At 74.6% G+C, this 55,405-nt stretch carries 54 protein-coding genes; 29 read left to right on the plus strand and 25 right to left on the minus strand.

Annotated features, from left to right (window positions below; all coding sequences use genetic code 11):
• Positions 1–4 precede the first annotated feature (4 nt).
• Complete coding sequence (locus ACRX5S_RS03730; protein WP_436771266.1) at positions 5–457, minus strand: flavodoxin family protein; 453 nt, start codon at positions 455–457, stop codon at positions 5–7.
• A 370-nt stretch (positions 458–827) separates the two neighbouring features.
• Here ACRX5S_RS03730 and ACRX5S_RS03735 point away from each other — a divergent pair, with 370 nt between their 5' ends.
• The 5 genes from ACRX5S_RS03735 (at position 828) to ACRX5S_RS03755 (ending at position 8,564) form a co-directional block, all read left to right on the plus strand.
• Positions 828–1,022: a hypothetical protein gene (locus tag ACRX5S_RS03735; RefSeq protein ID WP_358356814.1), complete on the plus strand. Its 195-nt coding sequence runs from the start codon at positions 828–830 to the stop codon at positions 1,020–1,022.
• Between the two features lie 169 nt (positions 1,023–1,191).
• A complete protein-coding gene (locus tag ACRX5S_RS03740) occupies positions 1,192–3,018 on the plus strand; it encodes a hypothetical protein (protein ID WP_436771267.1) in 1,827 nt (608 codons plus the stop codon).
• Between the two features lie 496 nt (positions 3,019–3,514).
• Positions 3,515–6,814 (plus strand): SpoIIE family protein phosphatase, encoded by a 3,300-nt coding sequence (locus ACRX5S_RS03745; protein WP_436771268.1) that lies wholly within the window; start codon positions 3,515–3,517, stop codon positions 6,812–6,814.
• 381 nt (positions 6,815–7,195) lie between these two features.
• Positions 7,196–7,570 (plus strand): RNA polymerase-binding protein RbpA, encoded by a 375-nt coding sequence (locus tag ACRX5S_RS03750; protein WP_281472244.1) that lies wholly within the window; start codon positions 7,196–7,198, stop codon positions 7,568–7,570.
• A 283-nt stretch (positions 7,571–7,853) separates the two neighbouring features.
• The gene (locus tag ACRX5S_RS03755) at positions 7,854–8,564 is read left to right on the plus strand and encodes a maltokinase N-terminal cap-like domain-containing protein (RefSeq protein WP_436771269.1); all 711 of its coding nucleotides are present in this window, start codon (positions 7,854–7,856) and stop codon (positions 8,562–8,564) included.
• Positions 8,565–8,571: 7 nt separating this feature from the next.
• Here ACRX5S_RS03755 and ACRX5S_RS03760 read toward each other — a convergent pair whose 3' ends face one another.
• The 4 genes from ACRX5S_RS03760 to ACRX5S_RS03775 form a co-directional block, all read right to left on the minus strand.
• Entirely contained in the window at positions 8,572–9,159 is a 588-nt protein-coding gene (locus ACRX5S_RS03760; RefSeq protein WP_436771270.1) for a dihydrofolate reductase family protein, read from the minus strand.
• Between the two features lie 292 nt (positions 9,160–9,451).
• Positions 9,452–10,531, minus strand: a complete 1,080-nt coding sequence (gene bioB, locus ACRX5S_RS03765; protein WP_436771271.1) for a biotin synthase BioB — start codon at positions 10,529–10,531, stop codon at positions 9,452–9,454.
• Between the two features lie 259 nt (positions 10,532–10,790).
• The gene (locus ACRX5S_RS03770; protein ID WP_436771272.1) at positions 10,791–11,387 is read right to left on the minus strand and encodes an FxsA family protein; all 597 of its coding nucleotides are present in this window, start codon (positions 11,385–11,387) and stop codon (positions 10,791–10,793) included.
• 218 nt (positions 11,388–11,605) lie between these two features.
• A complete protein-coding gene (locus tag ACRX5S_RS03775) occupies positions 11,606–12,460 on the minus strand; it encodes a polyprenol monophosphomannose synthase (protein WP_436771273.1) in 855 nt (284 codons plus the stop codon).
• 1,524 nt (positions 12,461–13,984) lie between these two features.
• Between ACRX5S_RS03775 and ACRX5S_RS03780 the strand changes: the two genes are divergently transcribed.
• The gene (locus ACRX5S_RS03780; RefSeq protein WP_436771274.1) at positions 13,985–14,263 is read left to right on the plus strand and encodes a hypothetical protein; all 279 of its coding nucleotides are present in this window, start codon (positions 13,985–13,987) and stop codon (positions 14,261–14,263) included.
• An 87-nt stretch (positions 14,264–14,350) separates the two neighbouring features.
• On the opposite strand, the gene ACRX5S_RS03785 is transcribed toward ACRX5S_RS03780, so the two are convergent.
• A complete protein-coding gene (locus tag ACRX5S_RS03785; protein WP_436771275.1) occupies positions 14,351–15,847 on the minus strand; it encodes a PLP-dependent aminotransferase family protein in 1,497 nt (498 codons plus the stop codon).
• A 170-nt stretch (positions 15,848–16,017) separates the two neighbouring features.
• Here ACRX5S_RS03785 and ACRX5S_RS03790 point away from each other — a divergent pair, with 170 nt between their 5' ends.
• On the plus strand, positions 16,018–16,677 hold the full coding sequence (locus ACRX5S_RS03790) for a YczE/YyaS/YitT family protein (protein ID WP_436771705.1): 660 nt from the start codon (positions 16,018–16,020) through the stop codon (positions 16,675–16,677).
• Positions 16,678–16,725: 48 nt separating this feature from the next.
• Here the strand turns inward: ACRX5S_RS03790 and ACRX5S_RS03795 are convergent, their stop codons facing one another.
• Positions 16,726–17,034, minus strand: a complete 309-nt coding sequence (locus ACRX5S_RS03795; RefSeq protein ID WP_436771706.1) for an AzlD domain-containing protein — start codon at positions 17,032–17,034, stop codon at positions 16,726–16,728.
• Positions 17,034–17,918, minus strand: a complete 885-nt coding sequence (locus ACRX5S_RS03800; RefSeq protein WP_436771276.1) for an AzlC family ABC transporter permease — start codon at positions 17,916–17,918, stop codon at positions 17,034–17,036. Before ACRX5S_RS03800 ends, ACRX5S_RS03795 begins: the two co-directional genes overlap by 1 nt.
• A gap of 67 nt (positions 17,919–17,985) precedes the next feature.
• Between ACRX5S_RS03800 and ACRX5S_RS03805 the strand changes: the two genes are divergently transcribed.
• Positions 17,986–18,642, plus strand: a complete 657-nt coding sequence (locus ACRX5S_RS03805) for a helix-turn-helix domain-containing protein (protein ID WP_436771277.1) — start codon at positions 17,986–17,988, stop codon at positions 18,640–18,642.
• 139 nt (positions 18,643–18,781) lie between these two features.
• On the opposite strand, the gene ACRX5S_RS03810 is transcribed toward ACRX5S_RS03805, so the two are convergent.
• The 3 genes from ACRX5S_RS03810 to ACRX5S_RS03820 form a co-directional block, all read right to left on the minus strand.
• On the minus strand, positions 18,782–19,666 hold the full coding sequence (locus tag ACRX5S_RS03810; RefSeq protein WP_436771278.1) for a DUF6891 domain-containing protein: 885 nt from the start codon (positions 19,664–19,666) through the stop codon (positions 18,782–18,784).
• Positions 19,667–19,723: 57 nt separating this feature from the next.
• On the minus strand, positions 19,724–21,358 hold the full coding sequence (locus ACRX5S_RS03815; protein ID WP_436771279.1) for an amidohydrolase: 1,635 nt from the start codon (positions 21,356–21,358) through the stop codon (positions 19,724–19,726).
• Between the two features lie 333 nt (positions 21,359–21,691).
• Positions 21,692–22,384 (minus strand): IclR family transcriptional regulator, encoded by a 693-nt coding sequence (locus ACRX5S_RS03820; protein WP_436771280.1) that lies wholly within the window; start codon positions 22,382–22,384, stop codon positions 21,692–21,694.
• Positions 22,385–22,481: 97 nt separating this feature from the next.
• Between ACRX5S_RS03820 and ACRX5S_RS03825 the strand changes: the two genes are divergently transcribed.
• The 5 genes from ACRX5S_RS03825 (at position 22,482) to ACRX5S_RS03845 (ending at position 29,532) form a co-directional block, all read left to right on the plus strand.
• Positions 22,482–23,939 carry a flavin-containing monooxygenase gene (locus ACRX5S_RS03825; RefSeq protein ID WP_436771281.1) on the plus strand — a complete coding sequence of 486 codons (1,458 nt, stop codon included), beginning with the start codon at positions 22,482–22,484 and terminating at the stop codon, positions 23,937–23,939.
• A gap of 76 nt (positions 23,940–24,015) precedes the next feature.
• Positions 24,016–25,656 carry an N-acyl-D-amino-acid deacylase family protein gene (locus ACRX5S_RS03830; protein WP_436771282.1) on the plus strand — a complete coding sequence of 547 codons (1,641 nt, stop codon included), beginning with the start codon at positions 24,016–24,018 and terminating at the stop codon, positions 25,654–25,656.
• Positions 25,569–26,486, plus strand: coding sequence for a TauD/TfdA dioxygenase family protein (locus ACRX5S_RS03835; RefSeq protein ID WP_436771283.1), 918 nt, complete (start codon positions 25,569–25,571; stop codon positions 26,484–26,486). The genes ACRX5S_RS03830 and ACRX5S_RS03835 overlap by 88 nt, the downstream gene beginning before the upstream one ends.
• Positions 26,487–26,954: 468 nt before the next feature.
• A complete protein-coding gene (locus ACRX5S_RS03840) occupies positions 26,955–27,872 on the plus strand; it encodes an ABC transporter permease (RefSeq protein ID WP_436771284.1) in 918 nt (305 codons plus the stop codon).
• A 115-nt stretch (positions 27,873–27,987) separates the two neighbouring features.
• On the plus strand, positions 27,988–29,532 hold the full coding sequence (locus ACRX5S_RS03845; protein ID WP_436771285.1) for an AlkA N-terminal domain-containing protein: 1,545 nt from the start codon (positions 27,988–27,990) through the stop codon (positions 29,530–29,532).
• 69 nt (positions 29,533–29,601) lie between these two features.
• On the opposite strand, the gene ACRX5S_RS03850 is transcribed toward ACRX5S_RS03845, so the two are convergent.
• Positions 29,602–30,042 carry a winged helix-turn-helix transcriptional regulator gene (locus ACRX5S_RS03850; protein WP_436771286.1) on the minus strand — a complete coding sequence of 147 codons (441 nt, stop codon included), beginning with the start codon at positions 30,040–30,042 and terminating at the stop codon, positions 29,602–29,604.
• A 108-nt stretch (positions 30,043–30,150) separates the two neighbouring features.
• Between ACRX5S_RS03850 and ACRX5S_RS03855 the strand changes: the two genes are divergently transcribed.
• Positions 30,151–30,936, plus strand: a complete 786-nt coding sequence (locus ACRX5S_RS03855; RefSeq protein ID WP_436771287.1) for an NAD(P)-dependent oxidoreductase — start codon at positions 30,151–30,153, stop codon at positions 30,934–30,936.
• Positions 30,937–31,131: 195 nt separating this feature from the next.
• Positions 31,132–31,524, plus strand: a complete 393-nt coding sequence (locus ACRX5S_RS03860) for a hypothetical protein (RefSeq protein ID WP_436771288.1) — start codon at positions 31,132–31,134, stop codon at positions 31,522–31,524.
• Positions 31,525–31,835: 311 nt separating this feature from the next.
• Here ACRX5S_RS03860 and ACRX5S_RS03865 read toward each other — a convergent pair whose 3' ends face one another.
• On the minus strand, positions 31,836–32,309 hold the full coding sequence (locus tag ACRX5S_RS03865; protein ID WP_436771289.1) for a hypothetical protein: 474 nt from the start codon (positions 32,307–32,309) through the stop codon (positions 31,836–31,838).
• A 179-nt stretch (positions 32,310–32,488) separates the two neighbouring features.
• Here ACRX5S_RS03865 and ACRX5S_RS03870 point away from each other — a divergent pair, with 179 nt between their 5' ends.
• Complete coding sequence (locus tag ACRX5S_RS03870) at positions 32,489–32,968, plus strand: DUF1772 domain-containing protein (protein WP_436771290.1); 480 nt, start codon at positions 32,489–32,491, stop codon at positions 32,966–32,968.
• A 35-nt stretch (positions 32,969–33,003) separates the two neighbouring features.
• On the opposite strand, the gene ACRX5S_RS03875 is transcribed toward ACRX5S_RS03870, so the two are convergent.
• The gene (locus ACRX5S_RS03875) at positions 33,004–34,653 is read right to left on the minus strand and encodes an alpha/beta hydrolase (RefSeq protein WP_436771291.1); all 1,650 of its coding nucleotides are present in this window, start codon (positions 34,651–34,653) and stop codon (positions 33,004–33,006) included.
• 119 nt (positions 34,654–34,772) lie between these two features.
• Between ACRX5S_RS03875 and ACRX5S_RS03880 the strand changes: the two genes are divergently transcribed.
• The 4 genes from ACRX5S_RS03880 to ACRX5S_RS03895 all read left to right on the plus strand — a co-directional run bounded on the left by ACRX5S_RS03880 (position 34,773) and on the right by ACRX5S_RS03895 (position 38,903).
• On the plus strand, positions 34,773–35,648 hold the full coding sequence (locus tag ACRX5S_RS03880) for a pirin family protein (protein WP_436771292.1): 876 nt from the start codon (positions 34,773–34,775) through the stop codon (positions 35,646–35,648).
• 170 nt (positions 35,649–35,818) lie between these two features.
• A complete protein-coding gene (locus ACRX5S_RS03885; protein WP_436771293.1) occupies positions 35,819–36,508 on the plus strand; it encodes a hypothetical protein in 690 nt (229 codons plus the stop codon).
• 181 nt (positions 36,509–36,689) lie between these two features.
• The gene (locus ACRX5S_RS03890) at positions 36,690–37,430 is read left to right on the plus strand and encodes a leucine-rich repeat domain-containing protein (RefSeq protein WP_436771294.1); all 741 of its coding nucleotides are present in this window, start codon (positions 36,690–36,692) and stop codon (positions 37,428–37,430) included.
• Between the two features lie 30 nt (positions 37,431–37,460).
• The gene (locus ACRX5S_RS03895) at positions 37,461–38,903 is read left to right on the plus strand and encodes a PLP-dependent aminotransferase family protein (RefSeq protein WP_436771295.1); all 1,443 of its coding nucleotides are present in this window, start codon (positions 37,461–37,463) and stop codon (positions 38,901–38,903) included.
• Between the two features lie 73 nt (positions 38,904–38,976).
• Here the strand turns inward: ACRX5S_RS03895 and ACRX5S_RS03900 are convergent, their stop codons facing one another.
• Together ACRX5S_RS03900 and ACRX5S_RS03905 are read right to left on the minus strand one after the other, a co-directional pair.
• Entirely contained in the window at positions 38,977–39,393 is a 417-nt protein-coding gene (locus ACRX5S_RS03900) for an SgcJ/EcaC family oxidoreductase (RefSeq protein ID WP_436771296.1), read from the minus strand.
• A 100-nt stretch (positions 39,394–39,493) separates the two neighbouring features.
• Positions 39,494–39,805 carry a hypothetical protein gene (locus ACRX5S_RS03905; RefSeq protein ID WP_436771297.1) on the minus strand — a complete coding sequence of 104 codons (312 nt, stop codon included), beginning with the start codon at positions 39,803–39,805 and terminating at the stop codon, positions 39,494–39,496.
• 141 nt (positions 39,806–39,946) lie between these two features.
• Here ACRX5S_RS03905 and ACRX5S_RS03910 point away from each other — a divergent pair, with 141 nt between their 5' ends.
• Positions 39,947–40,117 (plus strand): hydrophobic protein, encoded by a 171-nt coding sequence (locus ACRX5S_RS03910; RefSeq protein ID WP_436771298.1) that lies wholly within the window; start codon positions 39,947–39,949, stop codon positions 40,115–40,117.
• Positions 40,118–40,201: 84 nt separating this feature from the next.
• Positions 40,202–40,420, plus strand: coding sequence for a hypothetical protein (locus tag ACRX5S_RS03915; protein ID WP_436771299.1), 219 nt, complete (start codon positions 40,202–40,204; stop codon positions 40,418–40,420).
• A 15-nt stretch (positions 40,421–40,435) separates the two neighbouring features.
• Here ACRX5S_RS03915 and ACRX5S_RS03920 read toward each other — a convergent pair whose 3' ends face one another.
• From ACRX5S_RS03920 to bla, 4 genes are all read right to left on the minus strand, one after another.
• Complete coding sequence (locus ACRX5S_RS03920) at positions 40,436–41,428, minus strand: helix-turn-helix transcriptional regulator (protein WP_436771300.1); 993 nt, start codon at positions 41,426–41,428, stop codon at positions 40,436–40,438.
• A 156-nt stretch (positions 41,429–41,584) separates the two neighbouring features.
• Positions 41,585–42,469 (minus strand): NAD-dependent epimerase/dehydratase family protein, encoded by an 885-nt coding sequence (locus ACRX5S_RS03925; protein WP_436771301.1) that lies wholly within the window; start codon positions 42,467–42,469, stop codon positions 41,585–41,587.
• A 3-nt stretch (positions 42,470–42,472) separates the two neighbouring features.
• A complete protein-coding gene (locus tag ACRX5S_RS03930) occupies positions 42,473–42,907 on the minus strand; it encodes a cupin domain-containing protein (RefSeq protein WP_436771302.1) in 435 nt (144 codons plus the stop codon).
• A gap of 107 nt (positions 42,908–43,014) precedes the next feature.
• Entirely contained in the window at positions 43,015–44,037 is a 1,023-nt protein-coding gene (gene bla, locus ACRX5S_RS03935) for a class A beta-lactamase (RefSeq protein WP_436771303.1), read from the minus strand.
• Positions 44,038–44,256: 219 nt separating this feature from the next.
• On the opposite strand from bla, the gene ACRX5S_RS03940 reads away from it, so the two are divergent.
• Positions 44,257–45,414 carry an RNA ligase family protein gene (locus ACRX5S_RS03940; RefSeq protein ID WP_436771304.1) on the plus strand — a complete coding sequence of 386 codons (1,158 nt, stop codon included), beginning with the start codon at positions 44,257–44,259 and terminating at the stop codon, positions 45,412–45,414.
• A gap of 101 nt (positions 45,415–45,515) precedes the next feature.
• On the opposite strand, the gene ACRX5S_RS03945 is transcribed toward ACRX5S_RS03940, so the two are convergent.
• Complete coding sequence (locus ACRX5S_RS03945) at positions 45,516–46,574, minus strand: dihydrodipicolinate synthase family protein (RefSeq protein WP_436771305.1); 1,059 nt, start codon at positions 46,572–46,574, stop codon at positions 45,516–45,518.
• 145 nt (positions 46,575–46,719) lie between these two features.
• Here ACRX5S_RS03945 and ACRX5S_RS03950 point away from each other — a divergent pair, with 145 nt between their 5' ends.
• The 4 genes from ACRX5S_RS03950 (at position 46,720) to ACRX5S_RS03965 (ending at position 50,558) form a co-directional block, all read left to right on the plus strand.
• The gene (locus ACRX5S_RS03950) at positions 46,720–47,892 is read left to right on the plus strand and encodes a LysR family transcriptional regulator (protein WP_436771306.1); all 1,173 of its coding nucleotides are present in this window, start codon (positions 46,720–46,722) and stop codon (positions 47,890–47,892) included.
• A gap of 74 nt (positions 47,893–47,966) precedes the next feature.
• Positions 47,967–48,950: an ADP-ribosylglycohydrolase family protein gene (locus ACRX5S_RS03955; RefSeq protein ID WP_436771307.1), complete on the plus strand. Its 984-nt coding sequence runs from the start codon at positions 47,967–47,969 to the stop codon at positions 48,948–48,950.
• A 239-nt stretch (positions 48,951–49,189) separates the two neighbouring features.
• Positions 49,190–49,909, plus strand: a complete 720-nt coding sequence (locus ACRX5S_RS03960; protein WP_436771308.1) for a helix-turn-helix domain-containing protein — start codon at positions 49,190–49,192, stop codon at positions 49,907–49,909.
• 94 nt (positions 49,910–50,003) lie between these two features.
• Entirely contained in the window at positions 50,004–50,558 is a 555-nt protein-coding gene (locus ACRX5S_RS03965) for a dihydrofolate reductase family protein (protein WP_436771309.1), read from the plus strand.
• A gap of 333 nt (positions 50,559–50,891) precedes the next feature.
• On the opposite strand, the gene ACRX5S_RS03970 is transcribed toward ACRX5S_RS03965, so the two are convergent.
• Positions 50,892–51,473, minus strand: coding sequence for a MarR family winged helix-turn-helix transcriptional regulator (locus ACRX5S_RS03970; RefSeq protein WP_436771310.1), 582 nt, complete (start codon positions 51,471–51,473; stop codon positions 50,892–50,894).
• Positions 51,474–51,566: 93 nt separating this feature from the next.
• Here ACRX5S_RS03970 and ACRX5S_RS03975 point away from each other — a divergent pair, with 93 nt between their 5' ends.
• Entirely contained in the window at positions 51,567–52,451 is an 885-nt protein-coding gene (locus ACRX5S_RS03975; protein ID WP_436771311.1) for an alpha/beta fold hydrolase, read from the plus strand.
• A gap of 112 nt (positions 52,452–52,563) precedes the next feature.
• Here the strand turns inward: ACRX5S_RS03975 and ACRX5S_RS03980 are convergent, their stop codons facing one another.
• The 3 genes from ACRX5S_RS03980 to ACRX5S_RS03990 form a co-directional block, all read right to left on the minus strand.
• A complete protein-coding gene (locus ACRX5S_RS03980; protein ID WP_436771312.1) occupies positions 52,564–53,133 on the minus strand; it encodes a hypothetical protein in 570 nt (189 codons plus the stop codon).
• Positions 53,133–53,570: a hypothetical protein gene (locus ACRX5S_RS03985; RefSeq protein ID WP_436771313.1), complete on the minus strand. Its 438-nt coding sequence runs from the start codon at positions 53,568–53,570 to the stop codon at positions 53,133–53,135. The genes ACRX5S_RS03980 and ACRX5S_RS03985 overlap by 1 nt, the downstream gene beginning before the upstream one ends.
• Before the next feature lie 535 nt (positions 53,571–54,105).
• Positions 54,106–54,333 (minus strand): hypothetical protein, encoded by a 228-nt coding sequence (locus tag ACRX5S_RS03990; protein ID WP_436771314.1) that lies wholly within the window; start codon positions 54,331–54,333, stop codon positions 54,106–54,108.
• Positions 54,334–54,736: 403 nt separating this feature from the next.
• Here ACRX5S_RS03990 and ACRX5S_RS03995 point away from each other — a divergent pair, with 403 nt between their 5' ends.
• Positions 54,737–55,165: a VOC family protein gene (locus ACRX5S_RS03995; RefSeq protein WP_436771315.1), complete on the plus strand. Its 429-nt coding sequence runs from the start codon at positions 54,737–54,739 to the stop codon at positions 55,163–55,165.
• Positions 55,166–55,405 lie beyond the last annotated feature (240 nt).

A 55,405-nucleotide genomic window follows, 5' to 3' on the forward strand; every position in this document is an offset into this window, starting at 1 on the left:
CCCGCTACTCCATGAGTTCGGCGGCCACCACGGCCCCGAGCTCCGTGCAGGCCTCGCGGGCGTCCTTGGTGACGGGGCCGGTGATCTCGACGGGCGGGCGTACGCGGCGCAGGTCCATCGCGGCGGCGGCGGTCTCGACCGAGCGGACGGCTCCGGCGGTGTCGCTGTTGCCGTGCACGTAGAGGCCGTACGGCTTGCGGCGGGCGCCCTCGGCGTCGAGGTAGAGCAGTTGGTCGAACCAGTGCTTGAGGGCGCCGGACATGTAGCCGATGTTGGCGGGGGTGCCGAGGAGGTAGCCGTCGGCTTCGAGGGCTTCGACCGGTGAGCAGACGAGGGCGGGGCGTACCCGGACCTCGACCCCGGTGATGTCGGGGTCGCGGGCCCCGGCGAGGGCGGACTCCAGGAGTTCGGCCAGGGTCGGGGACGGGCTGTGGTGCACCACCAGGAGAACCGTCATCGGACCGCCACCCGCTCTCACGTCCCTCGGTCGCCGTTGTCTTCCCGGTGCCGGGTGTCCGGCGCGGGGCCAACCCTACGGAAGTCGCCCCCGAGTCGTCGCGGTGCGGGCGGGTGTTGGGCCGTACGGGTGGACTCGCCGTGGCTTCCGTGCGGGGGCGGTGGGGCCGGGAATCCCGCCGGTCAGCGGGGAGCGGGTGCGATTTGTGCGTTTTGAACCCATTTGACGGGTTGCATCGGCTTCACCATTTGTAAGGATAAGACCACTTTCTGTGATGTTTGTGACATTCGTGTCCAAGGCGTCGTGCGATCGCCGTCGTCCCCACCCGCACACCATGTGCACACCCCGTGCACCGCCCCCAGGAGTCACCGTGGTCCTGTCCATCTCCGGAGTCCTGTTGCTCGGCGTCATCGCCTTCCTGTTCTTCCGCAAGGACGGGATGAAGATCTCGCACGCCCTCGTCTGCGCGCTCTTCGGCTTCTACCTGGCCAGCACCGCCATCGCCCCGCACATCACGGCCAGCGGCAACAGCCTGGCCAGCCTCCTCGGCGGGCTGAACTTCTAGCCCCCCGCACGGCACGTCCGGAGCCGCCCGCCCACGGCGGCACCCGCGTACCCGGCCCTGGCTCGTCGACGAGCCGGGGCCTTGCGCGTACCCCGGACATCCGGACCCGCACCACCGCGCATCACCCAGCAGCCCCCTGCAACAGACCCCTGCCGCCCCAGGAGCCCCCGTGCCGTCCCCCCTGCCGCCCACCGCGCCCGCCCTGCCCCGCCGTGTCGCCGCCGCCACCCGCAGCGGCCTGCACGCGACCCGGGCCGGACTCAGCAACAGCCGCGCCCACCTCGGCCGCGTGCGCCACCACGCCCGCGACATGTTCTCCCCGCTGCTCCACCTCGGCCGCGGCCTGCGCCGCGAGGCCGCGTGGGCGCGCGCGTGGTGGAAGGAGGCCCCGCCCGACAAGCGCAAGGCCGCCGCCGTCGGGGTCGCCGTCTCCGCGGTCCTGCTCTATTTCCTGCCGTTCGGCCCGCTCCTCGCCCTCGGCGCCCTCATGGCCGGCGCCGCGTGGATGGGACGCGACCGCACGCCGCCGCCCCCGCCCGGGCCGCCGCCCGGCGACGGCCGCCTCCAGGCCGTCTACAACGGGCTCGTCCCGCACCTGGCCGACGACCACGACCCGGCCGGGCTGTTCAGGCCGGGCGGGGAGTACGCCAAGGCGTTCGAGCACCACGAGTTCGACGGCGACCGCCTCACCCGCCTCGAACTGCGCTACTCCCCCTACTTCACCGACGACGACCCCGACGCCCGAGCCCGCATCGAACGCGTCATCGAGGCCAAGGCCGGACGCGCCCGCGAGTACCTGTACGACTGGGACACCGAGAACAACCGGCTCACCGTCGCCGCCCTCCCGCCGCTCCCCGGCCCCGTCCCCGCGCAGCACTACGTCACCGCGCCGTGCGAGATCGTCCTCGGGTTCACGGACGCCAGCTCCACCAACCGCCTCATCCCGGTGTCCATGACCCCGCTGTCCCCGGCGCCCGCGCCCCCCGGTGCGGGAACGCCCGGCGTGTCGGTCGCCAAGACCCCGGACGCCCCCTCGGGCGCCGCGCCCGGCGGCACCGTCCCGCCGCCCGCCGCGAACGTCCAGCAGCTCCCGCCCGTCATCTGGCGCACCGGGACCCGCACCAACGCGCCGCACCTGCTCGCCGTCGCCGGACCCGCCTCGGGCAAGACCACCCTGCTGCGCACCATCGCCCTCCAGGCGCTGCGCGACGGCGACCTGATCGCCATCGACGCGACCGGGTCCGGCGACTTCGCCTACCTCGCGGGACGGGCCGGCGTGCTGCGCGTCGACTCCACCGCCGAGCAGGTCCGCGAGACCCTGACGTGGCTGCACGCCGAGACCGCGCGCCGGGCCGCGGCCATCTCGGACGCCAAGGCGGCCGGCGCCCCCGTACCCGACGACGCGCGCCGGCCGCTGCTGGTGCTGCTCGACGAGCCCGCGGAACTGGCCGACGCCGCCGGGGCGTCCGCGTCCGACGTCTACGAACTCCTCGACCTGCCGCTGCGCCTGGGCCGTACCACGCACATCAGCGTCGTGACCACGGCGCGGCCGACGCAGCTTGCCCGGCTGCACCCGGGGCTGCTCGGCGAGACGCACACCCGCATCGCGCTCGGCCCGCTGGACGCCGACACGCTGGTCGCGGCGCTCGGCGCGGCGCCGGGCATCGCGGGCGGCGACGCGATGCCGCCGGGACGCGGGTACGCGCGGATCGGCGCGGGGCCGGTGATCCGGCTCCAGACCCCCTACACGCCGGACCCGCTGGAGGACGACACCCCCGAGCCGGACCGGCGGCGGATCCTGGACCTGCTGCCGGACCTGGTCCTGCGCACGGGCCTCGGGACCGGCGGCCTCGGGACCGGCGGCGGCGTGCTCCGGAGCGGCGGTGCCGGGAGCGGGGCCGCCGCGGTCGGCGGGCTGCCGGAGGGCACCGTGCCGGTGACGAACGGCAGGTCGGACACGGGTGGTTCGGCGCCGTCGCTGGTCAAGTCGCACTGAGGCAGGGACCCGATGCGGCTGCCTTGCCCGACGCGTGCGGCGGCGCCGCGCGGGGGCGGGACGGGACGGCCCCGGTCGGGTGGAGCGGGTGGGACGTCCAGGCGCGGACGGACCCGGCGTCGGGCACCGGGTGATCGCATCCGGGCGGAAACCGGTCCGACACCGGCAGCTCCCCTTCCGGAAACGACCGCCGGATGTAGTCCGTTCGAGTGAATAACCGCGAAGTGTGCTGGTCGCGGCCGTGGCCCCGGGAGGATGTTCCTCGCGGGGCCACGGCACGTCCGGGCCCGGCGCGGCACGGGTGGGTCCAGAGCGACACGGCATGGGTGGTGTGCGGGCGGTGCGGGTGCGGAGGCCGGCGTCGTAATGCGTCCGTATCAGACCGTTCTCGCCCAAGCGGGATTCAATACGCCAAACCGCGCGCACCGGACCGGCCCCGCGCCATGATGGACCACCGACGCACCGCCCCGGACCGCAGCCGAGGACGTGGACTCCCGTGTTCGACCTCGCGAACCTCACCGCCAGCGACCTCGTGGTCTGCGGCTCCGACCTGCGGCAGGCCACGGCCGCCGCGACGACGCCGGAGGAGGCCGCCCGCGCCCTGGCCCGCCTCCTCCGGGGGGCGTTCGCGGACCCGGGGGCCGGCACGCCGCAGATCGGCCTCGTGCGCGTGTACGCCACTGCCCGCCCCAAAGGCGGGGATCCCGGCGACCGCGTCCTCGAACTCCTTTCCGGCGACGGCGAGTTCACGCCCGGGCACCCCGGCGCCCCCGACCTGATCCCCCTTGCCGGGCCCGGCGCGCCCGCACCGCTGCATCCCGCACTCGACGCGGTGCTGCGCGATCTGGGGATCTGCGGAGACGCGACCCCGCGCGGCGGCGTCCCGGCACTGCGCGCGCCGGGGGCTGCGGAGGACGTGGCGGACGGGCGTGCGGGCGGGCTCGGGGACGGACCGGGAGACGTACCGCCCGGGGGTCCGCAGGCGGGGTCGAGGCCGCCCGGTCCTCCGGGGCTGCCCGCGGGCCTCGCGCTCTCGGAGCCGGGGACGCCGGCTACCGCGTCGGACACCGCCACGTCGGTCGTGGCGGTCCCGGCAGCCGTCGGCTCGGCCGCTGCGCCGAGTATCGACTCGGCTGTCGCCCCGATGGTCGTTCCGGCGGACGGCACCGCCGACGGCGTGAGTCTTGCGGCGGGCGTCGGCGCACGCGCGGGAACCCGTCAGGGTTCGGACTCTCCGGGGTCGCGCGCCGGGAGCTCGGTGCACAACGCGGGCGCGCCCGCGACGGTGACGGTGGTTGCGGCCATCCCCCCGCTGCCCATCCCCGCGCCGCCGGGCGCCGCGCTGTCGTTCGGCGTCACCGCTCCGGGAGCCGTGGCCGGGACCACCGCCGGCACGACCGCCGGGACCGCCTTCGAGGCGGCCCCCGAGACCGTCGGCGAGACCATCGGCCAGGCGATCGGCGACACGGTCACCGAGACCGTCCCCGCAACCCTGCCGGAGACCGTGCCGCTGACGCCGGCGCGCCACGCCCCGGACGTGGGCGTCCGTCCCGACACCGGGGCGCGCGGCGATCCTTCCCCGGAGGACTCAGAGCCCTCGGAGGACCCGCCGGACCACGGCCCCGAACTCGCCTCCTCGCCGCCCCCGGCCCCGAACCTGGTCCCGCTCCCGCCGCCACCCCCGCCCCTGCTGCCCCCACCGCTCCCGGCGCTCGCGCATGCACCCGTCCACGCTCCCGCGAACGCGCACCTCCCGCCGCCGCACACCGCCTCGTCCGCCGACCCCGCGCAGGACGCCGACGCGGTGCGCCACGCCATCGCGCACATCCCCGACCAGATGGCCGCCCTGCACGGCACGCGGACGGTGCTCGGGTACGCGGGCACGCTGCCGGACGGCGAGTTGTTCGCCGTACTCCTCTACAGCGGCCACCACATCCCGGCCGCCGCCGCCGAGGCGCTGCGCGGACTGACCGCCGCGACCCGCCTGGCGCTGCTGCCCGCCCCGCAGACGCCGGTGCCGACGCCGCGCACCGGGCAGATGGCCGCCGCGCGCCTGGACGCGCTGGAGCAGTTGCTCGCGGCCACCGAGGACACGACGGTGGAGCAGGCCCGCACGGTCGAGACGTATCGGGGGCGGGTGCGGACGCAGGCCGAGCAGCTGCGGATCAACCAGCGCCGCCTGGAGCAGGAGGCGCACATCGTGGAGACGCTGTACGGCGTCGGGCAGCAGCTCACCCGGGAGCTGGACCTGGACAAGCTCGTGCAGACCGCGACCGACGCGGCCACGAAGGTGATCGCGGCGGAGCACGGGATCCTGCTGTACCGGGACTGCGACCGCGACGACGGGCTGGACGACATCCGGCACGCGGCGGCGGCGCGCGGGGACTCGGCGCATCCGCTGCTGCCGGATCCCGGGGTCCGGCTGACGCCCGCGCACCTGGCCGAGGACGTCGTCCGGTCGGGGGACGTCGCGGAGCATCCGGGGCGGTGGCACGCGGCGCCGGTGGCGGTGGACCCGGAGGCGCTGCCGGTGCGCAGCTACCTGGGTGTGCCGGTGGTGAGCCGGGAGGGGAAGGGGCTGGGGGCGTTCGCGTTCTCGCACTCGAAGCCGGACATCTTCACCGAGCGGGACGAGCAGTTGGCGCTGGGCATCGCGTCGCAGGCCGCGGCGGCGATCGAGAACGCGCGGTTGTACCGGAGTGTGCGGGACACGGCGGTGCGGTTGCAGCGTTCGCTGCTGCCGCCGGAGCTGCCGGACATCGAGGCGCTGGAGATCGCGTGCCGCTACCTGCCGGGCGCGCGGGGCTCGCAGGTGGGCGGGGACTGGTTCGACGTGATCCCGCTGTCCGCGGGGCGGGTGGCGCTGGTGATCGGCGACGTGATGGGCCGGGGGCTGGCCGCGGCGGCGGTGATGGGGCAGTTGCGGACGGCGGTGCGGGCGTACGCGGTGATGGACCTGCCGCCCGCGCAGGTGATGCGGCACCTGAACCGGCTGATGGCCGGGATGGGGGCGGAGGACCAGATCACGACGTGCGTGTACGCGGTGTACGACCCGTGGCACGACTCGGTGCGGTGGTCGAACGCGGGCCATCTGCCGCCGGCGCTGATCGGCGCGGACGGCGGGGTGCGGCTGCTGGACGACGACCTGGGTGTTCCGCTGGGCGTGGAGGGGACGGCGTTCGAGGACGCGGACGTGGTGTTCCGCCCGTGCGACCGGCTGCTGCTGTATACGGACGGGCTGGTGGAGCGGCACGACGTGTCGCTGACGGAGCGGTTGCAGTTGTTCACGGCCGAGGTGGGCGGGGCGGCGCGCAATCCGGACGGTGTGCAGGACACGTGCGACCGGCTGATGGGCGGGATGCTGACCGGCCGGGAGCACGACGATGTGGCTCTGCTGCTGGTGCGGGCGCGGGAGGGGCGCGAGCGGGCGGCGGCGCTGGAGTTGCCGCCGACGGCGAAGGCGGCGCGGGAGGCGCGGGGGTTCGTGCGGTCGGTGCTGGCGCAGTGGCGGCTGCCGGGGCTCGGGGAGGCGGCGTGCTCGGTGGTGACGGAGCTGGTGGCGAACGCGGTGGAGCACGCGCGTACGCCGATGGAGCTGCGGTTGGGGCACCGTCCGGGGCGGCTGGTGGTGCAGGTGGCGGACCACGACGGGCGGTTGCCGCGGCGCCTGTCGGCGGCGGAGGGGGACGAGCGGCACCGGGGGCTGATGATCGTGGCGGCGCTGGCGGCGGACTGGGGGGTGCGTCCGACGGACACGGGGAAAGTGGTGTGGGCGGAGTTGGTCGAGCCGGGGTGAGGGGGTGGGGGCGTTGTCTGTGGCGGGTGCCGGACGTCTCGCCCAAGAGTGTCGCATTTTGATCGTTGTTCGACGGGTTCTGTATGTTATGGGGGCTCGCGGGCCGCACCCGCCTGTCCGGGCCTCGGGTCGCACCGCTGGTCGGGCCGCCGTCCGGTGCTCGGCGGCCGGGCCGTCCGGTCGGGCGTTGACCCGGATGCCTCGGTGGAACATCCGAGATGTGATGAAAAGCCCGAATGCGGGTAGTTACCCGGGCGACGCGGACCCCGGCACCGCGGTGCCCGGCACCACCGGGAATCTTCGGGGCCCTCCGCACGTTGATCGATCGAACAGGCAGCCACGGCTGTCGCAGTGGACTTCAAGCCCAGGAGGCACGATTTCATGAGTGAGCGAGCTCTCCGCGGCACGCGCCTCGGCGCCACCAGCTACGAGACCGACCGTGGAATCGACCTGGCCCCGCGTCGGACCGTCGAGTACGCGTGTCCCCGCGGCCACCGGTTCGAGATGCCGTTCTCCGTCGAGGCGGAGATCCCCCCGGTCTGGGAGTGCCGCAGCTGCGGCATGGTCGCCCAGCTCGTGGACGGCGCCCCGCCGGAGGAGAAGAAGAACAAGCCCGCGCGTACGCACTGGGACATGCTGATGGAGCGCCGCACCCGCGAGGAGCTGGAAGAGGTCCTCGCCGAGCGCCTCGCCGTCCTCCGCTCCGGAGGCATCGACCTGCACCACGACCCGCGGGACAACCGCAAGACGGCCTGACGGCCGACGACCCACCGCCGACGACGGCCGCCGCCCACCACCGGGCAGGCGGCCGCCCTTACGAACGACAGCCGACCGCCGACAACCTGAACACCCTTTGGGCCCGCCCCGAACCACGAGGTTCGCGGCGGGCCCACCGGCGTTTTGGCCCAAACCGCCTGGCAGCACAGGCCGTTCTCCCTCCGGGCCCGGCGCGCGCCGCTGCCGCCTCGCCGCCGGATGAGAAGCTGGCGGGACCCGCGCACACCGAGCGCGCGTGCGCCGAACGGAGGATCCCGCCCGCATGGCCGTCATCCACCACACCACCCTCACCCCCACCAAGCTCGAACTGCTCACCGCGTGGCTCCCCGACCGCCCCTGGTACGCCGGAGGCCTCGGCACCCCGGACCTGACCCGGGCCGGCGGCTTCCGGCTGGACGATCCGCGGGGTGAGGTCGGCATCGAATTCCTCGTCGTCACCGACACGTCCCACACCTCCGCAGCCGCCGGGACCATCGGCGCCGGGACGGCCTCCCCAGCCGCCTACCTCATCCCGCTCACCTACCGCGGCGCGCCCCTCGACGGGGCCGAACACGCGCTCGTCGGCACCATGGAGCACGGCGTGCTGGGCCCGCGCTGGGCGTACGACGGCTGCCACGACCCGGTGCTGGTCGGCCAGTTGGCGGCGCTGATCGCGGGCCGCGTCCAGGCGCAGGACCAGAGTGCGAGCGACACCCCCGACCCGGAGGTCACCCGCACGTACGCCGCCGGCGGCGACCTCGCCGCGGCGTTCGCGTCCGGGTCCGTCGCGGCCGACGGCCCGGACGGCACCGAGCTGCGCAGCCCGCACGGCCCGGTCATCCACCTCCACCGGGCCCTCCGCGCCGTACCCGACGGCGCCCCCGCGCCCCCGGACGGCGCGACCGGCCACGTCGCGGGGCACTGGCGCCCGGACCCGCAAGGCCCGCGCGTCCGAGGGCTGTTCGCCGTCCTCCACGGCGGCGCCGGGGCGTAGCGGGGCCCTATTCCGCCGCGGGGTCGGCGGGGCGGCGGGCGTAGACGTGGAACGCCACGCCGTCCCGGTACGTCCGGCTGTGCGTCAGCGTGAGGCCGTGCACCGCGAACGGCCCGTTCAGCAGCGGGGTCCCGGAGCCGACGAGGACCGGGTAGATCTTCAGGTGGAACTCGTCGATCTCGTCGCGGAGCGCCGCCGCGAGGCTGCCCCCGCCGCACAGCCACAGGTCCCTGCCGGGGCCGCCGGGCCCGGCCTTGAGCGCCCGTACGTGCGCGGCGGGGTCGTCGGCGACGATCTCCACACCGGGGTCGGCGGCCTGCGACAGGCTGCGCGAGTACACGATCTGCCGCAGGTGCCGGTACGGCGACGGGACGCCCCCGGCCAGGTAGGTGCCCTTCCCCATGAGCACGGTGTCGAACAACCGCGGCGTCGTGTCCAGCCCGGCCGCCTCCGCGACGTGCGACGGTACCGTCTCGGGATACTCCGCGGCCAGCGCCGCGTGGTCGCCGTCGTGCGGGAGGAAGGACGCGTCGCCGTCCGGTCCGCCGATGTAGCCGTCAAGGCTCTGAGCGACGTAGTACACGAGTCTGCGCATCGCCTCACCCTAGGACGTCCCGGGCACAGACCCGCGCAACGCACTCACCCCGCCCGCGTCACGCGCCCCCAACGAGACCGCCACGGGCGCGAGCGTCGGGCGCGGCGCGCAGCACCGCGTCCAGGCGCCGCGCCGCAGTACGACCGTCCGCGATCAACGCTGCGGCGACGCCCGACCGGGCAGGCCGCGCCCCAGATCCGCGTCAACCGCACCCAGGTCACGGAACCGTTCCCGGAACCGTTCCCGGAACCGTTCCCGGAACCGCCGGACCCGCGGGGGACTTGGCTTTGCGTCAGGTGTTGGTGGGGAGGGTGGTACCCGTGCCGCGCTTGCGGGTCGCCACGAGATCGTGGTGGGCCGCCGGAAGGGTCCGCTCGGCGGTGCCTTCTACGGTGAAGCCCGCGTCGGTGATCATGGCCAAGTCGTGCGAGCCGGGCTGGCCTTCGCTGGTGAGGTAGTCGCCGAGGAACATCGAGTTCGCGATGTGCAGCGCCAGCGGCTGAAGGGTGCGGAGGTGGATCTCGCGTCCTCCGGCGAGGCGGACCTCGACGTCGGGGAAGACGAAGCGGAAGAGCGCGAGGATGCGCAGGCAGCGATGTGGGGTGAGGTCCCAGCGGGTGCCCAGTGGGGTGCCTTCGAAGGGGATCAGGAAGTTGACGGGCACCGAGTCGGGGTCCAAAGCCCGCAGGGCGAACGCGATGTCGATCACGTCGTCGTCGGTCTCGCCCATGCCGAAGATCGCCCCCGAGCACGGGGACAGGCCCGCCGTCGTGGCCGCGTCGACCGTCTCGACGCGGTCGTCGAAGGTGTGCGTGGAGCAGATCTCGCGGTAGTTCTCCGCGCTGGTGTTGAGGTTGTGGTTGTACGCGTCGGCCCCTGCCTCGCGCAGTTGTTCGGCCTGGCCGGGCTGAAGGAGGCCGAGGCAGACGCACACCTCGACGTCCGGTGCCGCGGCCTTGATGGCGCCGATCGTGGTACCGACGCGAGCGATGTCGCGCTCGCCGGGCCCGCGCCCGCTGGCGACCAGGCAGACGCGCTTGGCGCCGGCCGCGACGGCCTTGCCCGCCGCGGCCGCGGCCTCGTCGGCGCTGATCCACGAGTACTTGAGGATGTCGGTCGACGACCCAAGGCGCTGCGAGCAGTACGTGCAGTCCTCGGGGCACAGCCCGCTCTTCATGTTGACCAGGTGGTTCAGCTTCACCCGGACGCCGAAGTACCGGCGGCGGACGCGCGACGCGGCGGCCACGACGTCCAGGATGTCGGTGTCCTCGACGTCCAGGAGGGCGAGGAGTTCGTCGCGGTCCGGGGTCTCCCGCCGCAGGGCCTTGTCCGCCAAACGGTCGAGCAGGACGTGCAGATCAGGTCGGGTCATGCCGACCATCCTTCGGATCGCGCAGCATTGCCATCAATGATCGATCCGACAGGAACGCCCGCGAAACGTTGTGCACGGACACGAGATGGCGTTCCACACCGCGGTGTGGAGGGATCTTCGGCGGGGGTGTGCGCGGGCTTGCGTGCCGGGCGCACAACTACGGGTCCGCGTGTTGCCTGCGCACGTGAACCGCCGTTCGGCCTCTGAGTCGCGCGGAGCCGGGAGCCGGTCGGCTTTTGGTGGGGGACGTCTGTGTGCCCTAGCCGGGGAGGCGGCCGGGGTCTTGGTTGTCCTTGTGGGGGTCGTTGGGGTGCCAGACGGTGGCGCCGTTTTGGTCCACGACGCTGCCTTCGACCACTTCGCCCGGGACGACGCGGCCGTCGGGGGCGTGCATGCGCATCTGGTCCTGCATGTGGCGGGCCTGGCCTACTGCGGTGCCGAACTTGGTGCGGCGGACGAGTTGGCTGCCGACCGCGCCGCCGATCGCGCGGCGGAGCAGGGGGCGGGTGAAGGGCAGGAGGCACAGGAGGCCGAGGGCGTCGGACAGGAAGCCCGGGATGATCAGCAGGATGCCGCCGAGGACGACCAGGCCCGCGTCGGCCGCGGCCTTGTTGGTCTCGGCGGTGGGGACGGCGGAGACGGTCGCGTTCGGGCCGGCGTTCGCGGCGGCGGCGTTGGCGAGGCGGTTGAGGGCGCGGCGGCCCTCGTAGCGGATGGCGAGGGAGCCCAGGACGACGCCGGCGAGGAGCAGCAGGATCGTGTTGCCCACGCCGATGGCGCTGCCGACGCGGCTGATCAGGAAGATTTCGAGGATCGGCAGGGCGACCAGGGGCAGCAGGATCGCGGCGCGGCGCATGGTGTCGGGGGCTCCCTTCCGGTCCCGGGGCCGGTGACGGCGGGCCGTGCGTACGGTCCGGGTGGGCCGTCCCGGCCGGGTGCCGGGAGCGGTCGTGCGGTGTGCGTGGTTCGAGGTGCGTGGCGGGCGCGGGTGGTGGTGAGCGCCCGGGGTGGGGGCGGTGCCGGGTGCGCGGTTGGCGGCCGCGCGGTGGATCGCCCCTCCCCCTGGTAGACGCGTCAGCGGGCCGGTGTGTTCCCGGGGTCGTCCTCGCCTGCGGTTTTCCGGGACGCTCCGCCGCGCGGGAGCCGGGACGCGGCGGCGCCGCGGAGTTGGCCGAGGCGGTGTCCGGTGCCCCAGGCGGTGACGCGCCACAGGGCCTCGGCGACGATGGCGCGGCTCATCTTGCTGTCGCCGCGCTCGCGTTCCACGAAGGTGATCGGCACCTCGACGACGCGGTAGCCGCGCCGCGCGGCCCGCCAGGCCAGGTCGACCTGGAAGCAGTAGCCCTGCGAGGCGACGGAGTCCATGTCGATGCCGACGAGGGTGTCCCGGCGGAACGCGCGGAACCCGCCGGTGATGTCCCGCAGGTCGAGGCCGAGCATGAGCCGCGAGTACGTGCTGCCGCCGCGCGACAGCAGTTTGCGGGACGCCGGCCAGTTCACGATCGCGCCGCCGGGCACCCAGCGGGAGCCGAGGACGAGGTCGGCGTCGCGTACCGCCTCCAGCAGGCGCGGCAGTTGCTCGGGCTGATGGGAGCCGTCGGCGTCCATCTCGACCAGGACGTCGTAGCCGCGGTCGATCCCCCAGTGGAACCCGGCCAGGTAGGCGGCGCCGAGGCCTTCCTTGCCCTTGCGGTGCAGCACCTGGACGTGCGGGTCGTGGGCGGCGAGACCGTCGGCGACGTCGCCGGTGCCGTCGGGGCTGTTGTCGTCGGCGATCAGGACGTCGGCGCCGGGCGCGGCGGCGCGGAGCCTGCCGACGATTCCGGCGATGTTGTCCGACTCGTTGTAGGTCGGGATGATCACGAGCACTTTGCCGAGGTCGCCGAAGTCGCCGGGGGTGTCCTGCTTCTGCTCGTCGGGGGCGCTCACATGCTCTCCTCGCGCGACCGCGTGCCGCGGGGCCGCCGGCGGTCGGGGCCAGGGGCGCGGCGGTGTGCGGCGGTCACGTTCCGTTGTGGTCGGGTACGGCTGCGTACGCTACAACGTCCGCGCGGGTCCCGGGGTTTCGCGGGCCTGGGCCGGGGGCGCAGGAGGCGGCGTGGGAGTGCGGCGGTTGCGGGGGTCGGCGGCTGCCCGGGCGGCGGGCGCGGCGGGTGCCGGCAGGCGTACCCGGGCGGCGTGTTCCGCGTTCGGGGTGTGCCGGTCGCGGGACGGGGACCGTGCGGGCGCGCGCGTTCGGCAGGTGGGACCGGTCGCCCTTCGGGCCGGCTCCGGACCGGCTGGCTGCGGGTCGCGGGGCCGTTGTCTACTGGGCGGCCGGGTCCCACCCGGGTCGCACCGGCCGTCGGGTCGGCGCTCGTGGACGGCAAGGCAGGCGCACGGGTGCTGCCCTGACGGCCGCGAGCCGCACGGTGGCGGCTTCCCGGGGCTGCCGCGCGTGCGATGCCGGGTCTGGCGGTGGGTGGCCTGGCGGCCACCGGGGCCCGGTCGCGTGCGCGGTGCCCGGGAAGGATTTCCCGGTCGGTCGTCCTGCGGTGGACGTGATCGAACGTAGCGGGCGGGGCAGGCGCGGTGTCAACAGTGCCTTGACCTGGGGTGATGTGGTGTCTGTGCTGGTCAGGGCGGGGCCGGGTGCGGCAAGTGTCCGGGCGGGTGGCGGCGGATCGCCCATCGGTCGGCGTAATGTCCACCCTTTCGTGTGTCCGCGACCGGACGGCGGAACCGGCAGCGCAGGGGGCGGATTTGCGGGACGTTGCCGAGAAGGCGGCGGGCAGGTCCACCGGAGCGGCGATGCGAGCCGGGCGGCGGGCCGGCGGGCCGATGTGCCCTCGCCGAGGTGGACGGCGTCGCGGATCAACGGGCAGCCGGCGGCCAGTTCGCGCGCGGTGGGCCGCTTGGCCGGGTCGTGCGCGATGGCGTGGGAGGGTTTGGCGGCCGCCCAGGCGTTTCGTCGCCCCGGCACGCCGGTGGGATGCGTCGTGGTCGGGCGGCGCAGGGGCGCGGATCCGCCGCGCCCCAGGCACCGGGGGCGAACCGGCCCCGGGACGACGGGGCTCCATCGCCCGCGGCGGGGTGAAGAGCGTCCGGTCCGCGACCGTGTCGGTGGCGTCGTCTGCGGGCGAGACGGAACCCGCCGATCACGTCCCCGGGATGCGCGCGGCCCCTCCCGGTCCTGGTGCCGCGCTGCCGAACCGGCTTACCCGGAGGACGGGTTGGGGCGGGAGCGGTTCCGTGCGGGGGTGATCGGACCGCGGCCACGGCTGGTTGGCCCGCGAACGGGCCGGGCGCGCACGCGCGTTCGCACGCCCGCCGCATTTCGCCGGTCCTGTTCGCCGGTCCTGTTCGCCCGTCTTGTTCGCCCGTCTTGTTCGCCCGTCTTGTTCGCCCGTCTTGTTCGCCGGGTCGGCGCGCCGGGGCCGGCCGCCTCCCGGGCGCCTCGCGACGCGGCGCGGCTTGAACGCGGAGCGGCTCGGACAGCCGTGGACCGTGCGCCGGCCCGGGCCGCTCCGCCCGCACGCGACTCGGCCCGTCCCCGGCACGCGGCCGGGGCAGGCGCTGCCCGCACGGCTCTCCATCGCCGACGACCGGATCCTGTTCGCCGAGCTCGGCGCCGCGGGCAGCGCCGCCCGGCTGCACGACGGATCGTTCGGCACTTGTCACGCCGCGCGCGAAGCCGCTTCCGGGAGCTGCGTCGTCTTCGCGGCCCGGCTTCCGGCGCGCACGGGAACGTGACCGCCGTCTTCTCCGCTACGCCGCACAATGTCCGCCCCACATGGTCCGCCGCCCTCGCCGCGTGCCGTCGCGGGGGCGAGGAGGGCTCTACGCCACGCACCCAGCGAACGACGCCGTCAGCCCCGCGTCCGGGCGGGCGCGGCCGGTTTCCGCGGCGGCGAGGGTGAGGCGGCGTACGGCTTCGGCGAGGGTGGGTTCGTCGAGGGTGTAGGGCAGGCGTACGTGCCGCTCGAACGCGCCCGTGGTGCTGAACAGGGTGCCGGGGGCCAGGCGCAGGCCGTGCCGGGCGGCGGCCTCGGCGAGGACGGTGGTGGAGAGGGTGTCGGTGTGCGCCCAGAGGGAGAGGCCGCCGGGTGGGGTGGCGAACGTCCAGTCGGGGAGGTGGGTGCGCAGCATGGCGGCGAGGCTGTCGCGGGCGGTGCGGAGGCCGGGGAGGCGTTCGGCGAGGATGGCGTCCTCGTGGTCGGCGATGAGGTGGTGCAGGACGAGCTGGTCGAGGACGGGTGCGGCGACGTCGAGTCCGGCGCGGGTGGTGGCGAGGCGGCGTACGAGGTCGGGGGTGCCGCGGATCCAGCCGATGCGCAGGCCGCCCCAGAAGGACTTGGAGGCGGAGCCGAGGGTGACGACGGTGCCGCTGCGGTCGTGGGCGGCGACGGGTGCGGGGCGTCCGTCGGGCGGGGTGTCGAGGGCGAGGTCGGCGCAGGTCTCATCGGCGACGAGGGTGGTGCCGGTGGCGCGGGCGAGGTCGATGAGGCGGCGGCGGGTGGCGGTGTCGGCGAGGTGGCCGGTGGGGTTCTGGTAGTCGGGGATGACGTACGCGAGGCGCGGGTTGGCGGCGCGGAGGGCGTCGTGCCAGGCGGGGAGGTCCCAGCCGTCGTCGGCCATGGGCACGGGGACGGGGCGGCCGCCTTCGGCGCGGACGGACTCCAGGGCGTTGGCGTAGGTGGGTGACTCGACGGCGACGCGGTCCCCGGCGTGCAGGAGGGTGCGCAGCAGGAGGACCCAGGCGGACAGTGCGCCGTTGGTGACGATGATCTGGTCGGGGGTGGTGGGCGCGCCGCGGCGGGTGTAGCGGTCGGCGAGGGTCTCGCGGAGGATGGGGAGTCCGGCGGGGTGGTAGCCGTGGGCGGTGGTGTAGGCGGGGAGGGCGTCGGTGGCGTCGGCGACGGCGCGGTGCAGGGCTCGGCCGGGGCCGGGGAGGGCGGCGACGCCGAGGTCGATGGTGCCGGTGACGGAGCTGGGCACGAGGGCGCGGGTGGGCGGGTCGGGCCGGTGGGTGGGCAGCGCGGTCCAGGAGCCGGAGCCGCGGCGGGAGACGAGGTAGCCGTCGGTGCGCAGGATGTCGTACGCGGCGGCGACGGTGGTGCGGGAGACGTTGAGGCGGTCGGCGAGGCCGCGTTCGGCGGGGAGGCGCGCGGTGAGGGGGACGCGGCCGTCGAGGACGAGGGCGCGGATGCGGTCGGCGAGGGCCTTGTAGGCGGGGGTGTGCGGGCCGCCGGCGCCGGGCGGGCCGGCGGGGTGCTGCCAGGGGTGCAGGAGCTCGGCCAGGCGGGCGCTGCTGACGGTGAGGTGCTGGGCGGTCATCAGTCCACTCCTGGGGAATTGGCCATGGATCAGAGGTCCAGTTGCGGCCATTCTCGCACCAGTGGCTCTTTTTCGGGAGCCTGTTGTGCGGGAGGGCGGGACGGGTGGACTGGTACTGGGGTCGGCGGCTGGTGCAGTTGTACGCCGGTCTGGCGCTGTACGGCTTCAGCATGGCGCTCATGCTGCGCGCCGGTCTGGGCCTGGACCCGTGGGACGTGTTCCACCAGGGGCTCCAGGAGCGGACGCCGCTGAGCTTCGGCATGGTCACGGCGGTGGTCGGGGCGGCGGTGCTCCTTTTGTGGTGTCCGCTGCAGCAGCCCCCGGGCCTGGGCACGGTGTCGAACGTGGTGGTGATCGGGTTCTCGGTCGCCGCGTCGCTGCGGGTGCCTCCGGGGGCCGAGGGCCTGGCGTGGCAGGTCGTGTTCATGCTCGCGTCGGTGGTGCTGAACGCGGTCGCGGGCGGCGCGTACATCGGCGCACGCCTGGGCCCGGGGCCGCGCGACGGACTGATGACCGGCCTGGTGCACCGCACGGGCCGGTCGGTGCGGCTGGTGCGGACCTGCATCGAGGTCACGGTGCTGGCGGTCGGCCTGGTCCTGGGCGGTTCGGTGGGCGTCGGGACGGTCGTGTACGCCCTGGGCATCGGGCCGCTGGTGCAGATCTTCCTGCCGCTGTTCACGGTTCCGGAGCGGGACGCCGCGAGGCCGGTCGACGACGGCGGCCCCGGGGGCTCTGCCGGTTCTGCCGGTTCTTCCGGTTCCTCGGGGCCCGTCGAGGGGGCCTCGCCCGCCGCCCGGCGGGGCGAACCCGAGGCGGCCGCGCCGGCCTGAGGCGCGCGGGGCGCGCGGTGAGTGGTGAGCGGTGCGGGTGAGCGGCGTCTACTGGACCCCGGCGAGGCGGAGCAGCGCGGTGGTGGCCGCGGCGGCGATGACGACCACGGGGAACGGCGCCTTGCGGACCGCCAGCAGCGCGGCGACGGCGACCCCGGCCGGGCGGGCCCAGCCCGCGAAGCCGTGGCCCTGGGTGAACGCCGCGGCGGCGACCAGCGCGGTGAGCAGCACGGTCGCGGCGACGGCGAGGAGGCGCTGCACCTCGTCCGGGATATGCACGCGGTCGTGCAGGAGGGGCCCGGCGAGCCGGAACGCGAACGTCCCGGCGGCGAGCACGGCGATGGCGGCGAGGGGCATCACGGGCGGGTCTCCCCGGGGGGGTTGGGGTGGGCGGGGTGTGCTGGGGACGTGGCCGGCGCGGCGGATTCCGGGCGCGCCCCGGGCGCGGTAGGAGTGGTCGGCCCGGTGGGGGCGGTCGGCCAGGTCGGATCGGTCGGATCGGTGGGGTCGCGGTCGGGACTGTCCGGTTTACCGGGCCGGGCGTTGCGGTGTGGTCGGCGGGCGAGACGGCGGGGGCGGCGTACCGCGACCGCGAGGCCGGTGAGGGCGAGCAGGACGGGGACGCCCGCGGGGAGGAACGGGGTGGCGGCGACCGCGGCGGCGGCGCCGAGGAGTGCGGCGTTGCGGGTGGTGGGCTCGGCGGCGAGGGTGGGCCGGACGAGGGCGAGCAGGACCGCGGGGAAGGCGGCGTCCAGGCCGAGGGCGTCGGTGTCGCCGATCGTGCTGCCCGCGGCGGCGCCGACCACGACGGCGAGGTTCCAGGCGGCGAACAGGGCGATGCCGCAGGCCCAGAACGCGGCCCGGCGGAGGGCGGGGTCGCGGTGGCGCAGCACGAAGGCGACGCCTTCGTCGGTGGTGAGGTGGGCCCCGAGGGCGCGGGTCCGGGCGCGGCGGCCGAGGGTGTCGGCGACGGTGAAGCCGAACGGGAGCAGCCGTGCGTTGAGGACGAGCCCGGTGGCCACGGCGGCGGTCGCGCCGCCACCGGACAGCACGACGCCGATGGCGGCGAACTGGGCGCCGCCCGCGAACACCACGACGGACATCAGGACGGGCACCCACCAGTCGAGCCCGCCGGACACGGCGATCGCGCCGAAGGAGGCCCCCACGAGCGCGTCGGCGAGGCAGACCAGGGCGATGTCGCGGGCGGTGCCGCGATCGAGTGTTCGCCATATCGAACGCATGTCCCGTAGGATGAACACACGCGCTGCTGTTCGTCAAGGCGAACGAAAATACTTCTGGAGCGAACGCATGGGGAATCCCCCGGGGCGGGACGCCGCCGCCGCGCACGACAAGCGCCCGACCGACGCGGCCGCCGGCAGGGCCGCCGCGGGACGCCGGGACGCCGGGGCCGCACCCGGCGTGGACGTCGTCGCGCAGATCGCCGCGTCCGTACGCCGCGAACGCGAGCGCTCGGGCCTGTCCCTCACCGAACTCGCCCGCCGCGCCGGCATCGCCAAGTCCACGCTCTCCCAACTGGAGTCCGGCTCCGGCAACCCGAGCGTCGAGATCCTGTGGTCGCTCGGCGTCGCCCTCGGCGTACCGTTCAGCCGCCTCGTCGACCCGCCCAAGGCGCAGGTGCGCGTCGTCCGCGCGGGCGAGGGGCAGGTCACCTATTCCGAACGCGCGGACTACGCCGCCACGCTGCTCGCCTCCTGCCCGCCCAACGCCCGCCGCGACATCTTCCGCATCACCGCGGAGCCCGGCGCACCGCGGACCTCCCAGCCGCACAACCCCGGCAGCGTCGAACACGTCGTCGTCGGCGCCGGACGCGCCCTCGTCGGCCCCGCGGACGACCCCGTCGAACTCGGCCCCGGCGACTACGTCACCTACCCCGGCGACGCCCCGCACATCTTCCACGCCCTCGAACCGGGAACCAGCGCGGTCATCGTCATGGAACACGTCTGACGACGGCGCAGTCCGGATACGGGACGGCGCACGGGCGGCGGGCGCCACCCTGCGCGGGCCGGGGTCGGTGCGCAGTCGGCGCCGCGCGTCAACCGCCTCCGCCGAACCGGGCGGCGGCCCGCGGTTTGTGAACGGCTGTTCAGTTTGCGGGCGGCCTCGTCCACCGCCTGCGGCGCCAGTTGAACGGCGGGACGAACAACCGTTGTTCGACCGTCCCGTCCCACTCCACCGGCACACCGTGGCGGGCCAGGACGTCGACGGCGGTCCGCGCCACCGCCAGGCTGCGCACGGCCATGTCCGCCGCGTCCTCGCCGTCCTCGGCGAACGCCCCGAACCCGAGGTACAGCCCCTCGCCCCGCACCGCACGGGCCAGATCCTGGCCGTGGTAGAACACCGCCCCGCGCACCCCGCCCCACCGGGACCCGCCCTCGTCGCCGAAGTCGCCTTTTCCGTCTTCCGCGCCGCCGTCGCGCTCGGCTGCCGCGTCACCGTCGCCCCAGGACGCCTCCTCCTCCGCGTCCCGGATCTCGTCGGCCAGCACCCCGGCCTCCTCCTCGGCGTCCGACCAGCAGTCCGAGATCGTCAGCCCCGCGTTCTGGAGCGCGACGATGCGCTCCGCGCGCAGCTCGGCGAACGCCCGGTCGATCAGGTCGTTGGCCGTCGCCCCCTCCAACGACTCCTCCGCCGCCCGCTCCCGGCGCAGCAACTCCCGCGCATAGGGGACGAGTTCGGCCACCAGCCGGGCCAGCGCGGCGTCGTCGACGTCCAGGGCCGACATCACCAGGTCGTCCAACTCCGCCAGAATCAGGTCGTCCTCGCGGAACCCGCCGCGCACCTGGACCGTCAGCGCGTCCAGCAGGTACGCCCGGTCGGCCGGATCGAGCGCCGCCCCCGGCAGCGGTATCCACCCGTCCGGGCCCTCCAGCCCCCCGGCGCCCGGCCCCGAACCGTCCCGCGGCGAACCGCCGTGCACCGTGTGCACCGCGTGCGCCGCACCCTCAACCGTCGTCTCGTCATCAGGCATGCCGCGACCCTACGCAGCCCCGCCGACCGCCACGCCCGAACGCCAAGACGCCGTCGGTCAGTCCGCCTCGTACACCGTCGCCCCGCGCACCACCGTGCGCACGCACACCGGCAGCGGCTCGCCCGGCGTCAGGTCCGGCAGACCGGGCGTACCCGAGCTGGGATCGGTCGACCACGCCGACAGCCGCGAGTCCGGCGCCTGCACCGTCAACTCCCCCGTGCGCCACACCGCGTACGTCGCCGGCGCCCCCGGCACCAGGACCCCTTCGTCGTCGCGGCCCAGCGCCCGGTGCCCGCCGCGCGTGTGCGCGTTGAACGCCGCCCGCACCGAGATCCGCTCCCCCGGCGTCCGATGGAACGCCGCCGCGCGCACCGTCCCCCACGGATCCAGCGGCGTCACCGGCGCGTCCGACCCGAACGCCAGCGGCACACCCGCGCGGTTCAGCGTCGCGAACGGGTTCATCCGCGCCGCCCGCTCCGCCCCCAGCCGCCGCACGTACATCCCCTCCGTGCCGCCCCACGCCGCATCGAACCCCGGCTGCACCGACGCCACGACACCCAGCTCGGCGAACGCCGCCACCGCGTCCGCGCCGACCAGCTCCGCGTGCTCGACACGGTGCCGCAACGCCCGTACGGCGCCCGCCCCGTGCCGCTGCGCCGCGGCCCGCACACCGGCCACCACGGCGTCCACCGCCGCGTCGCCGATCGCGTGGAACCCGGCCTGCACCCCCGCCTCCGTGCACGCCGCCACGTGCGCCGCGATCTGCTCCGCGTCCAGGTAGGCCAACCCGGCCACGCCGGGCCGGTCGGCGTACGCGGCGTGCAGGCACGCGGTGTGCGACCCGATCGACCCGTCCGCGAACAGGTCGCCGCCGAGTCCGTGCGCCCCGTGCCGCGCCAGCACCTCGCGGGCCTCCGCGGCCGTGGCGACCGCCTCGCCCCAGTACGCCGCCACCTCCGGACCGGCCTCCTCCACCGCCAGCTTGCGCAGCAGCGCCAGGTCGTCCGCCCCCGCGATCTCCGGCCCGGCGCACTCCACCAGCGTCCCGATGCCGAGCGCCGCCGCCCTTGCGCGTGCGGCCCGCTGCGCCTCGGTCCGCCGGGCCGGGGTCAGCGCCGCGTGCGCGGCCGCCCGCACCGCGTGGTGCGCGGCGCCGGTCAGCGGCCCGACCGGGTCGTACCCGTCCATCCCCGCCAGGCCGGGCACCTGCGCGCGCAGCGCCGACGACGCCAGCGCCGAGTGCACGTCGATGCGCGAGAGGTACGCCCGCCGCCCGCCGACCGCCCGGTCCAGCACCGCCGTCTCCGGGATCCCGCCGCGGAACGACGGGTCGTCCCAGCCCTGGCCCAGCAGCACGTCCCCCGCGCCGAGCGCCGCGGCGTGGGCGGCGATCCGGTCCAGCCCGTCGGACCCGCCCGCGTCGCCTCCGCCACCCGCGGTGCCCGCGCTGCCGCGCAGGTCGAGCCCGGTCAGCGCGAGGCCCGTCGCCGTCGCGTGCACGTGCGAGTCGACGAACGCCGGGGTCACCAGCGCCCCGTCGAGGTCGACGACCTGGTCGGCGGACGAGACGTGCGCCTCGGCGGCGCCCTCCGCGCCTATCCACGCCACGGTGCCGTCCTCGACGACGAGGGCGGTGGCGAAGGGGTCGGCAGGGCTGTAGACGTTGCCGTTGCGCAGCAGGATCACGGTCATGCGCCCAGTCTGCCGGGTCGCCGGAGCGGGGCGTCCCGGTGGTCACCCGTGCGTGGGACCGCCCGTGGGGAGGATCGGAACGGATTCTGGCGGTAGCAGGTCGGGCGTCGGCGGGTTGAGTTCGCTGGGGAACATCGGTGCAGCGGTTGGTACGGGTTTCTGATCCGGGTTCGGTGTCCGGTGGTGGAACGGCTCGTTGGATCGGGGCATGAGCGCCGACACGGAGTCCCGGCCGAGCGCGTTGACCATGTCCCGGGCCCGCCGCCGCGCCCGTGCTTCCAGGCTGCGACCGAGCGGCGGCGGGCCACGAACCGGGGAGACACCGCGCGGCCCCTACTCCGCCGATACCGCCCCCGCTGCCGCCAGCAACCGCGGCGCCATGGCCTCCAGCTCGGCGACCCCCACCCGCGATACCGGCGCGGTCACCAGCAGTGTCCCCACGGCCGAAGCCCCCGGCCCGGGCGCATACACGGGCGCGCCGATGGCGATCGTCCCTGCCGCGCCCCCGGTCGTGACGTAGTAGCCGCGGGCCCGCACCACGGCAAGTTCGTCCTCCGACGGCAGGGCGTCGCCCAAGTGTCCGCGTGCTTCCTCGTCGAGGAACGCCGCGACCCCCGGTCCCGTCGTCAGCGGCGCCTCCAGCCCGACCGGGATCACGATGCGGAGCGGCTGGCTGCTCTCGACCGAGTCGACGACCACGAAGGACGGTCCGCGCACGACCCACAGCGTGACGGTTTCCCCGGTGCCGGACGCGAGCGCCTTGAGATGCGGCCGCGCGCGGTCGAACAGGCCTCCCGCGAACCTCCGCCCCACGACCAGCGCTTGCGCGTCCAGGCTCCAGGCGCTGGTCGCCGGGTCCTGCCGCAGCCAGCCGGCGTCGTGGAGGGTCACCACGGTCCGCTGCACTCCGCTCTTGTCCATGTCCAGGGCGCGGGCGAGGCGGGTGACGGTCACGGGCTGCCGTTCGGAAATGGCGGTGAGGACGCGCAGCGCCTTTTCCACGGTGCCGAGTCGGCCGACGGCCATGACGGCTCTTCCCCCTTCGACGGAGTTCAGCTAGCGTCACCGTGTCACAGAGCAATCCTACAGGTCAAATAGTGACCTCACGCAGGGAGGGGGGCCCATGGGTGCAGGGCCCAGCATCGGCATCCTGGGGGCGGGCGCGGGCGGCTTGGCGATGGCCGTGCGGCTCAAGCAGGCCGGATTCGACAACCTCACGATCTTCGAGAAGTCCGATGGTGTGGGCGGGACTTGGCGCGACAACACGTACCCGGGCGCAGCGTGCGACATCATGTCGCACCTGTATTCCTTCTCATTCGCGCCCAACCCCGAGTGGAGCAAGACCTACGCCGACCAGCCGGAGATCCTCGCCTACCTCGAAGGCATCGCGGACCGGTTCGGCCTCCGGCCCCACCTGCGGCTCGGCACGCCGATCGCCGAAGCGCGGTGGGACGACACGGCGAACCGGTGGCACCTCACCGCCGAGTCCGGGGCGCAGTTCGACGTCGACGTCCTGGTCAGCGCGCTCGGCATGCTGAACCTGCCCGCCCACCCGGACATCGAAGGCCTCGACGATTTCGCGGGCGCGATGTTCCACTCGGCCCGCTGGAACCACGGCGAGGATCTGACGGGGAAGCGGGTCGCGGTGATCGGGACCGGGGCGAGCGCCGTGCAGTTCGTCCCCGAGATCGCCGAACCCGCCGCGCAGGTGCACGTGTTCCAGCGCTCCCCCGCGTGGATCGTGCCGAAGGCGCTGCGGCCGTACACGCCCGAGGAGATCGCGAAGTTCCGCCGCAGTCCCCTGGCGATGCGCAAACACCGCTGGGAGATCCTCGCGCAGCTCGAACGGCACACGTCGATCCACAAGGCCGACGCGCGCACCGCCGAACGGCAGAGCTGGCACCACGGCTTGCTGCGCCGCCAGATCCCGGACGACGAGGACCTGCGCGCCGCGCTCACCCCCGACTACGCGATCGGCTGCAAACGTCTGCTGCCGTCGAACACGTGGTTCCCGACGTTCACCCGTCCGGACGTGGAACTTGTCACGGACCCCATCGACCGCGTCACCAAATCGGGTGTCCGCACCGCCGACGGCCGCGAGCGCGACGTCGACACGATCATCCTCGGCACCGGTTTCCGCGCCACCGAATACCTCGTCGCCGTGGACGTGTACGGGCGCGACGGCCGCCGCCTGCGCGACGACTGGGCCGACGGCGCCGAGGCCTACCTGGGCATGACCGTCACGGGCTACCCGAACCTGTTCGTCATGTACGGCCCCAACACGAACCAGGGCGGCGGCTCGATCCTGTTCGTCCTCGAAGCGCAGGCCCACTACATCACCCGTGCGGTACGCACCCTCGCCCGCCGCCGCCTGGCCGCCCTGGAAGTCCGCGCCCTCGCGCAGCGCCGCTTCAACGACCGGCTCCAGCAGGCCATGGGCGGCACCGTGTGGCTGGACTGCCACAGCTACTTCCGTGCCCCGAACGGCCGCGTCACCACCCAGTGGCCCTACCCCGCGCGCCGCTACTGGCTGGAGACCCGGCGGCTCCGCACCCGCGACTACGACCTCGTGCCCCGCTGACCGGCCACCAAAGCCGCCGAAGCCGCCACAGCCCAGCCCCACCCCCGCAAAACCGACTCCCGAAGGAGAACGACCCATGGACCTCGTCCTGCGCGGCGCCACCGTCGTCGACGGCACCGGGGCGGATCCGCGGCCCGCCGACGTCCGCATCGCCGACGGTGTCATCGCCGCCGTCGGCGAGCCGGGCAGTCTGGCCGGCGACGGGGCGACCGAAGTCGACCTGACCGGCCTGGTCCTGGCTCCCGGCTTCATCGACATCCACACGCACTTCGACGCGCAGGTGCTGTGGGACCCGGACCTGACCCCGTCGTCGTGGCACGGCGTGACGAGTGTCCTGATGGGCAACTGCGGCTTCGGCATTGCCCCGACCCGGCCCGCGCACCGCGACCTGGTGGCGCGGACCCTGGAGAACGTCGAAGGCATGTCCCTCGACGCGCTGCACGCCGGCATCAACTGGGACTTCGAGTCGTTCCCCGACTACCTCGACACGCTGACCTCGGCCCGCCCGCGCCTCAACGTCGCGGCGATGATCGGGCACACTCCGCTGCGGCTGTTCGTGGTCGGCGAGGAGCAGGAACGCCCGGCGACCGCCGAGGAGATCGCCCGTATGCGGGCGCTGGTCGCGGAGGCGATGGAGGCGGGCGCGTTCGGGTTCGCGTCGTCGCGGGCGACGTCGCACCAGGGCGCGGGCGGCCGGCCGGTGCCCAGCCGGCACGCGGAGCGCGCCGAGTTCGACGAACTCGCCGCGGTCGTGGGCGAGTCCGGGCACGGCATCATCCAGGTCACGGCGGGCCCCGACCTCGATGTCGATCACCTCCTCGACGTCGGCGCGGCCACGGGACGGCCGGTCACGTTCACCCCGCTGCTCACCGGCATGGGCGCGCCCGGTGCGGCGGTCGCGCGGGCCGACGCCTGCGCGGACACCGATGTGTGGGGGCAGACCTCGTGCCGCCCGCTGGTGATGCAGGTGACGCTGGCGGACCCGTTCCCGTTCGCGACGATGCCGAGTTTCCAGGAGATCCTGGCGCTGCCCGCCGACAAGCGCGCCGAGTTGTACGCGGACCCGGCGTGGCGGGAACGCGCCCGTGCGCAGGCCGAAGAGCGCTGGGACAGCCGCCTCGCCAAGACCGACATCGACGAAACCGAACTGCCCGGCCTCGCCGGGCGGACGCTGCCGGATCTGGCCGCCGAACGCGGTTCCACCCCGTTCGACGTCATGGTCGACACCGCTCTCGCGGAAGACCTGCGCACCCGGTTCCGGGTCGTGCTGGCGAACGACGACGAGCACGAACTCGCCGAATTGCTGCGGCATCCGCGCGTCCTCGTCGGCCTGTCGGACGCGGGCGCGCACGCGTCGCAGCTGTGTGACGCGTGCTTCTCGACACACTTGCTGGAGCACTGGGTCCGCGAGACGGGCCATCTGACGCTCGCCGAGGCGGTGCACCGCCTCACCGGCCAGCCCGCCGCGTTCCTCGGCCTGGCGGACCGCGGCCGGATCGCACCGGGGCTGGCCGCCGACCTGGTGGCGTTCGATCCCGAAACGGTCGGAGTAGGCGCGATGGAACGCGTGTACGACCTGCCCGCGGGAGCCGACCGCCTGGTCGCGCACAGCGTCGGCATCGTCCATGTGTGGGTGAACGGGCAGGCCGTTCGGCAGGACGGCGCCGACCTCGACGTCGACGTCCGCCCCGGTGCCGTGCTGCGTTCGGGGCGCTGACATGCGCGTCGTCCGCACAGGCGCCGCGCTGGGCGCCGAAATCCACGACGTGGACTTCTCGGCCGGTCTCGCCGCCGAGACCGTCGACGGCATCCACCGCGCACTCCTCGACCACCAACGACCACCAAGTCGTGGTGCTGCGCGCCCCCGAACTGACGATCGACCAGCACCTCGCGCTGGCCGAGCGGTTCGGTGAGCCGGAGGTGCACGCCTTCTTCCCCAATCTGGGTGACGGCTACGAGCGGGTGAGCGTCCTCGATTCGGAGGACGGCACCCGGGCGAGCATGTGGCACGCCGACGAGACGTTCCTGGAACGGCCGCCGATGGGCACGCTGCTGCACGCGCAGGTCATCCCCGAGTACGGCGGCGACACCGTGTGGGCGAGCTGCACGGCCGCCTATGACGCACTGTCGGCGCCGATGAAGAAGTACCTCGAAGGGCTGACGGCACTGCACGATCTCGCGCGCACCGTCGAACTGGCGTACGTCCGCGGCCACGCGACCGCCGAACGCTACGCCGCCTCGGTCGCCGCCGCCCGGACCACCGCGCACCCGGTGGTGTGCACGCACCCGGAGACCGGGGCGCCGACCCTCTACGTGAACCACACGTACACGCGTTCCATTCTCGGCCTGCCGCCGGCCGAGGCGGACGCCGTCCTGGCGTTCCTGTACCGGCACATGACCACCGAGCGGTTCACCTACCGACACCGCTGGACTCCGGGCGACCTCGTCATCTGGGACAACCGCTGCACCCTGCACAACGCACTGCCGGACTTCTCCGGCCACCGCCGCATGCACCGCGTCTCGGTCCTCGGCGCCCCTCCGCGATAGCCGGCACGCCCACCCGGCGACCACCAGGCAACCGCCCGGCGACCGCCGGATCGACCGCGGAATCGGACCGGACAGGCCGGCGTACCAACCACTGAGGACATGAAGCGGCAGTCCGCGCACGTGGATCGCCGCCGGGGAAGGCCGCCCCGAGGCCGCCGCACAGGCGGGAGCAAGCACGCGCGCTCGCCGCCGAGCTGCGGGCCGAGATCGAGGGCGCCGCGTAGAAGCGGGCCGGCATGCCCACTCCTCGTCCCCATCCACCCGGTAACCCCCGCCGCCAGATCCGATCTCGCCGCCCACCCCCGGCGCCGGGCTCCGGTCTCGCGCACGCGCGACGCCGCCTCGCGCCTCAGGTGTGACCGTCCCGAAAACGCACCGACCCACGCCGGACCGTGCGCCGCCCGAACGGCCACCGACGACACGCCCCCGGGACCCCCGGCGCACCGCAACGCAGGAGGAATCCGCCCCATGAGCAGCCCGACCGCCGCAGCCACGTCCCCGAACCCCGACTCGGCCCCCGACAACCTGCGCGACAACCTGGACGACGACCCGCTCGACCGCTCTCGCGACCACCCGCCCGTCGCCGTCGACGACATCGCGGCGCTGTTCGCCGTCCGCGAGCGGCCCCGGCGGCCGACCCCGCTCGCCGCGTCCACGGTGTTCGCGTGGCGCGCCGTGCTCAAGATGCGCCCGGCGACCACGCACCTCCTGGAGGTGACCGCGTTCCCGCTGATGATGACGCTGATGTTCACGTACCTCTTCGGCGGAGCACTGGCCGGATCCACCGACGAGTACCTCCAGTACGTGGTGCCCGGCGTCCTCGTCCAGAGCATCGTCATGACGACCATGGGCACCGGCGTCGCCCTCAACCACGACATCACCAACGGCGTCTTCGACCGCTTCCGCACCCTGCCCGTCTGGCGCCCCGCCGTGCTCGTCGGGATGCTGATCGGCGACCTCGCCCGCTACCTGCTCGCCGCGACGATGATCGTCCTCACCGGCCTGGCCCTCGGGTTCCGCCCGGACGGCGGCGCGCCCGGCGTGCTGGCGGCGATCGCGCTCGTGCTGGTCTTCGCCTTCGCGTTCTCGTGGGTGTGGACGACCCTCGGCCTGCTCATGCGCAGCGAGAAGGCGGTCGGCGGCACCGCGATGCTCGTGCTGTTCCCGGCGACGTTCCTCAGCAACATCTTCGTCGAGCCCGAGACCATGCCCGGCTGGCTCCAGGCGTTCGTGGACGTCAACCCGATCGCCCACCTCGTCAGCGCGGTCCGCGACCTCGCGGCAGGCGACTTCGGCAGCCCCGAGACCGGGTGGACACTGCTGTACGCGGCGGGCTTCGTCGCCGTCTTCGGCACGCTGAGCATGCGGCTCTACAACCGGGGCTGATCCGGCGCACTCGCCCGCCGATCCGGCGCGCGCGGAGCCGCCCGCACACCCGCACCCCACCGCCGCGTCCGAAATCCGCCAGTCACCCGGCCGCGGGCGGACGCATCATGGAGGGGTGCCCGAGACCTTCACCGCCCGCTACCAGGCCATCAGCAGCCGCGACGCCCGCTTCGACGGCAGCTTCTACACCGCCGTGTCCAGCACCGGCATCTACTGCCGCCCCAGCTGCCCGGCCCGCACGCCCAAGCCCGAGAACGTCACCTTCTACGGCACCGCGGCCGCCGCGCAGGCCGCCGGGTTCCGCGCCTGCAAGCGCTGCCGCCCCGAGGCCAGCCCCGGATCCCCCGACTGGGACATCCGCGCCGACCTCGTCGGCCGCGCGCTGCGCCTGATCGCCGACGGCGTCGTCGACGAGGGCGGCGTCGGCAGCCTGGCCCGCCGCCTCGCCGTGTCCGAACGCCACCTGCACCGGCAGATGGTCGGCGAGGTCGGCACCGGCCCGCTCGCGCTGGCGCGGATGCGCCGCGCGCAGACCGCCCGCATGCTGATCGAGGCCACGGACCTGCCGATCACCCAGATCGCGTTCGCGGCCGGGTACTCCAGCGTCCGGCAGTTCAACGACTCGATGGCCGAGGCGTTCGGCTGCGCGCCCACCGAGCTGCGCCGCCGGCACCGCCCCGCGGGCCCCGGCGCGGACGGCGAGGGCGACATCGTGCTGCGCCTCCAGCACCGCCGCCCCCTGTCCCACGACCCGCTCCTCGACTTCCTCGCCGACCGCGCGATCGGCGGCGTCGAGGAGGTCGTCGCCAACGACGCGGGACGGGGCGCCGACGGCGACACGGGCCGCGGCAGGGCAGCGGGCGGCGCGGGAGACCGCTCGTACCGCCGCAGCCTGCGCCTGCCGCGCCGCACCGGCATCATGACGGTCACCCCGCACCCGGACGCCGGGTACGCGACGCTCCGCCTGCGCCTGGAGGACCTGCGCGACCTCACCGCCGCCGTACAGCGCACCCGCCGCCTCTTCGACCTGGACGCCGACCCACAGGGCGTGGACGACGTCCTCGGCGCCGACCCGCTGATCGGACCGCTGGTCGCCAAGCACCCCGGGCTGCGCGTCCCCGGCCACGTCGACGGGTTCGAGCTCGCGGTCCGCGCGGTGCTCGGGCAGCAGGTGACCGTCAAGGGCGCGCGTACGCTCGCCGAACGCCTCGTCCGCAAGCTCGGCTGCGCACTCGCCGCCCCGGACGGCACGCTCACCCACATGTTCCCCAGCGCCGACCAGGTCGCCGACGACGACCTGTCCGGCATCGGCCTCACCGGAAGCCGCATCCGCGCGCTGCGCGCCCTCGCCTCCGCGGTCGCGGACGGCGGCGTCGTCCTCGACCCGGGCGCGGACCGCGCCGACACCGAGCGGGCGCTGCTCGCCCTGCCCGGCATCGGGCCCTGGACCGCCTCCTACATCGCGATGCGCGCGCTCGGCGACCCCGACGCGATCCCGCTGACCGACCTGGGCGTCCGGCACGCGCTGCGCGACCTCGGCGCGGACGACTCCGCGGCGGCGGCCGCCGAGCGGGCGGAGGGCTGGCGTCCGTGGCGGGCGTACGCCGCGATGCACCTGTGGACGCACTTGTCGGGAACGGACGGGCCGGCGGGCGGCTGAGCCGGGACCGCGTGTCCGGGCGGCGCGCGGTCGTCCCCTGCCCGGACCGTTCATCCGTCTGACGCGTCGTCAGCTCGCTGCGTGGTCCTGCCGGTTCTGGTACGCCTCCCGCGCCGCGAGCAGCGTCGGCAGGTTCGCCGCGGCCCACTCGCGGCACGCCTGGATCGGGCCGAGGAGGGTGCGGCCGAGGTCGGTCAGGGCGTACTCGACGCGCGGCGGCGACTCGTTGTACGCGGTGCGCGTCACCATGCCGTCCCGCTCCAGCGCCCGCAGCGTCTCGGTCAGCACCTTCGGGGTGATCCGGCGCAGCGGCACCTTCAGCTCGGAGAACCGGCGCGGCCCGTCGGCGAGGCAGACGACGACCATCCCCGCCCACTTCTCGCCGATGCGGATCGGCACGACGCTCTGCGGGCAGGCCGGGTCGAAGAAGTCGCCGGTGAGCGGCGCGAGGGCTTCCGGTCGCGGGCCCGGGGCAGGTCCTGCGGCCTGGGTTTCGGCGGGGTGTGGCATGGGCCCGACGCTAGTCCGGTTTCGTTGAAGTAACCAGTATCCGATCCATACCGTTGCTGGCAGCGGCGGGGACGGGCCCTGCCGCGGAGACCGGGGCGGAGCTGTGTCATGAGCGGAATCCACGAGACCGGCACGGACAGTACAGACGGCACAGGGAGCACGGGCGGCACGGGCGGTGTGGCCGCGGGCGCTGTCGCGGTCTTCGGCGCGGGCGGACGGGCCGGTCGGGCCGTGGTCGCGGAGGCGGTCGCGCGCGGGTACGCGGTGACCGCGGTCGTCCGCGATCCCTCCCGCCACGCGGACCTGACGGACCTCACGGACCCCGCCGGCCGCGCACGCGTGGCCTTGGTGGCCGGGGACGTCACCGACCCGGCCGACGTGGCCCGCGCGGCGGCCGGGCACGCGGCCGCGGTGAGCGCGGCCTACACGCCGGACACCGGCTCGCGCGCGTTCTACGGCGCGGCGTCCGCGGCCCTGGTCCAGGGTCTGGCGAAGGCGGGGGTCGGGCGGCTCGTGCACGTGGGGATCGCGACGACGGTCGAGACGGAGCCGGGCGTACGGCTGATGGACGCGCCCGGGTTCCCGGAGGAGTGGCGGGAGTTCGCACGCGGGCACGCGGACGCGATCGACACCTTCACGGCGGCAGGCGGGGGCGCGGACGGTGGCGGTGGCGACGGCCTGGACTGGCTGGTGGTGTGCCCGCCGATGCTGCTGGACGAGGCGGACAGGACCGGCACGTACCGCATCGGCGGGGCGCGCCCGGTCGACGCGGCGCGCGTGGACGTGGGCGGCCACATCTCGTACGCGGACCTCGCCCTCGCCGTCGTCGACGAGATCGCCCGACCGACCCGCCACCGCACCGTCGCGGCGGTCTCGGACGGGGAGCCGGGGTGAGGGCGGGCTTGCGGTGCGGGTCCCCGGCGCCCGGCTCCTGCCGTGGCCGAATGCCCGAGGGCGTTGCGCCGGACGGCCCACGCGGTCGCGGGAACCGACGCCCCCACGCGCCCGACCCGTTCGCCGTGCCGAGTGCCGGACGTGGTGCCGGGTGTGGGAGCCTGGGCGCCTCACGCTGGAAAGGCGGTCCGAGCGATGACGTCGGCCGGGTCCTGGTACGTGCTCGTCGAAGAGAGCAAGCCCGAAACCGAGTTTGCCGGCGCCACTCTCGACAGCGTCACCGTGCCCCGCTGGCACCTGACGTCCCGTCACCACATCGCGGGCGGCAGGGACCAGGCCCGCGAAGCGGCGGAGTCGCTGGCCCACACGTGGTTGCCGGAAGAGCTCAAGTACCGTGGCGATCGCGGCGGCACGGTGGGCCGTTCGATCTTCAGACTGACCGGGGACTCCTGGCTCGTCGAGGTCACCAGCCAACCCTGGCAACGCCACGCCCGCATAAGTCTCGCCGAACTGATCCACCTCGTCGAGCACGTCCCGCCGCCCGAGACACCCGAGCCCTCGCCTCGGAAGAGGAAATTCTTCCGATAGGTCGTGTCTTCGAAGTCCCGCCGGGCCCGCGGGCCGTGGCACCCTCCGGGCCCTGACTGCCCTCCCAAGCCGAACCCAGGCCACACCCAGGCCGAGCCGCGGGCTGCGCCTTGCGAGCACGCTCACCACCGCCCGCGGGCTGTCCGACGGGACCTTGAAGCCCCTCCCCAGTGCTGTGACCGTCCCGTGGAGGCTTCCGTTTCGCCTCGTCACCCGGATTGCGCCGCCGGCCGGCACGTTCGGGGATCTGCACGGATGTCGGGCCCGTTCGGTCGCCACCGGTCAGGACCAGGGCGGGGCGTCCGCCCGTGTCAGCCGGCGCCGCCGAGGTCGACGCTGCCCCGGGTCACCGCGCAGACGTACCAGGTGCCGGCTTCGCGGTGCAGGTCGACGACGTACGGGGTCGGGGTGCCGTCACGGCCGGTGACGCTGACGTTGACGTCGGCCCTGTCGCCGCTCTCGACGGATCCGGTGAGGGCGAAGCCGAACCCGCCGCCTTCCTCGGCGAGTGCGTCGTGGGCGGCGGGGTTCCGGCGGCCGTCGCAGTCGCCGTGGTAGGCGTCCGGCGGGCGGCCCTCGGCGACCGCGCGGAGGTAGTCGCGGGTGCGGTCGTGCACGGCGTTGTCGAGGATGTCGTCGGCTGCGCATGCCGCGCAGGCGACCAGGCATGACGCCGCGGCCAGCGCCGCCGCGACCGTTCCGCCGCGCCGCCTGTCGGTACGCCGCTCCGCGGCGCGAAGTCCGGTGCTTCCGGCCGCTGTTCGCCCACCCCTGCTCAGCATCACGGACCCCCACCCGCTCGGACGACGTGCGGATCGTAGCGCGCCGCCGTACGCCGCGGCGCCGAATGCGGCGGCGGATGCGGTATGCACTGCGGGATAACTGCGGGACGACTGCGTGGCATCTGTGCGCGGCGCATCCCCGCACCGGGGTCGGCGGAAGGCGGAGTGTGGACGGATTGAGGGTGGCGTCGCTGATTCTGGCGACGATGACGACGGGCATGATGGCGGGCGTCTTCTGGATCTGGGCGAACGCGGTGATGCCGGGGCTGGGGCAGACCGACGACCGGACGTTCGTCGCGGCGTTCCAGGCGATGGACCGGGCGATCATGAACCCGCTGTTCCTGGCCTGGGGGTTCCTCGGCGCGCTGGTGACCACGCTGGCGGCGGGACTCCTGCACCTCGGCGAGGACGCGCTGCCGTGGATCGCCGGGGCGTTCGTGCTCTACCTGGGCACGATGGTGGTGACGGGGGCGGTGAACGTGCCGAGCAACAACGCGCTGAAAGCGGCGGGCGATCCGGACGCGATCGACAACGCGGCGGCGCGGTCGGCGTTCGACGAGCGCCGGTGGCGGTCCGCGAACCAGGTGCGGGTGGTGCTGAACACCGCGGCGTTCGGACTGCTCGCGTACGCGCTCGTGGTCACCGGGAGGTCGGGGGGCTGAGCGCGGGGCCCCTCGGGCGGCCCTCTGCGGGCGGGTCACCCGCAGCGCACGTCCGCGGCGGGCAGGACGCCGTTGAGGAGGTACCGGTCGACGGCGTTGTCCACGCAGGTGTTGTCCCGGTAGATCGCGACGTGCCCGTCGCCGTTGTACGTCACCAGCCGTGCGGCGGGGAGCTGTTCGCGCACCCGCGGGGCGGCGGCGTGGGGGGTGGCGGGGTCGCGGGTGGTGCTGACGAGGAGCATGCCGGGCAGGTCGGCGCCGTCCAGCGGCTCGGCGTGGTCGGGTCCGGGGGCGGCGCAGTCGGCGGCCCAGCTCCACACCACGGACGGCCCGAGCACCGGCGCGGTCGCGGTGATGTCGCGGGTGAGGCGTTCGGCTTCGCGGGCGGAGAGGTAGCGGCCGTCGGCGCAGTTGACGGCGAAGTAACCGTCGAGGGCGGAGTCGGCGTAGGAGCCGTCGGGTCCGCGGTCGGTGTAGGCGTCGTACGCGCGGATCACGAGTGCGGCGTCGCCGCGGGCGAGGGCGGCGACGACGGTGCGCAGGGCGGGCCACTGGCCGGGGTGGTAGAGGTATCCGGACAGGACGGCTGAGGCCATGCCCTCGTCGAGGGTGCGTCCCCCGGCGCGGGCGGGGGTGTCGCTCAGTTCGTCGAGGAGGGCGCGGGTCGTGCGGGCCGCGGTGTCGGCGTCGCCGGTGAAGGGGCAGCCCGCGCGGCCGATGCAGTCGGCGGCGAAGGAGCGGAACGCGGCCTCGAACCCCTGGGCCTGCTCGCGGGCGACGGCGGTGCGGTCGGACGCGGGGTCGAGGAGCCCGTCCAGGACGAACCGGCCGACGCGGTCCGGGTGGCGGTCGGCGTAGCGGGCGCCGAGGTAGGTGCCGTAGGAGGTGCCGACGTAGTGGAGGCGTTCGTCGCCGAGGACGCCGCGCAGGACGTCCATGTCGCCGGCGGCCTCGCGGGTGCCGAGGTGCGGGAGCAGGTCGCCCATGCGGTCGGCGCAGCCCCGGCCGAAGTCCTTGAGGACGGCGGCGGCCGCGTCGACGGCGGCGCTGTCGCGCGGGGTGGGGTCGATGGACTGGAGGCGGTCCATGAGCGGACCGTCCGCGCAGACGACGGGGGTGCTGTCGCCGGTGCCGCGCGGGTCGAAGCCGACGATGTCGTAGCGGGCGGCCACGTTCGGCTTGGCGGCGGCAAGGCGGACCACGGTGTCGCGTACGCCGCGGCCCGGGCCGCCGGGGTTGGTGGCGAGGCTGCCGAGGCGCCCGGCGGCGGGCCCGGTGGCGGGCATGCGGTAGACGGCGATCTCGACGGTCCCGGCGGCGGGGGCGGCGTAGTCGAGGGGGACGCGCAGGCGCGCGCACTGGAGTCCGCGGTCGTCGCCGCGCTGGGCGGGGTCGGCGGGGCAGGGCTTCCAGGCGGGCCGCTGGGCGTAGAAGTCGTTGAGCGCGGGGTCGTGGGCGTCGCGCGGGGCGGTCGTCTGCGGTGTGGGCTGCCCGCTCGCCGTGCCGTCGCCCTTGTCCCCCGGGGCGGCCGGGGCCGCGGCGGTCGCGGTGCCGGCCGCGTCGTCGCGCTTCGGTGGTCCGTCGTCGGCGCTGCACCCGGCCGCGAGGAGGGCGGCGGCGAGGAGCGGGGCGGCTATGCGGGCGGTTGCGGGGCGGGCGGTCGCGGGAATGCGGGCAGCTGTCACGCGGCCCAGGGGTATCACACGGTTGGGCGCTCGGGGAGGCCCGGGGGCCGCGGAACAGCGGCATCCGGCAGCCTGTTGAGTTGAACGTTCAATAATCTGTCATCCGTGGTGGAGGAGCGATGAGCACCCAGACCCCGACGGCCCGCCGCGTGGCGGCCGTCACCGACCGCCGCATCGCCGGACCGGACGCCCAGGTCGACAACAAGGCCCTCGTCCTCGAACCCGGCAAGCCCGCACGGCACGACCCCTTCCTGCTCCTCGCCGAGGACTGGTTCAGCACCGTCGGATTCGACTGGCACCCGCACCGCGGCCAGGAGACCGTCACCCTCGTCCTGGAAGGCCGCGCCGAACACCGCGACAACCGCGGCGGACACGGCGTCCTCGGCCCCGGCGACGCCCAGTGGATGACCGCCGGACGCGGGCTCTTCCACGCGGAGAAGGCGTACCGCGGCGAGCCTGTGCACCTGCTCCAGCTGTGGATCAACCTGCCCGCCGCGCACAAGATGGACGAACCCCGCTACCAGGACCTGCGCGCCGACGCCATGCCGGTGCGCCGCGAGGCCGGCGTCGAGGTACGCGTCTTCTCCGGCCGCTCCGGCGACGCCGTCGGCCCCGCCGCCAACGTCGTCCCGGTCACCATGGCCGACGCCACCCTGGCCCCGGGCGCCGCCTACGCACAGGAAGTCCCCGCCGACCAGAACGGCTTCGCGTACGTCATCGCCGGCTCCGGCCGCTTCGGCGCCGACCGCACCCCGGCCGCGGCGGGCCAGGCCGTCCACCTCGCCCCCGCCGACACGGGGGCGGACGGCCCGGCGTACGACGTCCTCGACATCGAAGCCGGGGACGACGGCCTCCGCATCGTCCTGTGGACCGGCCGCCCGGTCCGCGAACCCGTGGCCCACTACGGCCCGTTCGTCATGAACACCCGCCGCGAACTCGAACAGGCCGTCGCCGACATGCAGTCGGGCGCCTTCGGCGAGATCCCCACGACCTGACGTCCCGCACGCCCCTCACCGGCTCCTGCACCGATGAGGGGCGCGGCGCATCCGGGAACCCCCCGCGGCGGACCGGCGGCACCCCTCCCGCGCGCCGAGGACCGCGGGGCGATCGGTACCCTCCGGGTGGTCCTCCCCATGTCCCCGGCGCGAGCGCGGAGTCGCCTGTGATGACGCGGTCCCGGCTCGGCCTTCTGCTGGGGAACGTGACGCGGATCGCCGCGGCCGTGGTGATCGCGGCGTCGATGGTGCTGGTCATCTGGGTCAAGCATCCGCAGGAGGCGAGCTCGGCGGAGTTCCTCGCCGGGGTCTCCGACGGGACGATCACCTCGGTCGGCTACGACGTGGACGGCTCCCAGACCGTCCACGTCCGGTGGCGGGCATCGGACACGGCGTGGCGGGAAGCCGTGTACGCACACGAAGGGCCGCGTACGGAGACGTCCGAACCGTGGGACCCCGTCGCGGAGTTGCGCGCCGACCTCCGCGCCCGGGCGCCCGGCGCCGATCCGGTGGACCTGGGCACGTACCCGTCCATGCACACCGAGACGGCGATCGACCGCCTGCTCGTGGTGACGGACGTCCTGTACCTGCCGTGGGACCGGCTGAAGTGGACGGTGGTGGCCCTCGGTGCCGCGCTGATCTGCGTCATGGTGGCCCGCACACCGAGCTACTACGGGCGTCCGATCCAGTGGATCGTCCTGTCACTCGCCACCGGGTTCGGGTTCCTCGCCTACCTGTGGCTGGAAGCACCCGGCAGACGCGCGGCGGCCGCTCGGGCCGCCGCGTCCCGCATGCGCCTCGACCCGGCCGCACTCGGATGCGTGACCCTGGCCGCCGCCTTCGTCCTCCTGGGGATCTGACTGGGGTGTACCCGATGAACCCGGCCGACCTGTGCCGAAGGCCGACATCGTGGCCGCCGCCGGGCGGTTCCTCGCGGCACACACGTAATCGGCCGGGTGATCGGCGCGGCACGGCATACGCTGCTGCACGCGCGGTGCGGAGCACGCGCGCGGGAACTGTCAGGGAGCGGGCGGGCGGACTGTGGGCGACGGTGTGGCGGACGGGCCGGTGCTCGACCTGTGGAGGCAGCGGCTCGGGAGCGTGCCCGACCGAGTGTGGGACCGTACCGACTGGGAGGTCGTCGTCCTCGCCGACAACGACCTCACGCAGGTACCGCGCGGCCTCGCGCGCATGACGGCGCTGCGCACGCTCGACCTCGGGCACAACGCCCTCACCCGGCTGCCCGACGACATCGGCGACCTGCCCGCCCTCACCGACTTCCTCTACCTCCACGACAACCGCCTCCGAACGCTCCCGGACACCCTCGGCCGCCTCACCCGGCTGCGCTACCTCAACATCGGCGAGAACCCGCTCACCCGCCTCCCCGACGGCCTCGGCCGCATGACAGCGCTCCGCGAACTCCGCGCCGAGAACTGCCGCCTCACCCGCCTCCCCGACACACTGGGCGGCCTGGCCGGCCTCCGCGAACTCCACCTGCGCGGCAACCGCCTCACCCGGCTCCCCGACTCCGCCGCCCGCCTCGCGGACCTGCGGCACCTGGACCTGCGCGAGAACGCCCTCACCGACGTACCCGCACCCCTCGCCGCACTGCCGCGCCTGCGCCACCTCGACCTCAGGGCCAACCGCATCACCCGCGTCCCCGACTGGACCGCCGCACTCCCCGCCCTCGAAAAACTCGACCTGCGCTGGAACGACCCCGACGCCCTGCCGCGACCGCTCGCCGACACCCTGGAGGAGCGCGGCTGCGCCGTCCTGCGCTGACCGCCCCGACCCGGCGCGTAGGGTCGGCGCGTGGCCGACACGCACCCGACGACCGGGCTGGACCTGCACCTCGACGTGACCCGCGGACCCGGCGTCGGGCGGGCCCTCGCCGAAGCGCTGCGCGACGCCGTGCGCACCGGCCGCCTCTCCCCGGGCACGCGCCTGCCCGGCACCCGCAGCCTCGCCGCGGACCTCGGCATCGCCCGCGGGACGGCGGTCGAGGCGTACAGCAGCCTGATCGCCGAAGGGTGGCTCACCGGGACCACCGGCGCCGGGACCTGGGTGGCCGAACCACCGGCTCCCCTCCCGCCGACGGGCGGCGCGGCCCCGGAGCCGGGCGGGCCCGCCGCGTCCGCCGGGTCCGCCCCGCCCGCCGACCGCACCCCCGCCCGCGGCGCCGTCGACCTGCGCCCCGGCCGCCCCGACCTCAGCTCCTTCCCGCGCACCCTGTGGGCCTCCGCCGTACGCCGCGCCCTCGCCGCCGCACCCGACCACGCATGGGACTACGGCGACCCGACCGGCCAGCCCCGGCTCCGCGCGGCCCTCGCCGCGTACACCGCCCGCACCCGGGGCGTACGCGCCGACCCCGACGCCATCGTCGTCACCTCCGGCTTCTCCCACGCCCTCGCGGTCCTCGGCCGCGCCCTGCACAGCACCGGCATCAGGCACGCCGCCACCGAGGACCCGGGCCTCGCCCGGCACCGCGACCTCCTGCGCGCCGCCGGACTCCACGTCGCACCCGTGCCCGTCGACGACGCCGGCGCCGACCCGGACCACCTCGCCGACCACGTCGGAGCCGTCCTGCTCACCCCCGCCCACCAGCACCCCCGCGGCGTCGTCCTGGCCCCGCGCCGCCGCGCCGCGTTCCTCGACCGCGCCCGGCGCCGCGGCGTGTTCCTCGTCGAGGACGACTACGACGGCGAGTTCCGCTACGACCGCCAGCCCGTCGGTGCCATGCAGGCGCACGCGCCCGAGCGCGTCGTCTACGCCGGGAGCGCCAGCAAGGCACTGGCCCCCGGCATGCGGCTCGGCTGGCTCGCCGTACCGCCGGCCCTGCGCGACCCGGTGCGGAACGCGGTCGCCGAACTCGGCGCGGAGCCCCCGGCCGTCGACCAGCTCGCCTTCGCCGACCTCCTCGAACGCGGCGACTACGACCGCCACATCCGGCAGGCCCGCCTGGCGTACCGACGCCGCCGCACCGACCTCGCGGCCCGCCTCCCACGCCCCCTCGCCGGAGTCCCGGCCGGACTGCACGCCCTCGTCCCCGTCGCGAGCCCCGAAGCCGAGCGCCGGACGGTGGAGGCCGCACGGTACGCCGGGCTCACCCTCCACGGCCTCCACACCGCCGGCTACTGGCACACCCCGTCCCCCGCCCACCCGGCCGCCCTCGTCATCGGCTACGCCACCCCGCCCCCGCACACCTGGCGCGCAGCCCTCGACGCCCTGCCCGACCTCCTCACCGCAACGCGGTAGCCACCGACTGTGCGGACAGGACGAGCACCGCACCGGGGCGGCCGGGACTCGCCGCCGGGCTTCTCGGCAGGAGTCAGCCGGTGCCCGCGACGTTGGTGTTGTGGACCGCGTGCACCCACCAACCGCCGTCCCGTTTGACCAGCACCCAGGTGCCGACGTTGGCGAAGTCGCCCGCCGAGGTGGAGGCGTGCTGCCGTACGGACACGACCGCGGTGTCGGGTGTCGGGAACGTCACGTGTTCGACGGCGATCCGCGTGCGGAACCCCTCGACCGGGTTCGCGAGTTGGCGGCGGTGGTGGGCGTTGACGGCCTCCCAGCCGTCGAAGCGCTGTCCGGCCGGAGTCGTGAACGACGCGTTGGCGGTGAACCGCGCGCCGACCCTGGCGGCGTCGAACTCTCCCACCCCCGCCTGGATTTCCGCGAACACGTCGTCGATCGCGCGCAGGTCCTCACCGGACGCGGCCTGTTCGGATACGGCTGGACGACTCATTCGTGCGCTCCCGGTGCTCTGCGGTCCCTTTGCCGAACGTGATCATCTCCCGGATCGCCGACGCGTCGCCACTTTGGGCCGGGCACCGCCTGACGGTGCGTCAGCAGGCGTCTTCCACGTGGACGACGATCTCGTCCGGGTGCTGCGCGGAGACGGTCGACCATGCCGGCGTCGTGGTGAGTGCGGCCGCCCAGTCGTCGAGGCCGACGTCGCCGTCGTGGAAGAACCAGGAGTTGAAGCTGCCCAGGTCGTGCAGGGCCGGGACGTGGGCGAACCGGACCTCGCAGTGCACCTGGACGTACTGCTCGTGTTCGCCGTCGGCGCCGACGACCTCGAACTGCCGGACGAAGTCCAGCAGGAAGCCGGGCGGATCGTCGAAAGCGCACGTGCCGCACCGGGGTTGACGCGCCACCGGCGTCGTCGCGCACCCACACGACTGTGCGCGGACCGGGCGCGCTGCGCCTGCACCGCGCTCGGCGTGCGCCGGAGGCCGCCCGCCCGGTGCCGCGGACGCAGGACGCATGGGTCCGCGGGAGCCGGGCAGCGGTTGTACATGCTTCCTCTGATTCTGGTTCTTCTGCTGGCGTTGATCTTGTTCGGTGCGGGGTTCGCACTCAAGGTGCTGTGGTGGGTCGCAGTCGTCGTCCTGGTGGTCTGGCTGCTCGGGTTCCTGCTGCGCAGCGCAGGTGCCGGGGGCCGACGCGGACGCTGGTACCGCTGGTAGGCCACGAAGCCCCGACACCCGCCGACCCGCCGCCGGCCCGGCGCAGCCCGCCTCCGCCACGAGGCCGGGCGGACGGTCGAAGGCGTGGCTGCCGTACTGGAACAGGAGTCCGTCGCAGTCCGGTGTGCCCGGCGTGTCGAACGGCATGCGGCCGAACCGCAGGAATGCCCGCCACACGTCCTGCACACCGAGATCCGCGAGGGACGCGCCGCCCGCGAGCAGCTCCACCCGCAGCAGACCCGCGGCATCGGCGACAGCGGGGGTCCCTGGCAACGTGCCGGTCCTTTCGACGTCGAGTGGTAGCAGCCACACCGTAGATCAGGCGTCCGCGGCGTAATGGGCGACGATCGCGGCGGCGCGGTCGTGCAGGGCCCCGCGCAGCCATTGGGGGGCCACTGCTTCGGCGCTTGCGGAGAGCTGCCACAGGGCCCACTCGGCGTGGCGGGCGTCCTGGAAGGTGAGTTGCATGCGCAGCCACCCCGGCCGTGCGTCCCCTTCAGAGGCGTCGGGCTCCTCGGCCAGGACCGCCAGCGCCGTGCCGGCCAGCTCCGCGCGACGGGCCGGATCCACCCGCACGGTGACGGCGACCTGGTCCCCGCCCGACCGGAAGCGGGTGCTGCGCTCCTGCCAGGCCCGGTCCAGGTCCACCCGGTCCGGGCGCTGCGCCGCCTCGTCGAGTTCCTCGGCGGCCACGATGCGCGACAGGCGGTACGTGCGGTCCTCGCCGGACCGCGTCGCCAGCAGGTAGCCGTGGTCCCGTACGGTGACCAGCCCGATCGGGTCCACCGTCCGCCACCGCGGGTCCTGGTCCGCCGCCGCGTACCGGATCCGCAGCTTGTGCCCGGCGAACACCGCGCGCCGGACCTCCGCCACCACGGCGTCCGGCAGTTCCTCGTCGACCCGGCGCCGCGCCAGGAGGTCGGTGTCCGGGTCGATCAGCAGGCGCTCCGCGGCTCCCGCCGCGGTGGTCCGGTAGCTCTCGGGCAGCGCGTCCACGACCTTGAGCATCGCGGAGGCGAGCGCGGAGCCCAGGCCGAACACCTGGGCCCCGCGCCGCGATCCGGCGACCACCAGGGCCAGCGCCTCGTCATGGGTCAGCCCGGTCAGTTCGGTCCGGAACCCGGGCAGCAGCGCGAACCCGCCGTGCCGCCCGCGCTCCGCGTACACCGGGACCCCGGCCGCCGACAGCGCCTCGACGTCGCGCAGCACGGTACGGGTCGACACCTCCAACTCCCGGGCCAGCGCCGCCGCGGACATCCGCCCGTGCCGACGCAGCAACAGCACCAGCGAAACCAACCGATCGGCGCGCATGCGAGGACTCTAGGTCGTGTCCTTCGGAGCTTGGTGCCGGGCACGTGTTCCGCTGCCGTGCAGCGCAAGGCGCGGGGCCGAAGCTGTCACGCTTCGCGCGCCGGGACCGCGAGGCGGCGGCGCCGACGAAAGCGCGTCCGCGCACGCCGATCGGCGCTACGCGGACAGGGTGCGGAAGCCGGTACGCCAGGAGGCGTACTCGGGGGCCCACCCCAACTCCTTGCGGGCGTACGTGTTGTCGGCGCCGCGGGCCCAGCCCGTTCGGGCGGGCCGGACCCCGACCCCGGGCTCGGCTTCCCGGCCGGGCGGCGCGGGGGCGCCGACGGCGACGCAGAAGTGCGGCACCCACGCGTCGGCGGGTGCGGGGTCGTCGTCGACGATGTTGGCGATCGTGCCGGACGGCCAGGACACGGCTTCGCGCGCGGCGCGTGCGGCGTCCGCGACGTGGACGAAGCTCGCGACATCGGCATCGGCCGCCAACTGGCCCGCCTGCGCCCGCCGCGCCGTCAAGCCGTCGCGGGTGTACCAGGTGCCGGGGCCGTACAGCAGCCCGTACCGCAGCACGACCCACTCGGGCAGCTCGCGCACCGCACTCTCCAGCGCGGCGACCCCGGCGACGCTCGTCGCGCGCGGCTCCGGGGCGACGGTGTCGAGGGGAGTGTCCTCGACCGCGGGGTCCGGGCCCGCCTCGTACGCCCACGAGATGCTCTGCGCGACGATCCGCCGCACCCCCGCCGCCCGCGCGGCGCCGACGAGGTTGCGGGTGCCCTCGGTCCGGATCCGCGCATTGGCCGCCAGGTCGCCGCGCCCGAGGTCGGTGAGCTGGTGCATCACCAGGTCGGGGGACGCCGCGCGCAGCAACTGCGCGAGTCCGTCCGCGTCGTAGACGTCCCCGACGACCGGGCTGCCCCCGGCCGCGAGGACGGCGGCGGCACCGGGCGCGCCGCGCGTCAGGGCGGTGACCCGGTGGCCGTCCGCGACGAGCAGGGGCAGCAGGAGGCGGCCGACAGCGCCGGTCGCCCCGGCGACGAACACGTGCACGGCTCAGCCCTTCCCGGTGTCGGCGGCGGCGGGCGCGGCGGTAGGAGCGGCGGTGGTCGGACGCGGGGCCCGCAACGCGCGCCGCTCGTGCAGTTCGGTCTCGTCGACCAGTGTCAGCATCGGCTCCCCCGGGACGCCGAGCATCACGACGACAAAGCGCGTCGAGGCGTCGGTGAGGGCGTTGCCCGCCTGGTAGTGGACGACGTCCCCGCCGGGCTCCCAGAACGCCTCCCCGGCGCGGATCACCCGCTCCGGGTCGCCTTCGAGCTCGAACAGCAGCTCGCCGTCGAGGACGTACCCGAACACCGGTCCGCTGTGCCGGTGCGGCGGCGTCCCCGGGTCGCCGGGCGGCAGCTCGATCGTCATGGTCATGGCCTCGGCGCCGTCGGGGACGAACGGCGGGGTCACGTGCAGCAGATGGTTGAACGTCGTGGGCATGAGGACGACGCTACGCCCTGACCGGTCCAGTGGATTGGACCGGTTGGGAGTTGATTCCTTGGACCGGTCGGCGGTGGTGAGGGGGGACGGCCGCACGTTGCGGCGCCCTATCCGACCGCGGTACCGCCGAGCCCCGCGACCACCAGCGCGGTCGCCGCGGCGATCAGCGACTCGTCCGGCTCCGTCCCGTATCCGGCGCGGTCGGACATCACGGCCAGCACGATCGGACCGGTGGGACCCGACGCGGCACCGGGCCGGCCGCCGGACCCGGCACCGGGCCCCGCGTCCGGCGGCCAGGCGACCGCGATGTCGTTCGCCCGCCCGTAGTTGCCCGTCCCGGTCTTGTCCGCGGCCCTCCACCCGGCCGGCAGCCCGGCGCGGATGCGCCTGTCGCCGGTCGTGTTGCGCTCCAGCCAGTCCCGCAGCAGCGCGCGCCTGTCGGCGGCCAGCGCGTCGCCCAGCACCACCGTGCGGAAGTCCGCCGCGATCGCGCGCGGCGTCGTGGTGTCGCGCGGATCGCCCGGCGGGTCCTCGTTCAGCTCCGGCTCGTAGTGGTCGATCCGGCTGACCGTGTCCCCGAGCCCGCGCAGGTAGGCGGTCAGCGCGGCCGGGCCGCCGACGTCGCGCACCAGCAGGTTCGCGGCCGTGCCGTCGCTGAAGCGCACGGCGGCGTCGCAGAGTTCGCGTACGGTCATGCCGGTGGCGACGCGGTCCCGCGTGATCGGCGAGATCGAGTCGACCTCGGCGCCCGTGAAGGTGATCCGCTCCTCCAGGTCCGCGATCGACCGCCGCCCGAGGACCGCTGCCACCGCCAGCGCCTTGAACGTCGAGCAGAACGCGAACCGCTCGTCGGCCCGGTACGCCACCTCCGCCCCGGAACCGGTCGCCACCGCGAACACCCCCAACCGCGCGTCGTGCGCGCGCTCCAACGCGGCGAAGTCCGCCGCGGGCGCGGGAGCAGGCAGCCGCGCGGGGCCGCCGGACGCTCCTACCGCGGGCACGCCGGTCGGCGCGGCCCCGGACGCCTGCGCCGCGGCCTCCGAACCCCCGTCGTCCGCACACCCCGCGACCGCGACGGCCGCCAGCACCGCCAGCACGGCGCGCCGCGTCGGGCCACCAGAACTGTCCACGACCATCCGCCGACCCCGCTCTCCCGTACGTTCACCCGCACCACCCTCGGACGCCGACCCGCACGCCCGGTCCCGACTGCACGTCGACTCCGCGTCTACTCCGGGTCGACTCAACCCGGACGGGCCCCGTCCCCGCCCGGCCGACACGCCGAGCCCGCGAACCGCGCCGCAGAACAACCCGGTTGCCCGCACACGACCGCACGCGCCACGATCACCCCCATGAGCGACGCCACACCGGCGGCCGAACGACCGACGCTGCGCCCGTACCCGAAGATCCCCTCGCGCGGGGCCACGCGTACCGGCGGCGCGCCGACGCCCGCGGTCCGCGAATGGGCGGCCGCGGAGAAGGTCCACGGCGCACACTTCGCCGTCGTCTGCGACGCGGCCGGGACCCGCCCCGCGAAACGCCGCGAACTCCTCGGCGACGACGACCTCGACGCGTTCTTCGGCGTCAGCCGCGTCTGGCCCGCACTCGCGGTGGCCGCCGACCGCTGCGCCGAGGCGTTGCGCGCCGCCCACCGCCCGGGCGCCGCAGGTGCCGCGGACTCGGTGCCGACCGTCACGCTGTACGGCGAACTCGCGGGCGGCCGCTACCCGCACCCCGACGTCCCGGCCGCGCCCGGGGTCGACCCCGTGCAGACCGGAGTCTGGTACGCACCCGGGCTGCACTGGCTGCTGTTCGACGCGACACTCGACACCGCGCCCGACACCGCGCCCGACGCCGGCGCGGCCGGACAAGGCGAACCACCAGGACGCCTGTGGGTCGCCGACCGCACACTGCGCACGGCCGCGGCCGCGGCCGGACTCCTGTGTGCACCGCCGCTCGGGCACGGGCCGCGACACCGACTGGACGACCTGCCGCGCGTCTTCCCCACGCGCGTGCCCGCCCTGCTCGGACTCCCGGAGCTGGACGACGGCAATCTCGCCGAGGGATACGTCCTCAAGCCCGCGGGCGAATGGCGCGAGGGCGCGGCGGGATCGGCGGGCGCGGACACGTCGGCATCTGCGGACGCGCGTCCGCTGATCAAGGTGAAGCAGCCCGCGTTCGCGGAGGACCGCCGCTACAGCGGGGCCCGCCCGTACCTGCCGCCGCCGCAGGGCGCCGCGGGCGTGCCCGCCTGGCTCGTGCTCCAGGCCGCGGCGCTCCTCACCCCCGCCCGCGCGGCGGCCGCCGTCAGCAAGACCGGCCCGCGCACGCCGCTCGACACGATCGCGGCCGAGATAGCCGGGGACGCGGCCGACGACACCGCGGCGGCCGTCGGGGGCCTGGACGACGACCAGCTCCGCAGCCTGACCGCCGCCCTGCTGCCGGGCGCCCGCGCACTCGCCCGTTTCGACGCCGCCGACCGCGGTCCGGCGAACCGACGGGCGCGCTGACCGCACACAGCGCCGCGGGGCCCCGGCCGGGGTCCGGTACGCGCCCGGCTCGTCCCACCGGTCCCCACCGGGGCCATGGACGCCGGCTCCGCCGACCGCCGCTACGCCGCCTCGGCCCCGCCGAACCCGGCGCCCACCTCGTCCAGCGCGCGGAGCGCCGCCGTGACGTTCTCGCGTGCGGCGGGGAGCAGCGGCAGGCGTACCGCCGCGTGCGGGATGCGGCCCCGCGCGGCGAGCACCGCCTTCAGGACGACGGGGTTCGGTTCGGCGAACAGCGCGGCCGACAGCCGGGCCAGCCGGTGCCCGAGGTCGCGCGCCGCGGCCACGTCGCCGCGCTCCCACCGGTCGGCGAGTGCCGCGAACGCGGCGGTGGCCAGGTGGGCGGACGCGAGGATGCCGCCGGACGCGCCGAGCGCCAGCATCGGGGAGAGGTACGCGTCGTCCCCGGCCATCACCGCGAACCGGCCCGCGGCACCCGCGGCGCCGGAACCTGTGGCGTCGGGACCCGGAGCGCCGGTGACCGCAGCGCCGGCAGCCGCGAGCTCCGCGAACAGCGCGACCGTGTCCGCGTCCACGCCCCCGACCGCGTGCTTGACCCCGGCGACCCCCGGCAGCGCCGCGATCTCACGCAGCGTGGCCGCGGTCAGCGGGCGGCCGGTGCGGTACGGGATGTGGTAGACGACCAGGGGCACCGGGCTGCGCGCCGCCAGCGCCGCGAAGTGCGCGACGACACCGGCCTCGGAGGGCCGCGTGAACGAGGGGACGGTCACGAGCGCGGCCGTCGGCGTACCTCCGCCGCCCCGTCCGACGCCTGGTTCCCCGCCCGGCTCCACGTCCGGTTCCCCGTGCTCGCCGCCCCGGGCCAGCCCGGCCAGTTCCTCCGCCGCCCTGCGGGTGTCGCTCGCCCCGATCCCCACCACCAGCGGTACACCGCGCTCCGCGCACACCCGCCCGCACACGTCCGCGACCGTGCGCCGCTCCGCCGCGTCGAGGGCGCCCGCCTCGGCCGTCGTGCCGAGCGCGACGATCCCGGCCGCGCCGCCGTCGACCACGTCGTGGGCGAGGCGTTCGAGCGCGCCCGCGTCCACGGCCGCGCCGTCGCGGTCGAACGGCGTCACCAGCGGCACGAAGATCCCGCGCAGCCACCGTCCGGCGGCCACTCCCGGACCACCGCCACCAACCCTCAACCTCAAGTCGAGGTCAAGGCTTCTGTCCTGTGCACCGGCATTCGTCATACGACGAGCCTGACCCACCCCACCCGACAGATCCAGTTCGCCTTTCCACACCTGACCGTAAGCTGGCCTGATGCTGGACGTACGACGCCTCCGCCTCCTCCGCGAACTCGCCCACCGCGGCACCATCGCCGCCGTCGCCGACGCGCTCGCCTTCACCCCGTCGGCCGTGTCCCAGCAACTCTCCGCACTCGAACGCGAAGCGGGCGTGCCCCTCCTCGAACGCACCGGCCGCAGCGTCACCCTCACCCCCGCCGCCACCGCCCTCGTCGTCCACGCCGACACCGTCCTCGCCCACCTGGAGCAGGCCGCCGCCGAACTCGCCGCCCACCGCGGCGCCCCCGCCGGACCGCTGCGCATCGGCACCTTCCCGTCCGCCGCCCGCACCCTCCTCCCGGCCGCCCTCACCCGCCTCGCCCGCGACCACCCCGCCCTCGAACCCCACGTCGCCGAACTCGACCCCGCCCACGCCGCCGACCGCCTCCGCGCCGGCGACCTCGACGCCGCCCTCCTCCACCGCTACGACTTCGCCCCCGAACCCACCGCGCCCGGCATCCAGACCTCCACCCTGTTCACCGAACCCCTCTACCTCGCCACCCGCACACCCACCGACCCGACCGCCACCGCGCCCGGCACCGCCCCCGCCGACCCCCTCACCGCACACCGCGACGCCCCCTGGATCCTCGCCACCCCCGGAACCCTCTGCCACACCATGACCGTCCGCGCCTGCGAAGCCGCCGGATTCACCCCCGCCGCCCGCCACCACATCGACGACTTCACCGCCGTCCTCGCCCTCGTCGCCGCAGGACAAGGCGTCGCCCTCGTCCCCCGCCTCGGCATCGCCGACACCCCGCCGCACACCGTCGCCGCCGTACGCCTCACCGAACTCCCCCTCACCCGCGAGACCCGCCTCGCCCACCGCGCCGGAGCCGCACCCCACCCCGCGATCCGTGCCCTCGCCCGCGCCCTCGCCCTCGCACTCCGCCGCCATGCCGACCCGCCGCCGACGGGTGACGATGGACCGATGGAGACCTTCGTACGCGTGACCGCCCGCACCGACGACGAAGTCCAGCAGGTACGCAGCCTGCTCGCCGGACTCCGCGCCGCCCCGCCGCCGCCCGGCTTCGAGACCGACGACGGCACCCGCACGATCGAGGCCGTCTTCGACGGCGACCAGCGCGAACGCCTCGACCAACTGCTGCGCGGCACCGGCCTCCCGTACGTCGTCCAAGCCGACGACGAATAGCAGCCCGCCCCGCCGCCCGCGACAACGCCGATAACCGGCGGCGCCGCCGTACCCCCTCCCGGTAGCCTCCGGCGATGACCCCCGCCACACCCGCCGCCCCGCACCGTTCCCCGGAGCCCTCCCCGGACCGTCTGCGACGCGCCCAGGGAGCCGTGGTCGGCTCGGCCGTCGGCGACGCGCTCGGCGCACCCTTCGAGTTCGGCCCGCCCGGCGCGTTCTCCGCGCGGTTCCCGCATCCCGGCGCGGGCGACGAGATGTGCGGAGGCGGCGGCTGGGACCCCGGCGAGGCCACCGACGAAACGCAGATGGCCGTGCTCGTCGCCGAATCGCTCCTCGAACGCGGCGGACTCGACCTCCCCGACATCTACGACCGCTTCCGCCGCTGGGCCGCGTCCGCCCCCAAGGACATCGGCCTCCAGACCGAAGCCGTCCTCACCAGCGGCATGCCCTGGGACCTCGCCGCCGCCGCCCACTTCCAGACCAACCTGTACGCCGCGGGCAACGGCTCCCTCATGCGCGCCGCCCCCTCCGCCGTGCACTTCGCCGCCGCCGGACGCTCCGCCTCCATGGACGCCGCCCGCCGCATCGCCGCCCTCACCCACGGCGACCGCGCCGCCTGGGAGGGCACCGCCGTCCTCCACGAACTCGTCCGCGTCGCCCTCGACGGCGACGACCCCCTCGCCGCACTCCCCGACACCGTCGCCCACCACGTCCACCCCGACCACCGCGACCGCTACGCCGCCGTCCTCGCCCCCGACTGGCACCCCACCCGGGCAACCGAGTTCAACGGCGCCGTCTGGCCCTGCCTCGGCTCCGCGGTCTGGGCGCTGCGCACCACCGGCACCTTCGAGGACGCCCTACGCGCCGCCGTCGACCTCGGCGGCGACACCGACACCGTCGCAGCCGTCACCGGCGGCCTCGCCGGCGCCGTCCACGGCCTCGACGCCGTCCCGCCCACCTGGACGGCCGCCGTCCACGTCCCCCTCCCGGGCGCCCGCGTCCTCCGCCTCCCCGAACTCCTCACCCTCACCGAACACCTCACCGAAGCCCCGCACTGACCCCGCCGGCCCCCTCCCGCACGAACCCCCGCGCAACGCAGGCCCGTCGCCGCGCCGCCGCGCCCGACGCCGACCGCGCCACCTCCGACGAATCCCGGCACCTCCTCACCACCCGCACGCATCACCGAACCGCGGCACCCCGGCACAGGGCCGCTCCCGACCCCGCATCCGCCGACTCGGCACGGAACGCCGTGGGAGACTGACCGCCTGACACGCGGGGAGAAAGGGGACGGTCCGCGGTGGGGCTGGAGATCGAGAGTCGGCCGTCCGAGCTGCCGTACATCGAACGCGTGTGGCGCAGCCGCAGCGACGACGTCGGCCGCATGACGTCGATCGCGACGCCGCACTGGGAACTCGTCTTCTGGGAGCACGACGGCCGCGTGCACAGCGCCGTGCAGGGCCCCGAACCCAACGCCGCACCGGCGCCGGTACCGAAGGACGCCACCTTCTTCGGCATCACCTTCGCCCTCGGCACCTCCATGCCGCACCTGCCGGTCAGCCGCCTCGTCGGCGGCAGCGCGGAGATCCCCGACGTGACCCGGCGCTCCGTCTGGCTCAAGGGCTCCGCGTGGCACGTGCCCGACTACGACAACGCGGAGTGGTTCGTACGCCGCATGGTGCGCGCCGGGATCGTGGACCGCGACCCGATCGTCCCCGCCCTCCTCGACGGCGCCGCACCCGACGCCTCGCAGCGCACCGTCCAGCGGCGCTTCGTCGCGGCGACCGGACTCACCCAGGGCGCCGTCCGGCGGATCGACCGCGCCCGGCACGCCGCCGTGCTGATCCAGGACGGCGTACCCGCACAGGACGTCGTCCACCTCCTCGGCTACTTCGACCAGCCGCACCTGGCCCGCTCCCTGACCCGCTACATCGGCCGCACCGCCACCCAACTGCGCGGCCCCGACCCGACCGAACCGTTGTCGCTTCTGTACAGGCCCTCCTCCGCGGACCCTGCATAAGCTCGCCGGGACAGCCGACGGGGTCGGCTCCCCCGGCCGAAGAAGCACCCTGCCGGGACCGTGCGGACGACCCCGAAACCATCCCGGAGGAATCATGCGCAAGCTCGTTTCGGGTCTCTTCGTCTCGCTCGACGGGGTCGCCGAGTCGCCCGACCAGTGGCAGTTCGCTTTCGACGCGGAAATGGGCGCTGCGCTGGCGGAGTCGCTGGAGAAGGCCGACACGATCATGATGGGCCGCGTGACGTACAGCGAGTGGGCCGGCTACTGGCCCACGGTCACCGGCGGCGAGGACGCCGACTTCGCCAAGTGGATCAACACCTCGCCCAAGTACATCGTCTCCTCCACACTTACCGACGTCGACGAGTGGGCCAACAGCACCCTCGTCAAGGGCGACCTCGCCACCGCCGTCGCCGAACTCAAGGCCGGCGAAGGCAAGGACATCACCGTCGCGGGCAGCCCCACCCTCGTACGGTCGCTCCTCGAACACGACCTCCTCGACGAACTCGTCCTCCTGATCCACCCGGTCATCGCCGGCCAGAACCGCGCCCGCCTCTTCGGCGACGACGCCACCATGAAGAAGCTCGAACTCGTCAGCGCCCAACCCACCAGCAGCGGAACCATCATCGCCACCTACCGCCCGCAACGCTGACGACGAACAACCGAGGACCGGCGACCGGGGGCTGAGCACACCTCACCTCCCGGTCCCCGGCCGTCGTCACCCCGGCAGAACACCGGTGGCGGCGCAGCCACCCCGCCGCGTGGTCGGACGGCACGACGGGCCCCTCGGCATGCGCCCGCGGTCGGCCGCGCGGAAGCGTACGGGACCGCGGCGCCCGGACCGGGCCCGTCGCTCACCGGGCAGCCGTACGCGCCACGGATCCCGCACGCGCGCTCGTCGAACGCGACAGAAGTGCCGTGCACACATGCGTGCTCCGTGCGTGCTCCAAACGCGCGGGACTCGTGGGACGCTACGCCCGCCCGCTCAGTGCGCGTCCCGTCCGGCGAGCGTCTGCCGGATCGTCCGCTCGATGGCGACGAGAGCGCTGCGCTGGTCTGTGCTCAGCGGTCCGCTGAAGTGTCGGCGTACGGACGCCCGGTAGCCGGGCGTGGCGCGGTCGTACGCCTCGCGCCCCTCGGCGGTGAGCACGACGTCGTCGCCCCGCCCGTCCCGCTCGCACGGCTCGCGGGCGATCAGGCCGCGCGCCTCCATGCGTCCGAGATGACGCGAGAGGCGGCTGTGCGCCCAGTGCAGGTGGGCGGCCAGGCGGCGAACGCGGATGCAGGAATCGGGGGTTGCCATGTCGGCCAGGGCGGCCAGTACCTCGTAGTCGGGCATGGACAGGCCCGACTGCTGCTCCAGGTCGCGCGCGACCTCGGTGTCGACGAGTTGGTGCAGGCGCCGGTAGGCGTCCCAGGCGCCGACGGCGTCCGGTTCCAGGGCCTGATCCCGGTCCTGGTCCCCCTGGTCCTGGTCCTGACGTGCGGCCTCGCTCGGGGCTTCGTGCGCGGACGCGTCGCGGGCCGGGGCGGGCGTCGGGGCGGCGGAGGCGCGCGAGGGGGGCATGCGATCACCCTACAAAGAAGTTCGTGACATGTAACCAGTTGCGCTGTAGGTTCTTGGTTACATGTAACGAACATCTGCGGAGGAGAGTGCCTCATGGTCGGCAACGAGCAATTCGTCGAGGTCGGTGCGACGGGCGGCGTCAAGCTGTACACCGAGGCGTTCGGCGACCGGGCCGACCCCGCGGTCCTGCTCATCCACGGTGCCGGGCACTCGGCTGTCGCCTGGGACGACGAGTTCGTCGCCCGACTGGCGGCGGGCGGCCGGTACGTCGTGCGCTACGACAGCCGCGACGCGGGCCGGTCCACCGCAAGCCCGGTCGGGCAGCCGGACTACAACCTGCGCACGCTCGTCGCCGACGCGGCCGAGGTGATCGCCGCACTGGGCATCGGCCCGGCACACATCGTGGCCATGTCGCAGGGAGCGGCCGTCGGCCAGTTGCTGGCGCTGGACCACCCCGGGTCCGTCGCGACCCTCACCCTGGCGTCCTCGACACCGGGCGGACCCGGCCACGACGCCGACGACCTGCCGCCCATGACCGAGGCCGTCCAGGCGCTCTTCGCCGAAGGTTCCGCGGAGGACCAGCCGGGCCCGGACCGGTCCGACCGTGACGCCGTGATCGCGTACCTCGTCGAAGCCGAGCGCCCGTTCGCCGCCCACTCGCGACCCTTCGACGAGGACGGCGTACGTGCGATGGCGGAGCGCGTGGTCGACCGGACGGCCGACGTCGCGGCGCAGGTCACCAATCCCTTCATGATCGACGCGGGCGAACCGTGGCGGTCACGCCTCGCGGACGTGGCGGCACCGACCCTCGTCCTGCACGGCACCGAGGACCCGCTCTTCCCGCCCGACCACGGCCGCGCACTGGCCGCCGAGATCCCGGGCGCACGCTTCAAGGAGATGCCGGCCACAGGGCACGAGGTCTTCCCGCGCCCCGTTTGGGACGAGGTGGTCCCGGCGATCCTCGCGCACACCGGCTGACAAGCCGCGGCAACCGCACCGGATCCGCCGCAGGTCACCGCCGAACCCCCGCCGGCCGCCACCCTTTCCAGGGACCGCGGCAAGCGACAGCGGCGGCCGGTCCCGGCCCGCGTCAGCGAGAGCTGCCGCCTCCGTCCGTCCCCCGCGCCGACCGCTCGCCCCGGCGGACGTCCGGGGCGAGCATCGCACGGACGCAGCGGCGCAGCCCGTTCTCGGAGTCCACGGACGTGAACCACGGCACCCGCTGGAACAGTTCGCCGAGCCGCGCGGTGCCCGGGGCGTCCAGGAGGCCGCGAAGGTCGTCAGGCACCGGTCCGTCGACCAGGCACAGCCAGGCGACGCCGGCGCCGACGCGAACGTGCGGCGCACGCCCGGCGTCCGACCACAGGCTCCGCGCCCAGGCGGCCGTGTGCTCTTCCGGGTGCTCGCGCGCGAGTTGGACGATGGCCAGGATCAGGCTGACCTGGACGGCGGGATCGTCCTCCACGGCCCAGCGGCGGTGCAGCGCCGAGGTGATGCGGTCAGCCTCGCCGTCCGCCACCGCCAGCACGAACGCCGCCGCGCACCGGACCTCGGCAGCCGGGTCGGCCAGGGGCGCGAGCAGCAACCGCCAGTCGAGGGTGACGGCTTCCCGTGCGGCCTGGATCGTCCAGTCCACCGGGCACAGCGTCGACCCGCTCATCACCAGCGGGTCCTCGCCGACTTCGAGAAGCTCCGCCCGTGATCCGCCGCCGAGTGCAGGCTCCTGCCGATCTCGGCGGCCAGACGCAGCGTTCGCGCCCGCGTCCCGGACGCCGCCGGCGGTCCGGCGGCTGCGATCCGGATAAGGAACGGGACCGCCCACGCGGCGACGTCGGCCGACCTGCCCTCCAAACGCAGCGCACTCCAAAGGCGGGACACCGCCGCATCCGCGGACTCCGCTCCAGCGCACGCCAGCGCCGCCAGGAGAACGGGGATCTCCTCGCCGGGACCGCCGTGGTGCGGAAACCGGCGCCACGGGATCACGTCGTACCGGAACTCGTCCTTGGTCCGGCGCGACATCGCGCCCATGACCGTGCGCACGTCGTACGTGCTGCCCACCCACGGCCCAGGCCAGTGGTCCCAGAGAGCATCGCCCATCGGTGGATACTCGAACGTCACAGTCTCCCCCTCGCCGAAGGTCCGGTCCGCAGCCGGCCGCAGCCGGAGCGTAGCGACACCTGACTCTCGCTGGAGCCGACCGGCTTGACCCTGACACCTAGGCAGTCGCGGCCGAGGCCAAGGCATGTCCCCGGACTCGTCCCACATCTGCGCCAGGACAGCGAGTTCGGGGTCGTCCACGACCGGCAGCATGCCCTGCGGTTGCCGGTCGGGTGCAGGCATCCCGCAGCGTCGTCGGTCGTTGACCGGACACTCCCCTTGGTGGGCGGCGGGGGCCAACCGGGAAGCAGGTCCTGGTTCCGCGCGTCGGCGCCGTCGATCGGAGTTCGGCTCTCGGCTACCACCGCTCGCAACGCAGGATCTGCTCCCGGGGAATGCGGGGGCGGCTTGAAGTCGGTGCCGATGGTGAACGCCAGCGGGATGAAGGCAGCGAGCATCACCTCGTCGCAGGGCACTCCGAGCGTACGCCGAGTTCCCTTTGGTGCTGAAGATGCTCGCCGCGGTCGGCCCCTGCTCACAGCGCGTCCTCAGCGACGAACCGCGCATCGACCGCACCGTCATGGTCGGCATCTGCGACGGCCCCGAACAGGCAGGCCACGTACGCCGCGAACGAGACCTCGCAGACCGCCGCGCGTACGCCGTCACCGTCACCGACTCCGGCCGGCAACTCCTCGCCCAGGCCGAAGAAGCCGTGCCCGGGTTCCTGGACCGGACGTTCGAGGCCCTCAGCCCTACCGAGCACACAGCTCTCTGGCATCCCCGGCAAACTGCTGCAACCTCGACCGGGACGGAATCCGCCTGCGGCCTCCAGGACGTCAACCACGACGTCCCCCGGCTCTCCAGCATGCTCCCGTGCCGGTCCAGGGCGCGCAGCGGGTCCTCGACGCCTACGTCCGCGGACAACCCGGCTCTGTTCGCGCGCAGCGCTGGGATCAAACCCCGCGGCGTTGCCGCAGAATGTGGCCGACACTAAGATCATCCGGATGACTGCCGGGTCGGCCATGGGCCAAATACCAGTAGGGCACCCGGCCTTCGCGTGACCGCGCGGCGGGCCCGAGCCCCGCCTCTCTCACCGTGTCTTCAATTCCGGCGCCCGCACGCGGCGCTTCATCCCACGGAACCCAAGACCCGGAGAGGCTCCACACATGCCGCAAGACCAGAACCAGGGCCACGAGGATCATCCCGTCACCGTCGCCCAGCTCAACCACACCGTCGTCCACGCCACGGACCGGCGGCTGTCGGCCGAATTCATCGCCACGATCCTGGGCCTGGACATCGGGGCCCCGTTCGGGCCCTTCCTGCCCGTCGACCTCGGCAACCACGTGACGCTCGACTTCTACGAGAAGCGCGACGAGCCGATCCAGTCGCAGCACTACGCGTTCCTTGTGCCCGACGAGCAGTTCGACGCCATGATCGCCCGCCTGGAAGCGGCCGCGGTCACCTACTACGCCGACCCCAACCACACAGAACCCGGCCGGATCAACCACCTCTTCGGCGGGCGCGGCGCCTACTTCGCCGACCCGGACCGCCACAACATGGAGATCATGACCCGGCCCTACGCCCGGCCTCGGTAGGGCTCGGTCAGGCGGGGCTCGGCGGGCGTCCTGCCAATGTTCCGACGGCAGGAGGGGCATCGGCCGACACGGTGCCCGCTTGCTCTGGCGCGGTTCAGCGCAGGCCCGTCGGGGCGCAGTCGACCGCTATGCGCGCGTCGGCCACGTGCGCGGGCCTGCGCGTACTCCCGGCCAGGTCCCGGGCGCGGCGACGGTGTGCCCGGGACCAGCGAAGTCTCCCCGGAGGCCCTCTCCTCCCCA

This window comes from Yinghuangia sp. YIM S09857 (genome assembly GCF_051388915.1).
Classification (GTDB): domain Bacteria; phylum Actinomycetota; class Actinomycetes; order Streptomycetales; family Streptomycetaceae; genus Yinghuangia.

Excerpts from the sequence above, each read along its gene's own strand:
- ACRX5S_RS03730 (WP_436771266.1), bottom strand. The coding sequence starts at position 457 with ATGACGGTTCTCCTGGTGGTGCACCACAGCCCGTCCCCGACCCTGGCC.
- ACRX5S_RS03750 (WP_281472244.1), top strand. The coding sequence starts at position 7,196 with ATGAGTGAGCGAGCTCTCCGCGGCACGCGCCTCGGCGCCACCAGCTAC.
- ACRX5S_RS03755 (WP_436771269.1), top strand. The coding sequence starts at position 7,854 with ATGGCCGTCATCCACCACACCACCCTCACCCCCACCAAGCTCGAACTG.
- ACRX5S_RS03760 (WP_436771270.1), bottom strand. The coding sequence starts at position 9,159 with ATGCGCAGACTCGTGTACTACGTCGCTCAGAGCCTTGACGGCTACATC.
- bioB (WP_436771271.1), bottom strand. The coding sequence starts at position 10,531 with ATGACCCGACCTGATCTGCACGTCCTGCTCGACCGTTTGGCGGACAAG.
- ACRX5S_RS03770 (WP_436771272.1), bottom strand. The coding sequence starts at position 11,387 with ATGCGCCGCGCCGCGATCCTGCTGCCCCTGGTCGCCCTGCCGATCCTC.
- ACRX5S_RS03785 (WP_436771275.1), bottom strand. The coding sequence starts at position 15,847 with ATGACCGCCCAGCACCTCACCGTCAGCAGCGCCCGCCTGGCCGAGCTC.
- ACRX5S_RS03790 (WP_436771705.1), top strand. The coding sequence starts at position 16,018 with ATGGCGCTCATGCTGCGCGCCGGTCTGGGCCTGGACCCGTGGGACGTG.
- ACRX5S_RS03795 (WP_436771706.1), bottom strand. The coding sequence starts at position 17,034 with ATGCCCCTCGCCGCCATCGCCGTGCTCGCCGCCGGGACGTTCGCGTTC.
- ACRX5S_RS03800 (WP_436771276.1), bottom strand. The coding sequence starts at position 17,918 with ATGCGTTCGATATGGCGAACACTCGATCGCGGCACCGCCCGCGACATC.
- ACRX5S_RS03805 (WP_436771277.1), top strand. The coding sequence starts at position 17,986 with ATGGGGAATCCCCCGGGGCGGGACGCCGCCGCCGCGCACGACAAGCGC.
- ACRX5S_RS03810 (WP_436771278.1), bottom strand. The coding sequence starts at position 19,666 with ATGCCTGATGACGAGACGACGGTTGAGGGTGCGGCGCACGCGGTGCAC.
- ACRX5S_RS03815 (WP_436771279.1), bottom strand. The coding sequence starts at position 21,358 with ATGACCGTGATCCTGCTGCGCAACGGCAACGTCTACAGCCCTGCCGAC.
- ACRX5S_RS03820 (WP_436771280.1), bottom strand. The coding sequence starts at position 22,384 with ATGGCCGTCGGCCGACTCGGCACCGTGGAAAAGGCGCTGCGCGTCCTC.
- ACRX5S_RS03825 (WP_436771281.1), top strand. The coding sequence starts at position 22,482 with ATGGGTGCAGGGCCCAGCATCGGCATCCTGGGGGCGGGCGCGGGCGGC.
- ACRX5S_RS03830 (WP_436771282.1), top strand. The coding sequence starts at position 24,016 with ATGGACCTCGTCCTGCGCGGCGCCACCGTCGTCGACGGCACCGGGGCG.
- ACRX5S_RS03840 (WP_436771284.1), top strand. The coding sequence starts at position 26,955 with ATGAGCAGCCCGACCGCCGCAGCCACGTCCCCGAACCCCGACTCGGCC.
- ACRX5S_RS03850 (WP_436771286.1), bottom strand. The coding sequence starts at position 30,042 with ATGCCACACCCCGCCGAAACCCAGGCCGCAGGACCTGCCCCGGGCCCG.
- ACRX5S_RS03855 (WP_436771287.1), top strand. The coding sequence starts at position 30,151 with ATGAGCGGAATCCACGAGACCGGCACGGACAGTACAGACGGCACAGGG.
- ACRX5S_RS03860 (WP_436771288.1), top strand. The coding sequence starts at position 31,132 with ATGACGTCGGCCGGGTCCTGGTACGTGCTCGTCGAAGAGAGCAAGCCC.
- ACRX5S_RS03880 (WP_436771292.1), top strand. The coding sequence starts at position 34,773 with ATGAGCACCCAGACCCCGACGGCCCGCCGCGTGGCGGCCGTCACCGAC.
- ACRX5S_RS03885 (WP_436771293.1), top strand. The coding sequence starts at position 35,819 with ATGACGCGGTCCCGGCTCGGCCTTCTGCTGGGGAACGTGACGCGGATC.
- ACRX5S_RS03900 (WP_436771296.1), bottom strand. The coding sequence starts at position 39,393 with ATGAGTCGTCCAGCCGTATCCGAACAGGCCGCGTCCGGTGAGGACCTG.
- ACRX5S_RS03910 (WP_436771298.1), top strand. The coding sequence starts at position 39,947 with ATGCTTCCTCTGATTCTGGTTCTTCTGCTGGCGTTGATCTTGTTCGGT.
- ACRX5S_RS03920 (WP_436771300.1), bottom strand. The coding sequence starts at position 41,428 with ATGCGCGCCGATCGGTTGGTTTCGCTGGTGCTGTTGCTGCGTCGGCAC.
- ACRX5S_RS03930 (WP_436771302.1), bottom strand. The coding sequence starts at position 42,907 with ATGCCCACGACGTTCAACCATCTGCTGCACGTGACCCCGCCGTTCGTC.
- ACRX5S_RS03940 (WP_436771304.1), top strand. The coding sequence starts at position 44,257 with ATGAGCGACGCCACACCGGCGGCCGAACGACCGACGCTGCGCCCGTAC.
- ACRX5S_RS03950 (WP_436771306.1), top strand. The coding sequence starts at position 46,720 with ATGCTGGACGTACGACGCCTCCGCCTCCTCCGCGAACTCGCCCACCGC.
- ACRX5S_RS03955 (WP_436771307.1), top strand. The coding sequence starts at position 47,967 with ATGACCCCCGCCACACCCGCCGCCCCGCACCGTTCCCCGGAGCCCTCC.
- ACRX5S_RS03965 (WP_436771309.1), top strand. The coding sequence starts at position 50,004 with ATGCGCAAGCTCGTTTCGGGTCTCTTCGTCTCGCTCGACGGGGTCGCC.
- ACRX5S_RS03970 (WP_436771310.1), bottom strand. The coding sequence starts at position 51,473 with ATGCCCCCCTCGCGCGCCTCCGCCGCCCCGACGCCCGCCCCGGCCCGC.
- ACRX5S_RS03975 (WP_436771311.1), top strand. The coding sequence starts at position 51,567 with ATGGTCGGCAACGAGCAATTCGTCGAGGTCGGTGCGACGGGCGGCGTC.
- ACRX5S_RS03980 (WP_436771312.1), bottom strand. The coding sequence starts at position 53,133 with ATGAGCGGGTCGACGCTGTGCCCGGTGGACTGGACGATCCAGGCCGCA.
- ACRX5S_RS03985 (WP_436771313.1), bottom strand. The coding sequence starts at position 53,570 with ATGGGCGATGCTCTCTGGGACCACTGGCCTGGGCCGTGGGTGGGCAGC.
- ACRX5S_RS03995 (WP_436771315.1), top strand. The coding sequence starts at position 54,737 with ATGCCGCAAGACCAGAACCAGGGCCACGAGGATCATCCCGTCACCGTC.